Consider the following 56431-nt stretch of genomic DNA (forward strand, 5'->3'; position numbering starts at 1 on the left):
GCCCGCGCGATCGCTTTCTCTTTTACCGCCACGCCCTGCACCAGTTCGACCGGTTTCTGACGCAGCGCCCCGGCAACGCCCAGTTCGTTATAACCAAACGGCGTCGTGGGCGCTTCAAAGCAGGCGCCGATATAAATCGCCGGGTCGAGCCCCATGTTGATCGTCACCGGCAGCGGTTTTCCGGCTGCTTCAGCCTTTTTACGAAAGACCTCAATGTGGCGCCCCGCGGCCAGGAACATGGAAAGCTCATCGCGCTCCTGAACGCAGAGACGGTGAATCGTGACGTCAGTCAGCGAACTGTCTTCCGGATCGCTTGCCAGTACCAGCCCCAGACAGAAGAACGGGCCAGCATCAATCGGCGTATTTGTCGGGGCCGGAAGCAGTTTACGCAGATCAAAATCAGGATCGTCAGCGTAGAATACCTGCTCCTGGCAAGGGGCCTGCGATGCCGGGACAACAACCGGCGCGATCGGGTTTTTCACGGCCTGACCGACGTGCTGCGCGAGCGTCGAGGGTTCACATCCCAGAAGGAGTGCCGCTCTTTCCCGGCTGGCGTGCATGCCCACCAGGATACGCGAATCCGGATAGCCTTTAACGTTATTGAACATCATGGCCGGGCCCGTTCGGGTAGGGCGTTTCACCGTGCCGCCCGCACCAATGTGTCGATAAACACCCGCCAGCTCCGCGTTGGGATCCACCGGATGATCCGTTTCAATATATTGTCCTTCGTGGCGTTGCAGTAACGCGATGGCACTTCTGAGATCGTTGACTGGGCTTTCCATTTTTTCCTCCCGTGTTTGCATGCCTCCATTTTTATGGCAATAGCCCATAGCATCAATTGCATCATTACTGCTATTTTGATAAGAAATTTATTATCAAAAAATCCGGGGAAGCGTTATGCAATTTCGTCAGATGCGTAATTTCATTGTCGTTGCGGAAGAGCTTCACATGCACCGGGCTGCGGAGCGCCTGAACATGGCACAACCCGCGCTGAGTCAGCAGATTAAAACGTTAGAGGAACGGTTAGGCGTTACGCTCTTTAGCCGGGCGAACCGCCGTTTAACCCTGACGCCGGCCGGTGAAGCTTTCCTGGAGAAAGCCAGGCTGGCGATCGCCCTGACGGAACAGGCGGTACTGGACGCCAGGCAAACGGCGAGGGGGGAGCAAGGGGTGTTGAATCTCGGGTGCGTATCGAGCGCCATGTTTGACACCAGGCTGCCTGCCGCGCTGCGCCAGATGCACAGTCGGTGGCCTGCCATCACCATGTCGCTAATGACGGGGAATGTGCAGACGCTCTATAGCGCCGTGCAAAGCAACCAGCTGGATGTGGCCATCATCCGGGCGCCGCTGCCGTCTCTGCCTGACGACCTGCAAAGCCGCCCGTTTACGTCCGAGAAAACGGTGCTGGCGCTCTCTTCACAGCATCCTCTGGCAAAATCGTCCGCGCTTACGCTCGCCTCGGTGAAAGACGAAAAATGGATCTCCCTGCGCGACCCGAAGGGAATGGGCCTCGAACAGTACTTCTATGACGTTTGTTACGGCGCAGGTTTCCAGCCTGAGGTGGTACAAAACGCCACCGACGTACCTACTGTCATCAGCCTGGTCTCTGCGGGGTTTGGCATGGCGCTACTGCCGGTCTCCGCCAGGGCAGTCAGCGTGGAGAATGTCGTGTACGTCGACATCATTGACAGGCTCAGGGAAAGCGAGCTGAAGCTGGTGTGCCACAGGATCATTCGCTCAGAGGTGTTAAAGAAATTCCTGCATACCCTCGATCACATCTGACGTCCCGCGGCCAGCAGCAGTTGCTCGCGCAGCCAGAGGCTTGCCGGATCCTGACTGTTTTTCGGGTGCCAGTACATGCTGATGGTAATCGGCTGCAGCGGCAGCGGCGGGGGAAAGATATCCAGCGTCGAGGCAAAGCGTTGCAGCATACGTTCCGGTAAGGTGCAGAGCAGGTCCGTGCTGGCGACAAGCGGAGGTGCCATGGCGTAGCTCTGTGTGGACATCACCACGTTGCGCTGATACCCCAGTCCGCCCAGGGTTTGATCCACAAAGCCGGTAAACGGGTCACCCTCTGAAGAGACCACCAGATGAGAGAGTGCGCAATAGTGCTCCAGATCCAGTGGCCCGACACCGCGGGGGTGGCTTTTTCGCTGGGCTGTTGCAAACTGGTCATCGAAAAGTTTACGTCTGACCCAGCCGTCGTGCGCGCCGGTGCTCACACCGATATAGACATCCACATCACCCTTTTCCAGCTGCTGCGGCAGGGTTGCCATTTCTGGCAGCGCGAACCGCAAGCGGATCCCCGGGGCATGGGCCCGGAACTGATTAAGCAGTTCGGCACCCAGCATCAGGGCCGGATTTTCATGCAGGGCAATCACAAATGTCCGCTGGCTGGTTTGCGCATCAAAGGTGGTGGGGGCAAACATCGCGTTAATGCCCCGCAATACGGTCATGACCTGCGGCCGCAGCGCTTCCGCTCTGGGCGTGGGCAACACCCCACGTCCATGTGGGGAAGGGATAAACAACGGTTCGCCAAAGAGCGAACGCAGGCGCGCCAGACGGGCGGACATCGCGGGCTGGCTGATGCCGAGCCGCGCGGCCGCATGGGTGATGTTCTGATCCTGGAGCAATGCATCCAGCGTCAGGATCAGGTCGATATCCATCTCAGCAACGGGCGTCATCGTGTTATCCGTTTTACTTTGCGCTGTGGCTGTCACGATTGGTATAGGTGACGGGCACCCAGGCGTAACCGCCGTGCTCGCCTTTCGTGACGTAACCGATACCCGGGAACGGCAGGTGGGGGGCTGCGACAAGGTCTCTGTTTTTCACAAAATCAGCAAAAGCATCCTGGCGGACACGTGCCGCACCGTCCTGATCCTGGTCGTAGGCGATGGTCACGGCGGGCTGCGGGAACTGTACCGCCGCGACGTGGATAATATCGCCGACAAAGGTGATTTTCTCGCCTTTACTTTCCAGCGTATAGAAGGCCGATCCAGGCGTATGGCCCGGGTGAACCGTGCCGGTTATCCCGGGCAGAAGCTGCGAGGTTCCGGAAAAAGGAACCACCTTGCCGGCATCACGATACGGTTTTAAGGTTTTCTGCGCGACATCGAAGTAGTTCTGGTCGTAGCCGGTTTTTTTCTGATTATCGTTGTTAAAGAAAAAGTCGATGTCAGGTTTGCCGACAAAAACGCGCGCATTGGTAAACACCGCCTTGCCATCTTTGACCAGGCCTCCGGCATGGTCGGAGTGTGCATGGGTCAGTAAAATCTCGGTGATGTCCTGCGGCGCGATCCCCTGCGTTGCCAGACTCTCAATCAGTCGCCCGCCGTTACCGGGGCCAAAAAGCTGGCCTGAGCCGGTATCCACCAGAATCTTGTGGCCGGGTAGCGCAATCAGAAAAGCGTTAATGGACGCCTCTACCGGGTTGGTCTGGAAATTTTGTGTGAGCAACGCATCGGTTTTCTGCGGGGTCGTCCGACGAAGTAATTTGTGCAGGTCTTGCGCCACGGTACCGTCGGTAAACGAGGTCACCATAATATCGCCAACCTGCACACTGTACCCCCCGGCAGGCTGTTTAACCACGTGCTGGGGCGTTTCTGCCGAAGCCTGAAGCGCAGGGTAGAACAATAACGAACTGGAAATCAGCGTTGTCAGGGCAAGTTTTTTTACGGTCAGCATAAGGGTCTCCTTCAGAAAGAGCTCATCTTACTTCTCCGTAAAATTATATGAACCCGCCTGATAATGATAGGACCTATAAACGGGATGAATAGGTCGGATCAAATGTCGGGTGGCAGCAATGTGCCACCCGGCAAGCCAGACGTTATTGCTTCAGCGGGGCTTTCCAGCCTTCAAGCGTGGCTTTTGACCACGAGCCATACGCGGCATTGGGCAACACAATCCAGTCACTGCCAAAGCGATCGGCGCTGGCCTCAACGAGTTCACGCTGCGCTTCGCTCGGCTTTTTGTTTTTAAATTGCGCGGCGAAATCAGGCAGGCTGTCACCGAAGAGCATGATTATCTGCTGTTTCTTCAGGATGCTCTGGCGGCGGGCTTCTTTACTGACCGTATCGAGCAGAACGCTATCTTCTGAAACCTGCGGTAAGCCAAGGGATTTTAACGTATTGAGCGTATCTGCTTTGTTTTCCTGCATGCGGTCAGATACATAATAAATACGGACCTTACTTTGATTCACGCGATCAAGAAACGCCTTCGCGCCAGGAATTAATCCCGGTTTTCCCTGCTTTTCCCAGTCACTCCAGGTGTCCCATTTCGTATAGTCGTGGCACTGTTCGGCATCACGCGCCAGTAACGGGGTGTTATCCAGCACCGTTTCATCAAGATCCATCACAACGGCATAGTTCTCTGGCGTAGACAGCCCTTTTATTTTTTCGTTAAAACGCTCGGTGGCGAAACGGTAGGTCTGCAGCTGAAGTGCCATGATTTCTGCCGATTTCTGTTGATAGCGCAGCGCCATCTCATACGCTTTCGGCTCACAGATTTCGTGGTCGGCTGCCGTGGCGGTCGCGCTCAAAACAGGTAATGCCAGCAGTAATGCCTTAGCCATTGAATTCACTCTTCTTTCCTTAACGTCATTGTCAAAATCATGTAAGCGTATTGAAATTAAGTGACAGAAAAATGAAGGGAGGCAGGTGAGTCATATTCTGACGCACATTCCCTTGCGCGCTGGGTGGATAATTTTCAGACTAATCGCTTTCGTCCGCCAATATCCGTTAGAGCCAGGGTCAGATCAGCATGTAATACCAGAACAGGGCGATTTCGTCTTTTTCCGGTAATGCGTTGTAGAGGAAACGATCGTATCCGCCTAACGTAAAGCCATAATGACGGTAGAACAGGCAGGCAGAAACATTCACATTCTGGGTTTCGAGCCTTAATCCAGCCGCGTTGACGCTTCGCGCCCACACGTGTGCGGCCGCCATCAATTTTTGCGCCGCGCCAGCTCTGCGTTTCGTGCGTTCAACGGCAATATAGTCAACGGCGATAAATTTATTCCAGCTCATTGAGGCGGTGATAAAACCGGCAATTTCTCCCTCATCTGTTTCGGCCACAAGAAATATGGCATCCGGATTAACGCAATGATTTTCAAGGGTCTGCATATCGAGCTCATACGTTTTACGATAAGGCACGGCGACAGCGTCGATATGCAAATCACAATGTATAAAAGGCTCCCGCGCAACGTGACTGACGGTGAATGAAAAGTCACAGCATTCAAGACGTGCGAGGTCGGTATTTAATCCTTTTCGAATCTGCATGGTATTCCTTGTGGCGAATATTTTTATAAATAATAGATGAAGCCATTAAAACCGCTGGCGTAACACTCTTTTGATCCTGAACTAAGCTTGTACTTCATTCCGCGTAAAATGTGGGTCATTCGAGGACAATGAATGGAATTCAGGACATTTCAAAAACACTGGGGTGCTGAGTTTATTTCCAATGACGTTGTACGTTTTCGCGTCTGGGCAGAAGGACAGAAAGAACTTACGCTACGTCTGGCAGAAAACGACTTGCCAATGACGGCGGTCGGCAGCGGCTGGTTCCAGATTGACGTCCCCGGCGTCACGCACGGCACAGAATATCAGTATGTTTTGCCGGACGGCATGGCCGTTCCCGATCCGGCGTCGCGCGCCCAGGCTGGGGATGTTAACGGTCCCTCGGTTGTTATCGATGCCAGACGGTATCCGCCCGGCAACCGGGAGTGGGCAGGGCGTCCGTGGGAAGACACGGTGATTTACGAGCTGCACATCGGCACCTTTACCCCGGAGGGCACCTTCCGGGCCGCCATTGAAAAACTGCCTTACCTGGCTGAACTTGGCATTACCCAGATTGAAGTCATGCCCGTCTCACAGTTTGGCGGATCGCGCGGCTGGGGATATGACGGGGTATTGCTGTATGCACCTCACTCTGCCTATGGCACGCCAGAAGACTTCCACGCCTTTATCGATGCTGCGCATGGGCTTGGGCTTTCTGTCGTGCTGGATATTGTGCTTAACCACTTCGGCCCGGAAGGCAATTATCTGCCTGTGCTGTCACCCGCGTTTTTCGACGCGGAACGGATGACGCCCTGGGGCAACGGGATTGCTTACGAGGCTGAGCCGGTCAGGCAATACATTACCGAAGCCCCGCTGTTCTGGCTGACGGAATACCATCTTGATGGATTACGGTTTGATGCCATCGACCAGATTAAAGACGCATCGGATAAACATATCCTGCAGGAGATTGCCGAACGCATTCGCGAGGCTATCCCCGGGCGGCAGATCCATCTCACCACCGAAGACAGCCGTAACGTTATCTTCCTGCATCCGCGTGACGCACACGGTGCGACCCCGCTTTTTACCGCGGAGTGGAACGATGACTTTCACAATGCCGCGCATGTCTTTGCCACCGGCGAAACGCATGCGTACTACCAGGATTTTGCCTTTGAACCGGAGAAAAAACTCGCCCGTGCGCTGACGGAAGGTTTTGTCTATCAGGGCGAGGTTTCTCTCCAGACCGGCAAATCGCGCGGCGTGGAATGTCACACGCAGCCGCCACAGTTTTTTGTCGATTTTATTCAAAACCACGATCAAACCGGCAACCGCGCTCAGGGAGAGAGACTGATCGCCCTCGCGGGGGCCGATAAAACACGGGTGTTGCTTGCTGCACTGCTGCTTTCGCCCCATATTCCGCTGCTGTTTATGGGGGAAGAGTTTGGTGAAACCAATCCGTTTTTGTTCTTTACCGATTTTCACGGTGAGCTTGCTAAAGCAGTGCGAGAAGGGCGCGCAAAAGAGTTTACCGGCCATGCCGGGCACGATGCGTCCGTCCCCGACCCGAATGACGTGCAGACCTTTGTTCGCTCTAAAATTGACTGGAATAAGGTCGCCACCGATGACGGTAAAACGTGGCTTCGCTTCACGCGAACGCTGCTGACGTTGCGCCATCGTCATATCGTTCCGTTACTGCGAAAGGGCGTCACGGTGGAGGGCAAGGTCATCAGGACGGCACCCGGCATGATTGCAGTGAGCTGGCGATTCCCGACCGGAACGTTGTCTCTGGCGTTCAATACCGGCAATAAGGCTGTTGATGTGCCTGCACTGGCAGGAGAAACGCTCTTTAGCTGGCCGGAGGTGAACGAGGTGTTACCGCCGAACAGTATTATTGTTCGCTTTGCTGATGGAGAAGCATCGTTATGATCCCTTCCGCGACCTACCGTATTCAGTTCCGTAACGGCATGACGTTTGACCGTGTCGTGGAACTGGTGCCGTATATGAAAGATCTCGGCATCAGCCATCTTTACGCCTCACCTGTGTTTACCGCCACAACCGGCTCTACGCACGGCTATGACGTGACCGACCCGAATGAAATCGACCCCGCCATTGGCGGACGAGAAGGATTCGACCGTATGGCGGCCGCACTCAGGCAGGCGGGAATGGGCTTGATACTGGATATTGTGCCTAACCACATGTCGACCTCGCTGGAGAATCACTGGTGGCGAGACATGATTGAGCACGGCAAACAGAGCCGCTACGCACGCTATTTCGATATTGACTGGTCACGGCCGCTTACGCTGCCGTTTCTGGGCGACACCTTTGAGGCGGAGCTTGAGAAGGGCGCCATCACTGTAAAACGTGACCCTGTCACGGACAAAGCCGCGCTGGTCTACTACGACACCGCCTATCCTCTTAACCCGGGTACCTTTGTGGAGGGTAAAAGCATTGCGGCGCTGCACGAGGCCCAGAGCTGGAGGCTGATGTCCTGGCGTGAAGCCCCGAAACAGCTCTCGTGGCGGCGTTTCTTCGAAATCACCGGCCTGGTGGGCGTGCGGGTTGAAGACGCGTCGGTATTTAGTGATACACACCGATTGATCCTTGAACTGGTTCATTCTGGCGTCGTTGACGGTCTGCGAATTGACCATATCGACGGTCTGGCCGATCCGTTGGGCTATCTGCAGCGTCTGCGCCAGGCAACCGGACCGGCGTGTTACATCACGGTTGAAAAAATTCTCGCCAAGGGGGAACAGCTGCCCGTCGAATGGCCAGTCTCCGGCACCACGGGGTACGAGTTTATTGCCTCGCTGGCGGAAGTTCTGGTGGACGACAGCCGCCTTGACCGCCTGGAGAAAATCCATGACGACACGCTCGGGGAAACCGTTGATCGGTTTGCAGCGTTACGGGATGCCAAAGGGCTGATGACCGATCGCAATTTTGAGGGCGAATTCACTACCCTGTTAACTATCGCCACCGATCTTGCCCGACGCAATGCGGTTGAACTGCAACCCGACGAGATCCACCATGCGTTGCGCGAGCTGCTGATCGCGTTTCCGGTGTATCGGACCTACGGCACCCGTGAAGGATTAACCGCCTCTGACGTGGCGCTGCTCAATCGCGTTGTCGCAAGCGTTAACACCTCTGAAGCGGCCCTGAGCCTGATCGTATGTATTCTTACCGGCGATCTTCCTGAAAATTGCCACGACGACGCGGCTCGTTTCAGAACCCGCTTCCAGCAACTCACCGGGCCACTGATGGCGAAATCCGTGGAAGATACGCTGTTCTTTCGCCATAACCTGGAGCTGGCGCTTAACGAAGTGGGTGCAGACCCGACGCCGCGCGCCTTTTCGCTATCGCGTTTTCATCAGGAAATGCGCATCCGTCTTGCTCGCCAGCCTGACGCCTTACTCGGGACATCCACCCATGACACGAAGCGCGGTGAAGATGCCCGGGCACGCCTCTATACCCTGACGGAAGCGCCGGAACAGTGGGGCGAAAATCTGGCCCGCTGGCGGCAGATGAATCAAACCCACGTGCGTTTTCTGAGCGACGGTACCGCGCCGAACGCTGCCGATACCTGGATGATTTATCAGGCTCTGGCCGGCGTCTGGCCCGCCACGCTGTCACCTGACGATGTCGACGGGCTGAAATCACTCGAAGAGCGCTTCCTCGGCTTCCTGGAGAAAGCGCTGCGCGAAGCCAAACAACGCACAGACTGGATAGACAGCAACGAAAGCTATGAGAGCGTGGTGCTGAGCTATGCCCGGCATCTGCTTTCACCGGACAACACGCTGTTCCTGAAGGATTTCAGTGAGGCGATGCAGCCTTTTATCCGTGCAGGGCTGATGAACAGCCTCAGCCAGACGGTGATCAAACTCACCGCACCTGGGGTACCGGACATCTATCAGGGCTGCGAAGCGCTTAACTTTAGCCTTGTCGACCCGGATAACCGACGGGAACCGGATTTCCCCGCGCTGGTGCACCACCTCAGCACGGCGGATGCCGGGGTATTTGCCCGCCCGGAATGCTGGCGAGACGGAAGCGTTAAGCAATATGTCACCGCCACGCTGTTACGGCTTCGTCCACATTATGCCGCGCTATTCCATTACGGTGACTGGCTGCCACTGAAGGTGAGCGGCGAGCGGGCGGAGAACCTGATTGTTTACGCACGCGTGAAAGACGAGGAGGCGCTGATTGTTGCCGTGCCGCGGCTGGTCTTCGACGTGACAACCCATGAAGCACTGTGGGCCAATACCACTATTGCTATACCCGATGCGCTGGCAGGAAAACGCTACCGGGATCTGTTCACCGGTGAAAGCCGGGTTCTGCAAGAGACGCTGGATGTAACGTCTGAAACGGGATGCTTAATGGTTCTGCTTACCTGCGAATGATCGTGGAGAACAAAAAATGCCAAAGGATAATACGTTTGAAATTCGGGCCGGTCATGGCCAGCAGCAAGGCGCAAATTATGACGGGAAGGGGGTCAACTTTGCGCTGTTTTCAGCACATGCGGAGCGGGTTGAGCTCTGTCTGTTTGACCCTTCAGGAAAAACCGAAATCGCCCGGCTGGAGCTGCCGGAATATACCCATGAAGTGTGGCACGGCTATGTGCCGGATCTGAAGCCTGGCGCGCTGTACGGCTATCGTGTTTACGGCCCGTATGACCCGGAAAACGGGCATCGCTTCAACCCGAATAAACTGCTTATCGATCCGTATGCCCGTGAACTGGTGGGCGATATCGACTGGAACGACGCCCATTTCGGCTATGAGCTGGGTCATGACGATCTCGACCTCAGTTTTGATACCCGCGACAGCGCGCCGTTCACGCCAAAATGCAAGGTCATCGACCCCAATGCTTTTGACTGGCAGGATGATAACCGGCCAATCATTCCGTGGCCGAATACCGTTGTGTATGAGAGCCACGTGAAGGGCTTTACCCAGCTTAACCCGGCGATTCCGCCTGAACTGCGCGGTACGTTTGAAGGGATGGGACACAAAGCCTCGGTCGATTATATCAAAAGCCTTGGCATCACCTCTGTTGAACTGCTGCCGGTTCACTGGTTCCCGGACGATCAACACCTGCTCGACAGGGGGCTGAAAAACTTCTGGGGCTACAACACGCTCGGCTTCTTTGCACCGGCGTCACGCTATTACGGTCCGGCGGGGATCCAGGGTTTTCGCGATATGGTGCGCGCCTATCATGACGCAGGCATCGAGGTGATCCTTGATGTTGTCTATAACCACACGGCAGAAGGCAATGAGCTCGGCCCAACGCTGTCGTTTAAGGGGATCGACAACTTCAGCTATTACCGCACCTTACCCGATCAACACCGGTATTACATTAACGACACCGGAACGGGGAATACGGTGAATACCTCCCACCCGAGAGTGCTCCAGATGGTGATGGATTCACTGCGCTACTGGGCCGAATCGATGCATATTGACGGTTTCCGTTTCGACCTCGGGACAATTCTGGGCCGTGAGCCCGAAGGCTTTGATCCACGCGGTGGCTTTTTCGATGCCGTCACGCAGGATCCGGTGTTATCCCGTCTGAAGCTGATTGGTGAACCCTGGGATATCGGCCCCGGCGGTTATCAGGTCGGCGGCTTCCCGCCAGGCTGGGGGGAGTGGAACGACAAATACCGCGATACCGTACGTGAGTACTGGAAGGGCGATAACGTGTCTAACGACTTCGCCGCGCGCCTGCTCGGTTCCGGTGACTTGTACGACCTGCGCGGACGCCGTCCGTGGGCCAGCATCAACTTTATCACCGCCCACGACGGCTTTACGTTGAATGACCTGGTGTCTTACAACGAAAAGCATAATGCCGACAATGGTGAAGACAATAACGACGGGCATAACGATAACCGGTCGTATAACTACGGAGAGGAAGGGCCGACAGAGAATCCGGATATTATCACTACCCGGGAGCGGCAGAAGCGTAATTTCCTCACCACGCTGTTGTTCTCTCACGGCACGCCAATGCTGCTGGCCGGGGATGAGTTTGGCCGTACGCAAAAGGGCAACAATAACGGGTATTGCCAGGACAGCGAGATCTCCTGGATCGACTGGAAGGGGTTATCGGAAAACGACACCGCCCTGCGCGACTTTACCCGCCATCTGATTGCCCTTCGCGCGAAACAGCCATTGCTGCGGCGAGAAAGCTGGCGCGACGGACTTGAGATCCGCTGGTTTAACGCCGGCGGCGGCCCGCAGCAGGATGAGCAGTGGGATGAAGGTTCAACCCTCGGCGTATCCATCAGCAGACCGGACCTCAGACAGGAGCCGGGCCTCTGGCACGATGTGCTGATGCTGTTTAACCCGTTTGAAGGCACCGTGCCGTTCCAGATCCCCCAGTTTGGCGAAGGAGGCTGGGTACTGGAACTCTCCACGGCGGATGACGTTGTCCCCGGGACGGTCATCACCAAAGCCGTGGATTACCATCTGGCCGGACGAAGTATTTCGCTTTTCAGACGCCCTTAACTACAGTGATGCCGCCGCCCGCGCGGCGGTGTCATACAGGGAAGATATGGTCCGGAGCAGCTGCGCGGTGTCACCAATAGACGCTCCGGAAATCCCGCTCTCCGCATGGATATTGATCAGGCACGCTTCCCGCACGTCGCGGTATTTCATGCATAACGCTTTCCCTTCCTCCGTCGTTGAGAAATAGAGCTCTTTTCCAGCTTTTTCACTCGTCACGTAGCCCGCCTTGACCAGCTTCTTCAGTGCATACGTCACCACATGGGTATCTTCCACGTTCAGGACAAAACAGATGTCGGCCAGCTTTTTCTTGCGGTCGCGGTGGTTCACGTGATGCAGAAGCGAGACATCAAAAGCGCCCATATCTGGCTCACCGGCGGCGGTCATGCAGCGCACCATCCATTTGTTAAACGCGTTGCTGGTCATGATCAACGCGTACTCCAGCTCTGATAATTCCGCGCAACGTTCCGATACCAGATGGCGAGAGGACACGATACGGCCATCGGTTATATCGTCGTGATTTGATGATCCAGCACTCTTCTTTGCAGTCATAACGTTCCTTACGGGGGGTGACGTTGGCCAGGAAATGTAAACTCATCGATAAAATAAGAACATTTTATTGATAAATTGTTTACATGTTTTTGTGGTTCAGATATAGCTTTTTAGTGCAGGTTCTGCGGAGCCTGACGCAAAACACAACATCGCGCGCCGCACTGCATCCCGCTTCGCCATGATGCGAAGTATTAAAAAAATAGCCGCCGGCGCGCAACGCTCACTTTGGATAGGGTAAACGTTTATGGACGGTTCGACACTGTTGCCGCTCATCGGTATACCGGTGGTGGTTATTGGTTTTGCTCTGCGTTTCAACCCGCTACTGGTGGTTGTGGTGGCGGGGCTGGCTACCGGACTGCTGGTTGGCATGGATTTTGGGATGTTGCTGGAGACCTTTGGCGAGAAGTTCGTCAACAGTCGTTCCCTGGCGACCTTTATTCTGATCCTGCCGGTTATTGGCCTGCTGGAATATTACGGGTTGAAAGAGCGGGCGCAGGCGTGGGTGGCAAAGATTGCCAGCGCCACCTCGGCACGTATTCTGATGCTCTATTTTGTGGCGCGTGAAGGGACGGCCGCGCTGGGATTGATGTCGCTGGGTGGGCATGCTCAGACCGTTCGTCCGCTGCTGGCACCGATGGCCGAAGGCGCAGCGCTCAATGAGTATGGCGAACTGCCGCAACATATCCGGGACAAGATCAAAGCGCATGCCGCGGCATGCGACAACATCGCGGTTTTCTTTGGCGAAGATATTTTTATCGCGTTTGGCGCGGTGCTGCTGATCGACGCTTTCCTGAAAGAGAATGGGATACAGGGCATTGAACCGTTGCATATCGGCCTGTGGGCCATTCCGACCGCCATCGCGGCATTGATTATTCATATGACGCGCCTGTTGCGTCTGGATGCCAGCATCCGTCGTGACGTTATGTCCTGGCGCGCTGAGCAGGGTACACAGGAGATCGCGCCATGATGACCCTGATCACCATTAACCGCGTGTATTACCTGATCGGCTTTGTCGTGATGCTGCTGGTCGTGATGACCCTGCGCGATCGCGCGAATCCTAAACGTTTTACCACCGCGCTATTCTGGTTCCTGTTCGGCGGGATCTTCCTGTTTGGCGACCTGATGGTGCAGGAGCTGGGCAAATCCCTTGCTTATCGAATTATCGGCGGCTGCGTCATTGTGATTGCTCTGCTGGCGGGCTTTGGTCTTGTCGGCAAAGGGCACTATAAAATGGCTACCGATGCCGAGCGCGAAGCCTCGTCAACGCGGCTGAAAAACTGGCTTTTCCTGCCTGCGCTGATGATCCCGGTGGTTACGGTGATCGGGACATTATTCCTGAAAGGGGTGTCGATAGGGGGCGTATTCCTTCTTGACCAGAAACAGCTCACGCTGGCGGCACTGTGCGTCGCCTGTGTGGCGGCGATCCTGACCGGCTGGTGGCTGACAAAAGGCACGCCCTTGCAGGCTATTCGCCAGTCCCGGCGCCTGGTCGACACCATTGGCTGGGCGGTGATTTTGCCACAGATGCTGGCCATGCTGGGCGGGGTGTTTGTGGTGGCGAACACCGGCGAGTCAGTCCAGAAGGTCGTTAGCCTGTTTGTGAACCCCGACAGCCGGTTCATGCTGGTGGTGATTTACTGCGTGGGCATGGTGCTTTTCACCATGATCATGGGCAACGCCTTCGCGGCATTCCCGGTGCTCAGCGCCGGTATCGCCTTGCCGTTCCTGATTAACGTTCACCATGGTAACCCGGCACCGCTGCTGGCGATTGGCATGTACGCGGGCTATTGCGGCACGTTGATGACGCCGATGGCAGCCAACTTTAATATCGTCCCGGCCGCGCTGCTGGAGCTTAAAGATAAGTACCAGGTGATCAAGATCCAGATCCCAACGGCGTTAACCCTGTTGGTGGTCAACGTGTTCTTAATGTATTTCCTCGTTTTTCGCTAAGCGCGGCAACGATCTAAGGAGCTAATATGGAATTAACGCAACACCAGGCCGACGCGTTTGCCCGCATGCCTTTGACCTATTTACGCCAGGAATATCCGAACCACATTATGCACCTGCTTAATGATGACGGTGATGTCCTGCCACCTCGCGAACTGCACCCCATTTTTTATGGCTGCTTCGACTGGCACTCGGCGGTGCACGGCTACTGGCTGCTGCTGCGCTGCGTGCGGCTTTACCCTGAACTGTCGTGCCGGGATGAAATTGTCGCCCTGTTTGATGAACACATCACGCAGGAGAAGGTGGCGAAAGAGCTGGCCTATTTCAAGGCACCGTTTCGCGCCTCGTTCGAGCGCCCTTATGGCTACGGCTGGCTTCTGGCGCTGACGCAGGAGCTGAAGCAATCCGCGTTACCTCAGGCCGCCAGCTGGTATCAGACACTGCAGCCGTTAACGCAGGACATTCGCGACAGACTGGTGGATTACCTCAGCAAGCTCACCTATCCGATCCGTGTCGGTACGCATTACAACACCGCTTTTGCCCTGGCGCTGGGGATTGATTACGCCCGTGAAGTGCAGGATAACGCCCTTGAACAGGCTATTCTGACGGCGGCGACGCGCTTTTATCTGGCTGACACGCATTACCCGGCCCACTATGAACCGGGTGGTGATGAGTACATTTCCGGCGCGCTGACGGAAGCGCTGTTGATGAGTAAGGTGGCGGAGCATTTCCCGACGTGGTTTGACGCCTTTCTTCCTGATGTGGGGTCTGTTTCGGCCCTGATGCACCCGGCAGAAGTGAGCGATCGTACCGACCCGAAAATTGCCCATCTGGATGGGTTAAACCTCAGCCGCGCCTGGTGCATGAAGCATATTGCCCGCGCGTTGCCGGATAACCATCCGGGACAACAGGCGCTGCGCGAGGCAGTCAACCGACATCTGGCGGCAAGTGTCGAGCATGTGGTGGGCAGCCACTACAGCGGTGGACACTGGCTGGCGAGTTTTGCGCTGCTGGCGCTGGAGTAAATCACAGGTGCAGCGCGTAGTGCGCTGCACCGTGTTTATGCCGTAGCCTGACGCGTGGCGCGCAGCCGGCTCACGCTAAACACGACAGAAACCGCCGAAGTAAAGACCGCAATCCACAGTGCATAATGAACGGCCCGATCGTCAAAAGCCGGCTGATTCTGCGTTGTGGCCAGCAGAACGCCGATCACGGCAGCCCCCAGGCATTGTCCAAACGTCCGCACGATAGCCAGTACACCGGATGCGTAGCTGGCATACTCCCGCACCACGTTAGAGAGCATTTCCCGGTTATTGGGACTCTGGAAACAGCCAAAACCAATCCCGCACACCAGGCTTCGCAGACAGATATTCCATGCGGAAGGGCTGGCGGGCAGTGTCGCGAGCAGGATCAACCCCACCACAAACACGATCAGCCCAAGGGTAGATATCAGCGGGGCTGAAATTGTGTCTGCCCAGCGGCCCGCATGCGGCGCAATCAGTACGATACCTATCGGCCAGGGTGTGAACAGCAGCGCGGAGACCACCGGACTGTAGCCATATACGCTCTGAAACAGGAACGGCAGGGCGATAAAGGTGATGCCCTGGCTCACAAACGAGGCCAGCGACGTGAGCGCGGCGAGCGTAAAGCGTCCATTGTGAAAAATAACGGGAGGCAGTATGGGGCTTCGGGCGCGGCGAATATGCCAGACAAAGGTGATGGTGCTAATCGTGGCGAGCAGCGCCCAGCTGATAGCCTCGTGGCTGATGTGGTGCGAAGCATGCTGGAAACTGTTGGCCGTCATGATCATCGCCCCCAACAGGACCGCGGAGAGCAGTGCCCCCGGGGCATCGAACGGAGAGGGATCTGAAGCCGGTTGTCGTGGTAATGCCTTCCAGGCCAACAGCAGGGCAATCGTTCCGGGAACAAGGTTAATGGCGAATAACCACTGCCAGCGCAGTACGTCCAGGATCGTCCCGCCCAGTACGGGTGCAATGGCCGTGCTGGAGGCGATAAGCAGGGCGTGCAGTCCCAGAATGCGGCCAAGCAGTCGACCGGGGAAGACGGCGCGCAGTATCGCCGGGGCAATACTCAGTGTGGCCGCCCCGCCAATCCCCTGCAAAATCCGCATCCCGATCAGCATGTCCGGGGTGCGGGCCAGCGCGCAGCCGAGCGAGGTGAGTGTAAAGACGGCAAGTCCGGTCAGAAACACCGGGCGGTAGCCAACGCGGGCCGCCAGGGCAGCGAAGATGGCCAGAGTCATGGCCGCGGACAACAGATACCCATTGGCGAACCAGACGGCCACATTCGCGGGCACCTGCATCGCGCTTGCCATCGAAGGCAAGGCGATGTTGATCATGGTGCCATCAAAAACGCCCATCAGCGTGGTGGTCATTACCGCGGCCATCACCCGGGCGCGTTCATGGCCGGGCAATCCTTCGTCGCCGGGCTGGTTTGAAAATAGCGTCATCGTCGTAACTCCGGAAAGAATGTTGATGACGAAACTATAATCATGGGATATACAAGGCGGAAGACGCAGCAGTTGCACTGTTCAGTTGCATACAACGCCTTATCTGAGGATGCATCATGTCCGATCCGGATTTTAATTTGCTTGTCGCCCTCGACGTCCTGCTGGCCGAAGCCAGCGTGGCGGGCGCGGCGCGGCGTTTAAACCTGAGTACGTCAGCCATGAGCCGTACCCTGAGCCGGCTGCGAGAGGTGACCGGCGACCCAATCCTGGTGCGGGCAGGGCGTAATATGGTGCTGACGCCCTGGGCCGAGGCCACCCGGGAGCGAGCCAGAGGGGCCGTGTATGAGGCAAGAGCCGTATTGCAGCCCTCCACTGAAACGCTGAAGGTGGAAAACCTCGAGCGGCTGTTCACCATCAGAGCCAATGATGGTTTTGTGGTTGCATTTGGCCCATTGCTGATTGCCGCCGTGGCCGAAGCCGCGCCCGATGTGTGTATTCGGTTCTCGCCGAAGCCTGAGAAAACGTCACGCTATCTGCGGGAAGGGCTGGTTGATCTGGAAATTGGCGTGCAGAGCAACATGGGACCTGAAATACGCCTGCAGCGATTATTTCAGGATCGGTTCATTGCCGCGGTACGTAAGGGACATCCGCTGGCGGCACAACCCACGGTCAGCCTTCACGATTATGTTTCCTGGGGCCACGTGGTTGCCGCGCCCGACGGGTCGCTACACGGCTTTGTCGACGATGCGTTGGCTGAAGTGGGGATGAAGCGCAAAATTGCCAGCGTCGTGCCCGGTTTCCCGACGGCGCTATCCGTGGCGCTGGCGTCCGATCTGATCGCCATGGTTCCGGCATTGTATCTGCTGAACCAGCCGATGGCGCAGAGTGTGCATGTCTTTGAACTGCCGTTTAAAACCCGAACCATAACGGTTTCGCAGATGTGGCACCCGCGAATGGAAAGGGATCCGGGGCACCGCTGGCTGAGAGAGAAAGTGCTGGACGTGTGTCGGGCTGTGCAGCAACCACTCAGTGCTGAGTAACCCGCTTAGGCACGGACAAGATAAAGCGTGTCGACTGAGCATCCGATTCGACGCGGACTTTGCCATGATGCGCGGTGACAATTGACTTCACAATGGCAAGACCAATCCCGCTGCCTTCGCCTTTTCGCTGCCTGGAAGGATCCACCCGGTAGAAACGATCAAACAGCCTGGGTAGATGTTCTTGCGGGACAGGTTTCCCGGGGTTGGCAATCATCAGCTCAAAATCGCTTTCCCGTTCGGCGATCGAGACAGTCACCGTCTTGCCTTCCGGCGTATAGCGCAGGGCATTGGATAACAGGTTGTTGATTGCGCGTCTGAACATCTGCGGATCGCCTTCGATCAGGCAGGGCATCCCGTGAAACGTCAGCGTGATATGACGTTCTTCCGCCCAGGCCTCGAAGAAATCAAAGACTTTAATGACCTCCGCGCTTAAATCAAACATCACCCTGTCCGGGATCAGCTGATTATTATCCGCCTGCGCCAGGAACAGCATATCGCTGACCATCCGGGTCATCCGGTTATACTCTTCAAGGCTGGAGTAGAGGATATCTTCCAGCTCTTTCGGCGTCCGGTTCTGGCTGAGTGCGATTTCAGTCTGGGTCACCAGATTGGTGATGGGGGTTCTGATTTCGTGGGCGATATCGGCAGAAAAATTCGCCTGGCGGGTGAACACATCTTCAATCTTTTCAATCATATGGTTGAACGAAATCACCAGTTGCTCCAGTTCAACCGGAACGCGCGACGGTTCCAGCCTCGCATCGAGATTTTCAGAGGTGATATTTTTAATGGCATTGCTGACGTTACGCAGCGGCAGGTGTCCCTGACGGACCGCGATTCGAATGATAAGAATAATCAGCAGGCTGATCACCACGGCAATCGCAATCAGGTTCTTTTTCAGCGCATCGAGGTAATGGAGATGGAAATTAATAGAAAGCCCGATCAGCATAACGTAATTCTGCGCTTTTCCCTGCAGCGTTGCCGTGCCTGACGAGGCGATAATCCGGTACGTGTCACTTTTCATCTCAGCGCCGGAATGACGCTGCAGGGTGGGGGCATCTACCGTCCAGAGAAACACATCCCGTGCCCGGCTGTGCGTGCTGAATGCCGCCGTGTTCACGGCAGGGCGTAACGCTGCCCCCTGCGCCGTACTGAACAACACCTCTCCACGCGCGTCGAGAAGCAGAACCGCAACGTTACGATAGCTGGCAATTGACTCTTTGATTTTACTGATTTTCTTCTCGTCCGGATCTGCCGGGGACTGCAGGATACGGTGCATCGCGGTACTGATTTGCTGCAGATCGTTGATATCCTGCTCGGCAAAATGCTTTTCAACGGAGTGCAGCATAAACCAGGTGAAGGCGAAAAATGCCAGTATCGTGGAGAGGCTGATAAAAAACGTCAGCCTCAGGGCTAGTGAGAAAGGGCGTCCGGGTAATTTAACGCGCATCCGGTGCCTCCAGCATGTACCCCACGCCGCGGACCGTCTGGATCAGCTTCGGCTCATAATCATTGTCTATTTTCGCGCGAAGCCGTTTGACGGCGACATCAATCGCGTTGGTGTCGCTGTCAAAATTCATGTCCCAGACCTGGGATGCAATCAGGGAGCGGGGCAGCACTTCCCCCTGGTGTCGCATAAAAAACTCCAGCAGGCTGAACTCTTTACTGGTCAGCAGGATGCGGTTTCCCGCGCGGCTCACCTTTCTGGACACGAGATCAATCATCAGATCAGCCACCTGAAACTGGCTTTCCGTGATCACCGTATTGCCCCGTCGCAGAAGCGTCCTGACGCGGGCGAGAAGCTCCGCAAAGGCAAAGGGTTTGATCAGGTAATCATCCGCGCCCAGTTCAAGACCCTTCACCCGGTGTTCAATAGTGCCAAGGGCTGAGAGTAACAGAACCGGCATTCCCTTCCCGGCGGAACGTAGCATGCGGATGATATCCCAGCCGTTCACGTCGGGAAGCATGATATCCAGAATCAGGAGGTCATACTCGGCGGTCATGGCGAGATGATATCCGGTCAGGCCATTGTCAGCGTGGTCCACCACAAACCCCGCCTCAGTCAGCCCCTTGCTGAGGTACTCCCCGGTTTTTATCTCGTCTTCAACGATCAGTATTTTCATCTTACTCCCCTGACTGGCTGCTCTGGACATTCTAGAGAGCCTCAAACCGTTATCAATGACTTACGTTAAGAATGACAACATTGTCATTATCCTGTCACCAGGCAAACAGGAAGCACGCTGTAGAGTAACCCTGGTAATACTCTGGACTTCATTTGAAACATTTACCAGGTCTGCCTGGACGAGAAGCGTGATGTGCACATTAAAACGACTTAGCATTAGCACAATATTTTTCCTGGCAGGCTGCGTCTCGCTGGCACCAGAATATGCGCGTCCGCCAGCACCGGTTCCGCAGCAGTTCTCGTTATCCCGAAATAGCCTCACGCCGGTGGTGGCGGGGTATCACGACAGCGGATGGCGTAGCTTTTTTACCGATCCTCAGGTCGCAGCACTGATCGCCGAAGCCCTGAATAACAACCGTGATTTAAAAATGGCCGCCCTCAAGGTTGAAGAGGCGCGTGCGCAGTTCAACGTGACGGATGCCGACCGGTATCCGCAGGTGAATGCCTCGTCAGGTGTAACCTACAGCGGTGGGCTGAAAACGGACAAGCCGACCACACAGCAGTACGACGCAGGGTTGAACCTCAGTTACGAACTCGATTTCTTCGGCAAACTCAGGAATATGAGTGATGCTGACAGACAGAACTATTTTGCCAGCGAGGAGGCTCGCCGTGCCGTGCATATCCTGCTTGTCTCCAGCGTGTCGCAGAGCTATTTCAGCCAGCAGCTGGCCTACAAACAACGTCGTATTGCCCGCGATACGCTAAAGAACTATCAACAATCCTGGGCTTTTGTTGAACAACAGCTGCTAACGGGCAGCACCAACGTTCTGGCACTTGAACAGGCCCGGGGGCAGATTGAAAGTACCCGTGCAGAAATAGCGAAAAGAGAAGGCGAGCTGGCTCAGGCCAATAATGCCCTGCAGCAGGTTCTGGGAACCTATCGCGCGCTGCCGGCAGAGAAAGGAGGCGGCGTCGATGAGATTACCCCCGTCAAACTGCCGCCTCGTCTGCCGTCAGAAATATTGCTTCAGCGCCCGGACATTATGGAAGCGGAGTATCAACTGAAAGCGGCTGATGCCAATATTGGCGCGGCGCGCGCCGCCTTTTTCCCGTCCATTACGCTAACCAGCGGGCTTTCAGCAAGCAGTACGGAATTATCCAGCCTCTTCACCGCAGGAAGCGGGATGTGGAATTTTATTCCGAAAATTGACATTCCTGTTTTTAATGCCGGAAGGAATAAAGCCAACCTCAAACTGGCTGAAATTCGCCAGCAGCAGTCAATCGTCAATTACGAACAAAAAATTCAGGCGGCTTTTGGTGATGCTGCCAACTTACTGATTTAGTGTATGATGGTGTTTTTGAGGTGCTCCAGTGGCTTCTGTTTCTATCAGCTGTCCCTCCTGTTCAGCTACTGACGGGGTGGTGCGTAACGGCAAAAGCACTGCCGGACATCAGCGCTATCTCTGCTCTCACTGCCGTAAAACATGGCAACTGCAGTTCACTTACACCGCTTCTCAACCCGGTACGCACCAGAAAATCATTGATATGGCCATGAATGGCGTTGGATGCCGGGCAACCGCCCGCATTATGGGCGTTGGCCTCAACACGATTTTCCGCCATTTAAAAAACTCAGGCCGCAGTCGGTAACCTCGCGCATACAGCCGGGCAGTGACGTCATCGTCTGCGCGGAAATGGACGAACAGTGGGGATACGTCGGGGCTAAATCGCGCCAGCGCTGGCTGTTTTACGCGTATGACAGGCTCCGGAAGACGGTTGTTGCGCACGTATTCGGTGAACGCACTATGGCGACGCTGGGGCGTCTTATGAGCCTGCTGTCACCCTTTGACGTGGTGATATGGATGACGGATGGCTGGCCGCTGTATGAATCCCGCCTGAAGGGAAAGCTGCACGTAATCAGCAAGCGATATACGCAGCGAATTGAGCGGCATAACCTGAATCTGAGGCAGCACCTGGCACGGCTGGGACGGAAGTCGCTGTCGTTCTCAAAATCGGTGGAGCTGCATGACAAAGTCATCGGGCATTATCTGAACATAAAACACTATCAATAAGTTGGAGTCATTACCGCAATGGAGTAGTTATTGTGAATGTAAATTTCTTTGTTACCTGTATTGGTGACGCACTGAAATCACGGATGGCACGAGACTCCGTATTGCTGCTGGAAAAACTGGGTTGTCGCGTTAATTTCCCCGAGAAGCAAGGGTGTTGCGGTCAGCCAGCCATCAATAGCGGTTACATCAAAGAGGCGATCCCCGGGATGAAAAACCTGATCGCCGCGCTGGAAGACAACGACGATCCGATTATCTCCCCGGCGGGCTCCTGTACCTACGCGGTTAAAAGCTACCCGACGTATCTGGCCGATGAACCGGAATGGGCGCTACGTGCTGAGAAAGTTTCCGCGCGTATGCAGGATCTCACCTCCTTTATCGTCAACAAACTGGGCGTGGTGGACGTTGGCGCCAGCCTGCAGGGGCGCGCTGTGTATCATCCTTCCTGTAGCCTGACCCGCAAACTGGGGGTGAAGGAAGAGCCGCTCACGCTGCTGAAAAACGTGCGCGGACTGGAGCTGCTGACGTTTGCCGATCAGGACACCTGCTGCGGCTTTGGCGGAACGTTCTCGGTCAAGATGGCCGAAATATCCGGTGAGATGGTGAAAGAGAAAGTCTTACATCTGATGGATGCAAAGCCGGAATATTTGATTGGCGCAGACGTCAGCTGCCTGCTGAACATTGGCGGCCGACTGCAACGGGAAGGCCAGCCGGTCAAAGTGATGCATATTGCTGAAGTGCTGATGAGCCGCTGAGGGGAAAGAGATGTCGATAAAAACCAGCGATGTAGAATTTAAACTGCGCATTCGTCAGCAGATAGAAGATCCGATCATGCGCAAAGCCGTGGCTAATGCGCAGGAGCGTATCGGCGCAAATCGGCAAAAAATGGTCGATGAGTTAGGCCACTGGGAAGACTGGCGCGATCGTGCCAGCCAGATCCGCGATCACGTTCTGAGCAACCTCGACGCTTACCTGTATCAACTCTCCGAGAAAGTGACGGAAAACGGCGGGCACGTCTATTTCGCCAAAACCAAAGAAGATGCCACTCGCTACATTTTGCAGGTTGCGCAAAGTAAAAATGCGCAGAAGGTGGTGAAGTCCAAGTCGATGGTGACCGAAGAGATCGGCGTCAACCATGTGCTGCAGGATGCCGGAATCCAGGTGATCGAAACCGATCTCGGGGAATATATCCTGCAACTGGATCAGGATCCGCCTTCGCACGTCGTGGTCCCGGCTATTCATAAAGATCGCTATCAGATCCGCCGCGTGCTGAACGAACGTCTGGGGTATGACGGCCCGGAAACCCCGGAAGCCATGACCTTGTTCATTCGTCAGAAGATCCGTGAGGATTTCCTCAGTGCCGAAATCGGTATTACCGGCTGTAACTTTGCCGTGGCGGAAACCGGCTCGGTGTGTCTGGTAACCAACGAAGGCAACGCGCGCATGTGCACCACGCTGCCGAAAACGCACATTGCGGTGATGGGCATGGAGCGTATCGCGCCGACCTTTGCCGAGGTGGATGTGCTGATCACCATGCTGGCGCGCAGCGCCGTGGGCGCACGTCTGACGGGCTACAACACCTGGCTGACCGGCCCGCGCGAGGCGGATAACGTTGACGGACCGGAAGAGTTCCATCTGGTGATTGTCGATAACGGTCGCTCGCAGGTGCTGGGCTCAGAGTTTCGCGATGTGCTGCGCTGCATCCGCTGCGGAGCCTGTATGAACACCTGTCCGGCGTACCGCCACATCGGCGGACACGGCTATGGCTCTATCTATCCTGGACCTATCGGCGCGGTGATTTCTCCGCTGCTCGGCGGCTATAAAGATTTTAAGGATCTGCCGTACGCCTGTTCTTTATGCACGGCCTGTGACAGCGTCTGCCCGGTGCGCATTCCGTTGTCGAAACTGATCCTGCGTCATCGCCGGGTGATGGCCGAGGAGGGCATTACGCCGAAAGCCGAGCGACGGGCGATCAGGATGTTCGCTTATGCCAATAGCCATCCGGGGCTGTGGAAAGTCGGGATGATGGCGGGCGCGCATGCGGCGAGCTGGTTTATCAATGGCGGCAAAACCCCGCTCAAGGTTGGCGCGATTGGTGACTGGATGGAGGCGCGCGATCTGCCTGATGCTGACGGCGAGAGCTTCCGCAGCTGGTTTAAGAAACATCAGGCGCAGGAGAAAAAGAATGGATAACCGTACCGCGTTTTTAAACACCATCGCCCAGGCGCTGGGTCGCCCGCTGCGTTTCGAACCGCAAGCAGATGCCGCGCCGGTTAACAACTATGCCAACGAGCGCCTGACCGAACTTAGCCCGCAGCAGCGCTGCGATGCGTTTATCCAGTTTGCCAGCGAAGTGATGCTGGCCCGCTGCGAACTGACCAGCGAGGACCAGGCCGCAGACGCGGCGCTGCGCCTGTGCGAAGAATTGGGTCAGCAGCCGGTGGTGCTGAGCGGCGACAGCCGGCTGGTGGAGCTGGGTATCACCGAACGCTTGCAGCAGGAATGCAACGCCGTGGTTTGGGACCCAGCGCGAGGTAGCGAAAATATTACCCAGGCAGAACAGGCGAAAGTCGGCGTGGTGTATGCCGAATATGGCCTGACGGAGTCCGGCGGCGTGGTGCTGTTTTCCGCACCGGAGCGCGGGCGTTCCCTGAGCCTGTTGCCAGAGTCCTCGATTTTCGTGCTGCGTAAAAGCTCCATTCTGCCGCGCGTGGCGCAGCTGGCAGAAAAACTGCATCAGAAAGCACAGGCCGGTGAGCGTATGCCATCGTGCATTAATATCATCAGTGGACCCAGCTCGACGGCGGATATTGAACTTATCAAGGTGGTTGGGGTACATGGCCCGGTGAAGGCGGTGTATCTGATTATTGAGGATTGTTGAGACAGGATGGAAAACCGCTCTGGCGCTGTGGGCCAGAGCGGTATTAACGTTATGCAATCATGCTGATGATCAACACGATAATCAGGCCAACCACGGAGTTCACCAGCTCCAGCAGACCCCAGGTTTTCAGCGTATCCTTCACCGACAGGTCAAAGTAGCCTTTGAACAGCCAGAATGAAGCATCGTTAATATGGGTCAGGGTGTTGGAGCCCGCCGCCGTTGCCAGTACCAGCAACACCGGGTCGACGCCGACCAGTTGACCGGTTGCCGGGTCGAGGATCGCTGCGCTAATAATCCCCGCCGCCGTCATGGCGGAGACCACGCCCTGACCCGTTGCCAGACGAATCAGCACGGTTATCAACCACGCCATGATGTAGGGAGAAATATTACCGTGCGACATCAGCATGCCGATGGTATCGCCGATGCCGGTAACCGGTGCGACTGTTACCGGCCTTGTGTCGTCTAACCATTCATCAAAACGGCCCATTCAGTGCCTCACTGACGGGGTTAATTTGCGTATGTGAGCACTGTATGGAGATTGTGAATTGCAGAGGCACTAATTATTTTCAGTTTCCAACTTGTCAACTCTGCGGGAGTGCGATATTATGTTTCCAAGATGGAAACACAAGGAGAGCGAAGGATGCACGTTGTATCGAGAGCACCTTTCGATACAGCCACCAGGCAATTCCCCAATCAGGCAGCGGCACTAGACGACGTATACCGGACTTTGAAGAGAGAGAACTACACTTCACCGGACGAAATGAAAAAACGATTTGCCTCGCTGGACAGAATGAAATATCGGGAGAAGTGGTGGGTGATCGATGTTGGCGGTGGGAATTTAAGGGTGATGTTTTTTGCTGATTTTGAACGTGGGAAAATCTTTATAAAGCACATAACCACACACGCCGAATACGATAAGCTGACAGATTTTTACCGGAGAACTAAAGAATGATGTACACCGATGCTATCCAGGCGGCAAACAGCCTGGTTAGCATTGTCCCCCTCCTGGGGGGCAATGCCTCTCGCAAGGACTATGAAGACGCGCTGACGCTGGTTGAATACCTGGTTGAACACGAGCCAGATCATCCGCTGGTGGACATGCTGGTTGCGAAAATTGCCCAGTATGAAGATGAGGCGGAAGAGTTCGCAGAGTTCAACGACCGTATTGCAGCGTTACCAAGTGGCGTGGCCCTGCTGCGTGTCCTGATGGACCAGCACAAACTGACTCAGAGTGATTTTGAGGAAGAGATTGGTAAGAAATCGCTGGTGAGCCGCATCCTTAACGGGACTCGCTCACTAACACTAGATCACATGAAAGCACTTGCGCGGCGCTTCAACATTCCGCCCAGCTCATTCATGGACGCGTAAAACAGCCCCCTGACCGAAAGGTTGGGGGCTTTTGTATTAACCCCTGCCTTTGTTTTTCACGTAGTCCAGGAAGCGTTTCTCGGCATCCTGACGTGATACACCAGTCATTACCATCGCATCAATAAACGCCTGGCGTTCCACCTTGAAACGGTCGGCGAGCTGCTGCAGCAGCACCTTGTTTTTATCCTGCTCGGCTTTAAGCTTTTGCTGACTTTCTTCTGCCTTTGCCCGTTGTTTTTGCGTCATTTTCCGGGCTTTTAACAGTTTGTCGCTGAGGGTGCGTAGCTTTGTACTGTCTCGCGCAATCTGATTACCCAGCGCTTTCTGGCGGCGCTGGTATTTATCCTACTCCTGACGCATCGCCCCCTGGTTAGTCTGTGAGTTACGGTTCTTGTTGAATCTTTTCCGGTCTTCCTCAGTGAAATGCTTAGTAGTACGTCGTTTGTCGTCACCGAACCCTACACGTTTAGCGGCCTGCAGCATGGCCTGACCGATCCGCAATTGCCAGCTTGCCGACTGGAGTCGGGTCATTGCGTGGATCACGTGCTTACAGGCGATCCCTTTGAGATTAGGGTTACGGATTTTGGGGAAGGCATATTCTTTTGGCGGTGCCAGGGCAAAGTTACCGGCGGTCGCGATGTAGCGATACCAGTATTGATGACGCCCACAATCACAATCGAAGGATACGCGACCGGCACACAGCTTTTTCGTCACTTTTACCGCGCTAGTCTCATCCCCCAGCTCATCAATCAGTGAATCCCATTCCTCAAAGCGCACTTTTACGCAGTGATGCTGGTCTTCGGAGCGATCTGAAGCCTCCACGCTGACTGTGACGACGTTATGTTTCAATGATGAAGGCACGGCGCGCTTAATGCCGGAACCGTCGTCTACGGCGTTGTTAGCACGTTTAACGTCGATCGCCTCACTTCCGGCTATGAGCTGGGCATAGGTGATCCCGGCTATGCCTGAATTGAACGTCTGTCGAATATCCTTGCGGCGACCTTCAAATGCCTTTAGATCTTCGACGGTGAAGAACGTACCGCCTTTTTTCTTCTTGCCCAGCGAGATGATATCTTCGGCTGTTTTGTTCTTCAGTGAAAACGGCGTCAGAGTGCGGCGAGCAGCGCGGCGCTTGCTTCGCTTATCCTTCTCAATCTGGTTGAATAGGCGTTCGAACTCGCGCGCGCTTAGGCCTTCTGTCTGGTATCGCCCGTTACTGGCGCGGGGAAAATCAGCCACTGATTAACTCCACTGTTCCCGACGCATAGTCTCGCATCCGGTCACGTATCCAGGCCACCGGCGGCACGGTTAACGTTGTGCCAACCGGCATGGCTTCAGTTTCAGATTCATGCCCCACCAGCAGGCGGAATACCCAACGTAATTCTTCATTGCCGTAACAGCGAAACGCCGACAAATCAGAACGGTAAACCTCATCTGGCTTGATGGTGTAAGAGATGTTGTCGGCGCTGTAGCTGGTGGCCCGTGCAATGACTTCCTGATGAAACAATGCCAGCAGGATAGGATCGTCAATTGTGCGGTCATCCAGGCGGTTGTAACTCATAGAATGACCTCGTTATCACTGATCCGCTGCCCGGTTAGCGATGGCGGAACTGCGCTTGCGCTGGTCACTTCCTGATGCTTAATGAGGTTCCCGAAAACGCGTAATAGCGGGTGCTGCTCGCGTTCTTCGCTGCCGCCGGTCATGGCTTTGATGTACGCAGCTGAGGTGACAGGATGGTATACCGTGGCAAAACAGCACATGATCGTGAGCAGATGCTCAGGTCGAATATCCTGCCAGTTGATGTGATACACCTCGTCACCGGCGGCGTTGTAATCAATGTCCACGATAGAAGACGGGATCTCATATGCGCCGGGGTTTTTCTCAGGAAGAGAAATGACTTTCTGGAGGCGCAATTCGTTGTAGCGCTCGATGCCGACGAGAACGGCTGCGCGCGAGTCTGTATGTCGCGTCTTCAGTGAAACATGGTGAGCGCCGCTTTCACTAGCAATGGTCCCACTGGTTTCATCCACCAGCACCTTAAAGTCAGCTTTAAGCAGCTTCTCGATGGCGGGGATCACCTTTACTCGTTGTTGTTTTAATGAGTTGGGGAGTGATTTCGGGATGCTCATTATCAGGTTGTTGTCATCGTCATAGATGGCAGTGACATAGAGCGGGTTTGATGTTGAGAGACTGAAAACAGCTATTTTTTGACTCAATTTTCTATCCTCCAGAAAGCAAAAAGGCCGCGATTGCGGCCCCTTACTGGCTATTGATGTTCCCAACCGCGCTAAAGCAGGAAGTTAAATTGTCAAAAGTACCCTCAAGGGAACACAAAAGCTGCGAGGATTTTATGCGGTTTGTACTTTGTGTTTTTTAGCGTCAAGGAATTATTTACCGCCCTGCAGCCGGTTATGGTTCGTCTTCGTTGTCGGGGTTTGCATTGTTATGCCAGTCCCGCTGTTCCTCCGTATTGAGGCCGCACGGCGGCTCTGTCTTACTCCACTTACCAGCCCACCAATATTGTCCGTTTCGGCGCTCACAGGTTCCGCAAATCTTGCAAATATGGAGTTTGGTCAATCCATCCAGTAAGTATACGTGACCGTGGGGATTTAAGGCCCGTTCCGTTGTTGTGCGAGCCATTAGCGCCCCTCTCTGGTTATTCCAGCCTGTTTGTAGGCCATGAGTAGCAAATCCTCTTCCGAGGCGTTCAGGCGCGTAAATTCGGCCTTTCCGCCAACGTTTCCGCTGGCATGAACCGGCACCAGCCACGGGTATTGCTCGCGATCTGCTTTTGGGGCCGCGTCCTGGTGATGCCACCGGCACAACGGTAAAACATCCATATGCGCGCCAGCTGCAGTGCGCCCATTTACATGATGCAGACTGACAATTAGCTGGTGGTGCTTATGCAGCCAGCAAGCGGTGCAGGGGAGTTTGGCTAACGCATCCATTACGCGCCGTTCGTCTGCAGTTGGGGTTCGGCCTTTCAGTCCTCGCGTTGAGGTTTTGCGGGGTTTGGTAAAGGTAAGTGTTGTACGTGGTTTCTGTGCCGATTCCTGTCGCTTAATGCGCTGTTTTTCACGCTGCGCTTCCTGATACTCCGGCGAACGGATACGGGCTAATCGTTTTTCGGCGGATCGTTGTGCTGCCGCCTGGCGTTTTTCCTGTTGATGTTGCCGATAAGCTGGGTCAGCCAGCTTGGTCTTCTGACGTTCGCGCTGCCGTTGCGCTGCGATTCGCTGTTTTTCGTAGAGTGCATCCCGATCCTCTGTACTAGGGGTCTGAGGGCCAATGGAACGAAAACGTACGCTAAGGAAATAACCAATTGTTATAATTGATATTATTCATTCTTCTCTATGAACTGAAAGCCCGCACTAAGCAATGTTTTAGCCTCAAATGACTTTTTTACCTACCCAACTAACGTAACGATCGCACATCAGGTCGTTTTTCAACCGCATAGTGACACCTGCACTCACATGCGAGAAAACACATATGATTTTGACTTCTTGTTTTGGTGGAGAGACAATACCCATTCATAGCAGGAGTACATAATGCCAGAAATTGCATCCCTACAACTTTTCAAAATACTATCTGATGAAACCCGCCTGGGTATCGTGCTACTGCTCAGGGAGATGGGGGAGCTGTGCGTATGCGATCTCTGCACAGCGCTGGAACAATCACAACCCAAGACCTCCCGCCATCTGGCGATGCTTCGGGAAAGTGGCCTGTTGCTGGATCGCAAGCAGGGGAAATGGGTTCATTATCGCTTATCCCCGCATATTCCTTCCTGGGCTGCCCTGGTGATTGAGCAGGCCTGGTTAAGTCAACAGGACGACGTACAGGCCATCGCCCGTAAGCTGGCATCCGCCAACTGCTCTGGCAGCGGTAAGGCTGTTTGTATCTAAAAATTTTGCCTGTACATATATGTTTTTACGAATATGATGTGTTAAAGATGAAAATGTTAACGGTGTTTGATCCGGCGATGTGCTGCAGTACCGGCGTTTGTGGTTCAGATGTCGATCAGGTTTTGGTCAATTTTTCTGCTGATGTGCAATGGCTGAAAGGGCGTGGGGTTCAGATCGAACGTTATAACCTGGCGCAGCAGCCTATGAGCTTCGTTGAGAACGAAAAAGCGAAAGCATTCCTTGAGGCTTCTGGAGCTGAAGGGCTTCCGCTGCTGTTGCTTGATGGTGAAACGGTGATGGCCGGGCGATACCCAAAACGCGCTGAACTGGCTCGCTGGTTTGGTATACCGCTGGAAAAGGTGGGTTTAGCTTCCACCAGTTGCTGTGGTGGTAAAACTTCCTGTTGTTGAGTATGTCAGGAGGACATATGAAATTCTTAGAGAATATCCCGTCTTACCTGTTTTTCACCGGTAAGGGAGGTGTAGGCAAAACTTCGATTTCCTGCGCAACGGCTATACGTCTGGCTGAACTGGGAAAGCGTGTTCTGCTTGTCAGTACCGACCCGGCTTCCAATGTCGGTCAGGTATTCGATCAGACTATCGGTAACACTATCCAGCCCGTAACTGCTGTGTCTGGTCTTTCGGCTCTGGAGATTGACCCGCAGGACGCCGCCCAGCAATACCGCGCCAGAATCGTTGACCCTATTAAAGGTCTTTTGCCTGATGACGTTGTTAACAGCATCAGTGAACAGCTTTCAGGAACTTGTACGACAGAGATCGCTGCATTCGACGAGTTTACTGGCTTACTGACTGACGCTTCTCTGCTGACCCGCTTTGATCACATCATTTTTGATACTGCCCCAACTGGCCACACTATTCGCCTTCTTCAGCTTCCCGGAGCCTGGAGCAGCTTCATCGAAAGTAACCCGGATGGTGCTTCCTGTCTTGGTCCAATGGCTGGGCTGGAAAAACAACGCGAGCAATATGCTCATGCGGTTGAGGCATTATCCGATCCTGAACGAACTCGCCTTGTGCTGGTCGCGCGATTGCAAAAATCAACACTGCAGGAAGTCGCTCGTACTCATGACGAATTATCAGCTATTGGCCTTAAAAATCAGTATTTAGTCATTAACGGTGTCCTGCCTGCGAGCGAAGCAGAACGTGATGCACTGGCCGCTGCAATATGGCAACGGGAGCAAGAGGCGCTGGCAAATCTTCCTGCCGGGTTATCTGATTTGCCGACAGACAACTTATACCTGCAGCCGCTGAACATGGTTGGTGTATCCGCATTGAAAGGCCTGCTCAACGAACACGCTGAGATAACATCGCTTCCTGAACAAAGCCCACAGAACAAGCCAGAGAATATGTCGTTGTCTGTCCTGGTTGATGATATCGCCCGCAGTGAACACGGTTTGATTATGCTGATGGGCAAAGGTGGTGTGGGCAAAACCACAATGGCTGCGGCTATCGCCGTCAGTCTGGCGGATAAGGGTTTTGATGTGCATCTCACCACCTCAGATCCTGCTGCACATCTCAGTACAACGCTCAATGGCAGCCTCAAAAATCTGCAGGTCAGCCGAATCAACCCTCACGATGAAACTGAACGCTATCGTCAGCATGTTCTTGAGACGAAAGGCAGGGATCTGGATGAGGCTGGGAAACGGCTGCTCGAAGAGGATTTACGTTCTCCTTGCACAGAAGAGATTGCGGTGTTCCAGGCGTTTTCACGCGTAATTCGTGAAGCTGGCAAACGGTTTGTGGTCATGGATACGGCACCTACCGGGCATACGCTATTACTGCTTGATGCTACCGGGGCTTATCACCGTGAGATTGCCAGGAAGATGGGGGATAAAGGTCATTTTACCACTCCGATGATGCAGCTTCAGGACCAGGAACGTACCAAAGTTTTGCTGGTCACTCTGCCTGAAACCACACCTGTACTGGAAGCGGCAAACCTGCAGTCCGATCTTGAACGTGCGGGGATTCATCCCTGGGGCTGGATTATCAATAACAGCCTTTCGATTGCACAGACGCAATCGCCGCTGCTTTGCCAGCGCGCCCTACAAGAGCGTCCTCAAATCGAGGTTGTGAAAAACCAGCATGCAAGCCGCATAGCGTTAGTACCGGTAATGGCTGCAGAGCCCACTGGCATCGAGAAACTCAGAGAGCTGGTTGTTTAATTTTTTTTGTATATACAGGGCGGCAAAGCCGTCCTGTCTGGAGGATTTATGTTACTGGCAGGCGCTATTTTTGTCCTGACCATCGTTTTGGTTATCTGGCAACCGAAGGGATTAGGGATCGGCTGGAGTGCGACGCTGGGCGCGGTACTGGCGCTGATCTCTGGCGTAGTCCATTTTGGTGATATCCCTGTAGTGTGGAATATTGTCTGGAATGCGACGGCGACCTTTATTGCCGTGATTATTATCAGCCTTCTGCTCGATGAATCGGGCTTTTTCGAATGGGCGGCGCTGCACGTTTCACGTTGGGGTAACGGCCGCGGGCGTTTGCTGTTTACCTATATCGTTTTGCTCGGCGCAGCGGTGGCGGCACTGTTTGCCAACGATGGTGCGGCATTGATTCTGACGCCAATTGTTATCGCCATGCTGCTTGCATTAGGTTTCAGCAAAGGCACTACGCTGGCATTTGTCATGGCCGCCGGGTTTATTGCCGATACGGCCAGTCTGCCGCTTATCGTGTCCAACCTGGTTAACATCGTTTCTGCAGACTTCTTTGGGCTGGGTTTCACTGAGTATGCGTCGGTAATGGTGCCGGTGGATATCGCAGCCATTATCGCCACGCTGGTGATGCTGCATCTGTTCTTCCGCAAAGATATTCCGCCAACTTACGACCTGGCTCTCCTGAAAGCACCGGCAAAAGCGATTAAAGATCTGGCAACCTTCAGAACCGGCTGGATAGTGTTGATCCTTCTTCTGGTTGGCTTTTTCGTCCTTGAGCCGTTGGGTATCCCGGTCAGTGCGATTGCTGCTGTAGGGGCTGTCATTCTGTTTGCGGTGGCGAAGCGAGGCCATGCCATTAACACTGGCAAAGTGCTTCGCGGTGCGCCATGGCAGATCGTCATATTCTCTCTGGGAATGTATCTGGTGGTCTATGGTCTGCGTAATGCCGGACTAACAGAATACCTCTCCGGTGTGTTGAACGTGCTGGCAGATAAAGGACTTTGGGCCGCGACGTTTGGTACTGGCTTCCTGACGGCTTTCCTCTCTTCCATCATGAACAATATGCCTACCGTGCTGGTTGGTGCTCTCTCTATTGATGGCAGCACTGCAACAGGCGTTATCAAAGAGGCGATGATTTTTGCCAACGTGATTGGCTGCGATCTTGGACCGAAAATTACACCTATTGGTAGCCTGGCAACGTTGCTCTGGCTGCATGTCCTTTCACAGAAGAACATGACCATCACATGGGGATACTATTTCCGCACCGGGATCGTCATGACTCTGCCTGTGCTGTTTGTAACGCTGGCCGCGCTGGCGCTACGTCTCTCTTTCACTTTGTAATGAGATACTGATATGAGCAACATCACCATTTATCACAACCCAGCCTGCGGCACGTCGCGTAATACGCTGGAGATGATCCGCAACAGCGGTATCGAGCCGACCGTTATTCTTTACCTTGAGACTCCACCTTCACGCGATGAGCTGCTCAAACTCATTGCGGATATGGGTATTTCCGTCCGGGCGTTGCTGCGTAAGAACGTCGAGCCGTATGAGGAACTGGGTCTTGCAGAAGATAAATTTACTGACGACCAGCTCATCGACTTTATGCTACAGCATCCGATTCTGATCAACCGTCCGATCGTAGTGACGCCACTGGGAACTAAACTTTGCCGTCCTTCAGAGGTTGTTCTCGATATCCTTCCAGATGCCCAGAAAGCGGCTTTCACCAAGGAAGACGGTGAAAAAGTCGTTGATGATTCAGGTAAAAGACTGAAATAAAGACGAAGGGGGCATTTGCCCCCTTCATTATTACTTCGCCATATCTTCCAGCAGGTCAATACCAACCGGCTCTTCGCTCTGTAGCGCTGTTAATGCAATACGCTTTGCATACTGCTCTTCCACATCAGAGATGAGAGGCAGCTCGCGGTTCGCCCTGATCTTCAGGAAAGGCGAAGACGGTTGAGCAGCTGCCAGGCTGTTATTAACGACCCATGCCCACGGCTCGATGCCAGCTCGGCGTAGATCCTGCTGCAGGTTAGTGGCTTCCAGTACAGGTGTCGTTTCGGCAAGCGTCACGATAATCACCTTCGTCTTCTCCGGGTCTGCTGCTTTTTCGCTATCACCTGTCTTCGATGTCAGAAAGCGAGAGAATTCGGCTTCATGCTGTCGCCAGAACACACTCATGCAATTGTTGAATGCCTTTACATCACTCATGTTCGTCCTCAAATTTTGCTCAGATTAACCCGGCTCTCATCTTCCAGAATTTTATAAACAGTGGAACGGGCAATACTGAGCCGGCGGGCAATATCTGTTGCACCAGTTCCCTGCTGATGAAGTGCCAGTACACTATTTCTGTCGATGATGCGCTTTCGGCCAAACCGGATACCTTTCAGCCTGGCCTCCTGCCGTCCTTCGTTCGTACGCTCCAGAATCCTCCTGCGTTCGGCCTGGGCTACAGCTGAAAGAATGGTCACAACGGCACTGTTGCAAATAGTCGGTGGTGATAAACTTATCATCCCCTTTTGCTGATGGAGCTGCACATGAACCCATTCAAAGGCCGGCATTTTCAGCGTGACATCATTCTGTGGGCCGTACGCTGGTACTGCAAATACGGCATCAGTTACCGTGAGCTGCAGGAGATGCTGGCTGAACGCGGAGTGAATGTCGATCACTCCACGATTTACCGCTGGGTTCAGCGTTATGCGCCTGAAATGGAAAAACGGCTGCGCTGGTACTGGCGTAACCCTTCCGATCTTTGCCCGTGGCACATGGATGAAACCTACGTGAAGGTCAATGGCCGCTGGGCGTATCTGTACCGGGCCGTCGACAGCCGGGGCCGCACTGTCGATTTTTATCTCTCCTCCCGTCGTAACAGCAAAGCTGCATACCGGTTTCTGGGTAAAATCCTCAACAACGTGAAGAAGTGGCAGATCCCGCGATTCATCAACACGGATAAAGCGCCCGCCTATGGTCGCGCGCTTGCTCTGCTCAAACGCGAAGGCCGGTGCCCGTCTGACGTTGAACACCGACAGATTAAGTACCGGAACAACGTGATTGAATGCGATCATGGCAAACTGAAACGGATAATCGGCGCCACGCTGGGATTTAAATCCATGAAGACGGCTTACGCCACCATCAAAGGTATTGAGGTGATGCGTGCACTACGCAAAGGCCAGGCCTCAGCATTTTATTATGGTGATCCCCTGGGCGAAATGCGCCTGGTAAGCAGAGTTTTTGAAATGTAAGGCCTTTGAATAAGACAAAAGGCTGCCTCATCGCTAACTTTGCAACAGTGCCTGAAAGCCAGCATCCGTGCCAGGGTGGAGCACCCGTTTCGCATCATCAAGCGGCAGTTCGGCTTCGTGAAAGCCAGATACAAGGGGCTGCTGAAAAACGATAACCAACTGGCGATGTTATTCACCCTGGCCAACCTGTTTCGGGCGGACCAAATGATACGTCAGTGGGAGAGATCTCACTAAAAACTGGGGATAACACCTTAAATGGCGAAGAAACGGTCTAAATAGGCTGATTCAAGGCATTTACGGGAGAAAAAATCGGCTCAAACATGAAGAAATGAAATGACTGAGTCGACCCTGTACACGATTCTGTGTAAATGCCTTTTCTCAGAAGTGACCGTCCAGGCGGTCACCGAACTCGATAATAAAGCGGCTCATTGCCATACGCCAGTCCCTCAGCGGCATCGTCCATTTCTGTGAGGCCGCCTGGATTGCCAGCCACACCACCTTTTTCACCGCGTCGTCCGTCGGGAACACCTTACGCTTTTTGATAGCATGCCGGATCACGCTGTTCAGTGATTCTATGGCGTTGGTGGTGTAGATGACTTTGCGGATGTCTGCCGGGTAAGCGAAGAACGTCGCCAGGTTGGCCCAGTTTGCCTGCCAGCTTCGGCTTATCTGCGGATAGCGGCTGTCCCAGGCTGCGGCGAACGCTTCCAGCGCCTGCTGGCCTGCTTCTTCCGTCGGTGCCTGGTAAATCGCTTTCAGGTCGCGGGTGACGGCTTTGTAGTCCTTCCAGGAGACGAACCGCAGGCTGTTGCGCACCATATGCACGATGCACAGCTGGATGCGGGCCTCCGGATACACCGCGTTGATGGCGTCCGGGAAACCTTTCAGGCCGTCAACGCAGGCAATGAGGATATCGTTCAGGCCACGATTCTTCAATTCTGTCAGCACATTCAGCCAGAACTTCGCCCCTTCATTTTCGGCCAGCCACATCCCCAGCAACTCTTTCTGGCCTTCGATATTAATGCCCAGCGCCAGGAACACTGATTTATTGATGACACGACTATCCTGTCGGACTTTCAGGACGATACAGTCAAGATAAACAATGGGATAGACTGCATCCAGCGGACGATTTTGCCATTCGACAACCTGCTCCATGACCGCATCGGTGACCTTTGAGACCAGCGCGGGTGAGACATCCGCGTCATACAACTCTTTGAACGCGGCGGCGATCTCGCGTGTGGTCATCCCTTTGGCATACAACGATAAAATCTGGTTATCCATGCCGGTAATGCGGGTCTGGTTTTTCTTCACCAGTTGGGGTTCGAAGGAGCCATCACGATCGCGTGGGGTACGTAGTTCCAGAGGGCCATCGCCGGTGGTAACGGTCTTTGTGGAATAGCCGTTACGGGAATTAGCCCCCAGTTTGGGCTGATTTTTATCGTAGCCCAGATGGTGGGACATTTCGGCGTTGAGAGCCGCCTCAACGCTGATTTTCTTCAGCAGGCGATCGAACTGGTTGAGATCGTCAGGGGTTTTGAGATTTTTGGCCAGTTCGTTAGCCAGAGCCTGCAACTGTTTTTCGTCCATAAATTAACCTGCTTTTGATGTTGGATTGAACATATCAAAATCAGGCAATTACACAAATTTATGTACAGACTCACTGAGTCAGCCGAGAAGAATTTCCCCGCTTATTCGCACCTTCCTTAACGCTCAGGGCTGCGACATCAGCAGACCTGCTGCCATATCATTCGTGTAATGTTTTTTTTCGCAAATGACACGCCCCGTTTTTATGGCTGTCACCAGAACATCAAGTGTTATATGCCAATCGCCATGCGTAATTTCTTCATGGCGTTGTTTTCAAGCTGTCTCACGCGTTCTGCTGATATACCGTAGCGTTCTGCCAGTTCATTCAGTGTGGCTTTATTTTCGTCGTCAAGCCAGCGTGCGCGGATGATCTCCTGGCTTCTTAGATCCAAGGTATCCATTGCGACAACCAGACGGTCTGATACCTGACTATCCCAGTTATCCTCTTCAATCATTCCGGCAAAATCCGAGGATTTATCCTGCAAGTAGAGTGAAGGAGAAACAGGCCGATAGTTATCTGATTCATCATCCGGGTACATATCGTAGGCCATGTCCTGTGCTGACATGCGGGACTCCATTTCCTGGACGTCTTTTACCGAAACCCCCAGCTCCTGGGCGACCATGTCCACTTCATCCTGATTAAACCAGCCGAGTCGTTGTTTAGTTTTGCGTAGGTTGAAGAATAATTTTCTTTGCGCTTTAGTTGTCGCAACTTTCACAATGCGCCAGTTACGCAATACATACTCATGAATTTCAGACTTGATCCAGTGAACCGCGAACGAAACCAGTCGGACACCAACGTCCGGGTTAAAACGTCGCATAGCCTTCATCAGACCGACATTTCCTTCTTGAATTAAATCGGCTTGTGGTAAACCGTAACCAGAATATTGTCTTGCGATATGAATCACAAAACGCAGATGCGAAAGTATCAGGTGTTTTGCTGCATCAAGGTCATCATTTTTTTGCAGGTTGCTGGCTAAACGTTGTTCTTCCTCTTGTGACAACATGGGACATGAGTACGCTGCTCGAATGTAGGTCTCCAGATTGCCAACAGGTGCTAACGCTAAGTTAGTAATTTCTTTCGTCATTCAGATCCTCTCTATAAGTGACATATTCACTATGCCGGGCTATTAGAGTAATACGGAGTTTAGGCGGCTTTGTTGAATAAATCGAACTTTTGCTGAGTTGAAGGATCAGATCACGCATCCTCCCGACAACACAGACCATTCCGTGGCAAAGCAAAAGTTCAGAATCACCAACTGGTCCACCTACAACAAAGCTCTCATCAACCGTGGCTCCCTCACTTTCTGGCTGGATGATGAGGCGATTCAGGCCTGGTATGAGTCGGCAACGCCTTCATCACGAGGAAGGCCCCAGCGCTATTCTGATCTCGCCATCACCACCGTTCTGGTGATTAAACGCGTATTCCGGCTGACCCTGCGGGCTGCGCAGGGTTTTATTGATTCCATTTTTGCCCTGATGAACGTTCCGTTGCGCTGCCCGGATTACACCAGTGTCAGTAAGCGGGCAAAGTCGGTTAATGTCAGTTTCAAAACGTCCACCCGGGGTGAAATCGCACACCTGGTGATTGATTCCACCGGGCTGAAGGTCTTTGGTGAAGGCGAATGGAAAGTCAGAAAGCACGGCAAAGAGCGCCGTCGTATCTGGCGAAAGTTGCATCTTGCTGTTGACAGCAACACACATGAAGTTGTCTGTGCAGACCTGTCGCTGAATAACGTCACGGACTCAGAAGCCTTCCCGGGCCTTATCCGGCAGACTCACAGAAAAATCAGGGCAGCCGCGGCAGACGGGGCTTACGATACCCGGCTCTGTCACGATGAACTGCGCCGCAAAAAAATCAGCGCGCTTATTCCTCCCCGAAAAGGAGCAGGTTACTGGCCCGGTGAGTACGCAGACCGCAACCGTGCCGTTGCTAATCAGCGGCTGAGCGGAAGCAATGCACGGTGGAAATGGACAACGGAATATAACCGTCGCTCGATAGCGGAAACGGCAATGTACAGAATGAAGCAGTTGTTGGGAGATTCACTGACGCTGCGTGACTACGATGGTCAGGTAGCGGAAGCTATGGCCATGGTGCGTGCGTTGAACAGGATGACAAAGGCTGGGATGCCAGAAAGCGTGCGTATTGCCTGAAAATCCAGCCAGCTACAGGGTCGTTCGCAAGAAATCTTATTTATTCAACAAAGCCCATCCAATTATGAAAAAATTATGAATGCAACATGTTGACGAGAAAATCTGATGGAAAAAGTTTACCTGTCTGGTATTGTCAGGAAAACCGGGTAATGCTGCCAACTTACTGATTTAGTGTATGATGGTGATTTTAAGGTGCTTGCGTGGCTTCCATTTCCATCAGATGTCCTTCCTGCTCCGCTACTGAAGGCGTGGTGCGTAACGGCAAAAGCACTGCCGGACATCAGCGCTATCTCTGCTCTCATTGCCGTAAAACATGGCAACTGCAGTTCACTTACACCGCCTCTCAGCCCGGTACGCACCAGAAAATCATTGATATGGCCATGAATGGCGTCGGATGTCGCGCCAGTGCACGCATTATGGGCGTTGGCCTCAACACGGTTTTACGTCACTTAAAAAACTCAGGCCGCAGTCGGTAAACTCGCGCATACAACCAGGCAGTGATGTGATTGTCTGCGCTGAAATGGACGAACAGTGGGGCTACGTCGGTGCTAAATCACGTCAGCGCTGGCTGTTTTACGCGTATGACAGGATACGGAGGACGGTTGTGGCGCACGTCTTCGGTGAACGCACTCTGGCCACACTGGAGCGTCTTCTGAGCCTGCTGTCGGCCTTTGAGGTCGTGGTATGGATGACGGATGGCTGGCCGCTGTATGAACCCCGCCTGAAGGGAAAGCTGCACGTTATCAGCAAGCGTTACACTCAGCGCATTGAGCGACATAACCTGAATCTGAGACAACATCTGGCAAGGCTGGGACGGAAGTCACTGTCGTTCTCAAAATCGGTGGAGCTGCATGACAAGGTCATCGGGCATTATCTGAACATAAAACACTATCAGTAAGTTGGAGTCATTACCCAGGTTGCGGAGGCTATGGCCCTGGTACGAGCGCTGAACAAAATGACGAAAGCAGGTATGCCTGAAAGCGTGCGTATTGCCTGAAAACACAACCCGCTACGGGGGAGACTTACCCGAAATCTGATTTATTCAACAAAGCCGTCTTACATTTCAAAGACTCTGCTCACCAGACGCATCTCGCCCAGGGGATCGCCATAATAAAATGCTGAAGCCTGGCCTTTGCGTAGTGCTCGCATCACCTCGATTCCTTTGATGGTGGCGTAAGCCGTCTTCATGGACTTAAATCCCAGCGTGGCACTGATTATCCTTTTCAGCTTACCATGATCGCACTCAATAACATTATTGCGGTACTTAATCTGCCTGTGTTCAACATCAGGCGGACACTGGCCCTCGCATTTCAGCAACGCCAGCGCGCGTCCATAGGTGGGAGCCTTGTCAGTGTTGATGCGACGGGGAATTTTCCAGCTTTTCACGTTGTTTAAAATTTTACCCAGAAACCGATATGCCGCTTTGCTGTTACGGCGTGAAGAGAGATAAAAATCGATGGTGCGTCCTCTGCTGTCAACGGCACGGTACAGGTAAGCCCATCTGCCATTGACCTTCACGTAGGTTTCATCAATGTGCCAGGGACAGAACCTGGAAGGGTTTCGCCAGTACCAACGCAGTCGTTTCTCTATTTCAGGTGCATAACTCTGAACCCAGCGGTAAATCGTGGAGTGATCAACGTTGACACCGCGTTCTGCTGTCAACAACGGGTAAAAAGTGATCCACTTACCGCCACCACCAACGGTTTAATATTGATCCACCTTGTTTACTCAGGATTAGCTTCAGCGATAACCCCGGCCTTTCGTTTCTGCTTCAGTCGATAGCTTTCCCCTTTTATTTGCACGACGTGTGAGTGATGTAAGATCCGGTCCAGCATCGCCGATGTCAGCGCTGCATCACCGGCGAACGTCTGATCCCACTGCCCGAACGGCAGGTTGGAGGTCAGGATCATCGCGCTCTTCTCGTAACGTTTGGCGATGACCTGGAAGAACAGCTTGGCTTCCTCCTGACTGAACGGCAGATAACCTATTTCATCGATGATAAGCAGCTTCGTGGCCATGACACCACGATTGAGAGTCGTTTTGTAACGGCCCTGACGCTGTGAAGTGGACAGCTGTAGCAGCAGGTCCGCTGCTGTTGTGAAGCGAACCTTGATGCCCGCCCGTACTGCTTCGTAGCCCATGGCTATCGCCAGATGCGTTTTTCCCACGCCCGATGGCCCCAGCAACACGATGTTTTCGTTACGCTCTATGAAGCTCAGGGATCGCAGCGACTGGATTTGCTTCTGAGGAGCGCCGGTGGCGAAGGTGAAGTCGTACTCCTCGAACGTCTTTACCGCCGGGAAGGCTGCCATCCGCGTGTACATCGCCTGTTTACGCTGATGCCGGGCCAGTTTCTCCTCATGTAACAGATGCTCCAGGAAGTCCATGTAGCTCCATTCCTGATCCACCGCCTGTTGCGACAGCGCCGGCGCTGCGCCGATAAGACTGTCCAGCTGGAGCTGTTCGGCAAGCACCATCAGCCGTTGATGTTGCAGTTCGACCATCATGCGGCTCCTCTGCAGAACGTGTCATAGATGGAGAGCGGATGATGCAACGGCTGCCTGTCGAAGGTCATCAGGCTTTCATCAACCTGCACGTCATACTGTTTTTTCTCCGGTGGCAGTGCCAGCATGGATTGCTGTTCCTCCACCCAGCGATCGCAGGGGCGGGTCTGGATAGTTTCATGCTTACGTTGATTGGCCACATCGTACAGCCAGCGCAGGCCGTAACGGTTTGCGGTTTCAACATCGACGGTGATCCCCATCGGACGCAGGCGTGTCATTAACGGGATATAGAAGCTGTTGCGGGCGTACTGCACCATCCTCTCCACCTTGCCTTTAGTCTGCGCCCTGAAGGGACGGCACAGGCGGGGAGAGAAGCCCATCTCTTTGCCGAACTGCCACAGGGAAGGATGGAACCGGTGCTGCCCGGTCTGGTAAGCATCACGCTGCAGCACCACCGTTTTCATATTGTCGTACAGGACTTCCTGCGGTACACCGCCGAAGAAGCTGAACGCATTGCGGTGACAGGCTTCCAGCGTGTCGTAGCGCATGTTGTCGGTGAACTCGATGTAAAGCATTCTGCTGTATCCCAGAACAGCGACGAACACATGCAGGGGTGACTTGCCGTTTCGCATGGTCCCCCAGTCAACCTGCATCTGCCGTCCGGGCTCGGTTTCGAAGCGAACGACCGGTTCTGCCTGTGCTGGCAGGGTCTGTTTACGGATGAACTCTCTCAGGATAGTAAGCCCTCCACGATAGCCCAGCTCCATGATTTCCCTGGCAATAACGGTCGCCGGGATTTTGTAGGGATGCGCATCGCTGATCCGCTTAGAGATGTAATCACGGTATTCATCGAGCAGTGATGATGGTGCCGGGCGTGGTGAATACTGCGGCTTTTCAGATTTGGCTTTCAGGTGGCTGCGGACAGTATTGCGCGAAATACCCAGCTCCCTGGCAATGGCCCGGATACTCATTCCCCGCTTGTGCAGGACTTTAATTTCCATACGAATCTCAAAAGTGATCATAAGCTCCCCTGTATTCAGAGGAGCAGATTAACCCCTGGATCAATTTTCAACCGCTGGGGTGGATCAGTTTTGCACCGTTGGTAACATCTGCCAGCATCTCCTGCAGTTCACGGTAGCTAATGCCGTATTTACAGTACCAGCGTACCGCCCACAGGATAATGTCACGCTGAAAATGCCGGCCTTTGAATGGGTTCATGTGCTGCTCCGTCAGCAAAAGATGACGATAAGTTTATCACCTGCAGATTTTTGCAACAGTGCCAAAATTAGAACTGAAAGAGGGAAGACGGACCAGAAACACAATGATGCCTATTCGCGCTGGTTAATTGAACAGGCAGACAGAAAAGAAAAGGAAGAATTCTCGCGTTCGTTCAGCAGGTGACGCATTGACATCCACCCCGGCACAGTCCGCTGAAGGAATGGCAGTTCCGTTCACCACATTTGCTAAGACATCAGGACTTACTTTGTAATCTGGAAGTACATCGAAGTTGCAACAATAGTACTCTATTGCGTGACGTAGATTCGTGACGTATAGTTACTGCAACTTATTTGTTTATAACTACCGTCAGGTACAAAATTATGTCTCCCGTACAAGCTAAACAAAAGCAGCATGAACGCTACGAAGCCGTAGCGGTGCAGGTTTTGCGTGGTCGTGCCGGTTACAAACCTGCCGTGAAAAGCCGCTTCAGTAAGTCAGCTAGTAGCAAATTCGCTCATACTATCGCTTTTGCCTGATCCTGAACTTTGAGGCACAATAAACCATCATTCGCTGATGGTTTTTTTATGCCTGTTCAAGACGTTATTCCCCCCTATGAGCAGATGTACCTGCTAAATCAGCAGCTGATCTGCAACGCTGATCAGTTCAAACATGCCGTTATCACAGTTGGCGGTCAGGCTGTGCAATACTGGATATCCTATTATCATGCACAATACGGCGACAGATTGCCTGATGAGCGCCTCACCACATCTGTTGACTGCGACTACAGCGCCCGGAAAGATGATATTGCGGCTATAGCAAAAACGCTCAACGTTAAGACGTGGGAGAACAAAGACGGTCAGCCCCCATCCCTTGCGCAGTTTATGCTTATCGATCAGGATACACACGATATCAAACGGGATGATGGACGCTTATTTGCCGTACCGGATGCGCCTGACGAGCCAAATGTGGTGGATATTATCGACCGCCCCGGAGGCTTTGACCGTTCTGATTTTCAGGGGAAAAAGCTTTACCTGTATACCGCCCCGTTTTATGTAGAAGCAACCGGCCCCGGCATGCCTGAAATGAATGAAAAGGTAAGGGTATTGAACCCTGTCGCCTGTATGCGCTCGCGCTTTAGCAATCTGATTGCCTTGCGCCGTGATGCTGAAATTGAAATTGCGCGTATTAACGCGCTCAAGATCCCGTGTTATTTCTTTCTCATCGAACAGTTTGATGAACAGCCGTTCAAAGTTGCACGAGGAATCTTTATGGATTTATGGAGGCTCGCGAATGACGAAAGCTGTCTGCGCCATCAGGCCTTCTGGCATAGCTGGCAGGGGCCGCTTCTTGAAGGGCAACAAAGTAACAACATCACTCTGATTGATGTGTTGGAAGGCGTACATGTATACCTGGAAGGGCATCTTGATGACTTTGAAATACCGGAAGCCTTTGTCACCAAAGAAGTACCGCTAAAGCTCGCACAGCTGCGTGAACGCTGGGAGCGTTACGTGGTACTCAATGCTGAATGGGCAGCAAGAGGGCGCAGGGGATTTGAACGTAATCCCCGTGATGATTAGCCTCCTTTGGGCTGAAAAATTTGCGCATGTGCAAACCACCGGAGCACACGCTAATAGGCCGTTCAGAAGGTGAGCGTCAGGCCACTCTGAAAATTGCCCGTACCATGCTGCAGAACGGCATTGACCGCAATACTGTCATGAAAATGACCGGTCTGACTGAAGATGACTGGCACAAATCCGCCACTAATCCCCCTTTCCTGGCACTCTCTGCCGGGCCATCAGTGAAAACTGGTGGCCCGGCAGGGAGGCACCAGACTCAGGCTCAGCCTGCCAGCCACAGCGATTTAACAGTTTCATTATCCCAGTTACGTTCCCTGTCAGACGTACTGTCAGCGGATTTGTCTGTTGGCCATTGTCGTCAAAAGCGGCATCAAGGTTTGTCCGTAAGAGATAAACACCGTTTACTCCAGGATTGAGTACCAAAGCATATCGTCCGGCCCATTCTCTGTCGCTCATTACGCGGTAATTCCAGCCCATGTCTTTCGCTGTTTCCAGCGCATACGTCAGCCGGAACATGTCGTTCTGTTCAGTCAACTCGCCGCTGCAGGAGCGCCAGACATAGCCCAGTTTGTCGGCCAGCTTAGCTCTCACACCCAGCAAACGCCCCTGATTCAGTAACCACCCGATATCCTGTGCCACATCGCGCGAGAATCGCCGTTGCTTCAGTGCTGCCGCGAGCCAGCGGGTGAGAAAGAGATTTTCCTGTGCGGGAGAGAGTTCTCCCTGCTCCTGTCTGGCCAGTGCCAGCGCGACCAGTGCACACCATGCCAGATGGCCTGTTTTTTCTGTCAGCGTCATAACAGATACCTCCCTTCAGTCTTACTGATTCCCTGGTCTTAAATCTCAGTTGTTCAGCTCTGTACAGTCGGTCTCAGCTGCCATGTTGCCCCACCAAAACAGGTCACACCGACCACCTGCTCCCAGGTTTCCTTCTGCTCCAGCAGCTTCTCCAGCGCATGAAAGTCCGCGCGCGAGAGCACAATATCTTCCCGCTCGCCGGGCGACTCCAGAATATACCCCTCAGGTATCCGCGTGGCCGATTCACCAGCCTGCCGTGAGGATATGCGGTAAAAGGTTTTGATGCATCCTCCGCGAGTGAGGGCATCGAGGATGATGCTTTCGGCAACGCGCATGACTGGCTCCGGTTAAAAGTGTTTCACGTCTTTGCCGGTGTGCAACTGGCGACGCTCATCATGCCGCGTAGTGCTTCCACAGACAACGGCTTTGCCTCATTGCCCCGGTGGACCATCGCATGGCAGTTCGGGCAAGGAATGCTATGGTAAATATAACCTTCCCCTTACACTCATGAAGCTTATGGAAGAATTATTCACTTGTCCGATATGTAAACTCTCATTTGGCCATAAAGCTAGGTTGAGAAAGCATATAAAAAAGCATACGAAATCCCTTGAAAAGAATCTCGCTAAGGCCAACTCAACCAAAAAGGCTGAGCATGAAAAGATGCTTATTCAGGAGAGGATTGCAAGGACAGGTAGCGCTTTTAAAAATGAATCGGAGAGAAATAAGTACTTTGAAAGAAGGCGTGCTGAAAACCCCATATTTGATATCGATACGCCGATCAGAAAGGCCTCGTTTATAGTGAATGCCGGTGCCTTTGGTTTGGGTAAATCCAGAAAAAACTAGCCGTTTTTTTGGCAAAAGCAGATCTAATGTCCCCGTGGTGAGTATATAAAAAATTACGGGGAGCTAAGCGACCTTCGTCTAGCTCTCTTCTTGTTTTTTTGCCGCAGCGGACTCTCGCGTGCGTCAGACACAAGTGGCGCAGGGGACGGGTTTTTGATGCGCGTCAGCGCATGGGAGGCGCCATGCGCCGGAGCCCCCCGCAGCGAAGCGAGGACGAAAAAAGCATTACGGCTTCAGCCGTAATACCCCCCCACACTTGTATCTAACAGTTTGTGGTGATTAGCTACCACCACTGAAGCAGAGTGAGCCGCGCCCTTCACTTAAGGTCAGAAAAGCCAGCACCGCTGAACCTTGATTTGCAGCATATGGCCCTCCGCTTCACCTTTCACGCCAGCACATCAGGTTGAACGGTTACCGGGAGCTCGACTCCGTATGTACAAGGCGAACAGGCGTGACGGTTTATGTGAGAGGAGTTTGACCATGTTTCCAGTCGGCATTGACGTAAGTAAAAACACCCTGGATCTTTGCATACTGTATGACGGTATCAAAGGACGCATAAAAACCCGTAACATCCAAAATAACAGACATTCAGTTGAAAATATTCTTCGCTGGCTCCGGCTCCAGCACTGCGGTCCTGAGGATGTTCATGTTGTGATGGAAGCTACCGGTGTTTATCACGAACGGCTGGCCACTGAGTTACATGATGCCGGTTTCCGGGTTTCTCTGGCCAACCCCCACCGCAGTCGGGAGTTTGCACGCGGCATGGGAATAATGACAAAGACGGATAAGGTGGATGCGTATATGCTGGCCTGTTACGCATTCCTTAAGAAGCCACACTACTGGGAGCCGCCGGCACCCGAAATAAGATATCTCGGTGCACTCCTGCGACGGCGGGATGTTCTGCTGGGTGATGCCCTGCGTGAGGAGAAAAGGCTGGAAAAATACCTGTCGACAGACACACCTGCAGATATTATCAGTTCCTGCAGGCGTATGGCGCAGCTTCTGCGCGAGGAGGTAAGTAATATCGAGCGGCAGATTAAAGCACATATCAAAGCCAGCCCTGCACTGAGGCGTGATTATACACTGCTGAACTCAATTAAATCGGTTGGTCCCCAGTTGGGGATGCATATGCTGGTCGTGCTTCGCAGCCATAACTTTGCATCAGCTGAGCAGGCTGCCGCCTTTCTGGGCGTGGTGCCGATCGAGAAACGCTCAGGCACATCGGTCCGGAGCCGACCGCGGATGTCGAAAATCGGCCCCCCTCAGTTGAGAGCGAAGCTTTACATGTCCGCCCTGTGCGGAAAAATCTACAATAAGCGAATGCGTAATATTTACGATGAGATGTGCCTGCGGGGTAAACCTAAAATGGTAGCCATTGGCGCGCTGATGCGGAAACTGGTGCACTGGTGTTATGGCGTCCTGAAGACCGGAACCGTTTTTAATGACGAAGGTCTGAAACAAGTACTGTCAACCTGACTATACCTGGCTGGCATTAAACTCAATGTAACGCTCACAGCAGTAAGTGAGCGCAGTCCGCTATGAGCGAAGAGCGGAAGTTGGCAGTTGATCTCGCAGCTAAATAGTCGCATTACTAACATTGCGGCGTGTTAATCAACGGGGAGCAGGTCACGGTCTCGCCTTTTCGCCTCACTGCGTGTTGATGCCGAGTAGGTTAATTAACTGCTCGACAATCTTGTCCTCATCGAGAACCAGATTCACACTAGCCACCTGTAATTGTTCCTTGCCTGCTAGAATCCTATAGCCTGCATTCAGAGGTTGCGTTCCCAGACCTGCATGATGTGGATAGAGAAGCATAACTTGTGGGCATTGATAAATCCGTGCATAGGCCATCATCTGGTAGACATCAGCCTGCGATATGCCATGCCTGGCATCTTCGGGATGACGACCAATACGCTTCCATTTAGTGTCTATCATCATAACAATCTGATGGTTCCGCTCGATAAGCAGATCTGGTCGGGTCTGGAAGCGTGGTTTGCCTTCTTTTACGTCCTCGATCAGACAGTATAACCTGCCTGCCTGTGCACGAACCGTCCATTCCGTACCGCGTACAGCACGCTTCGCCAGCGCCGCTATATATGCCTCGAACAGGTCGTTCATTGGGAAAAGCAGTGTAATCCCGTTCTGCGCTCGTTTATCGTGGTGTGTAGCTTGCCAGTCGCGTCGCAGGAGAAGACGTGCCAGATTGTAGAGGGCTTCCCAGCGATGATTGGTTCGGTCGATCCGTACCTGTGACCACGGCAGATGACTGAAAGGGACGTCGCTAACACCCGATAACAGGATGCGCAATTCATTCAGACGACAGAGCGTATCAGCAGCGCGGGCATAATGGTGAAGCAGAACTACACACGCCTTCATAATTCGAAGCAGGGCGGTATCAGCCGACAGTTCGTCGTAACGACAGGCGAGACGGTCGGGGCGGACGGCAAGCATAGTGAATTGTCGTTTGATATTGAGCCTTCCGCGCAATGAGGGCAAATCGTCTTCCTGTGCCAAATAGGTGCGCGGTAATCCCCGATGTACTTCAGATAAGAGTCGCTCGGCGAACAAGCGGATGAGTATCTCAAGTAAGCTTTCAGCTTGTCTCGCCATTGTTGCAGCCTGTCCATTGCCGAGTTTAAGGCCGAGGGCGACATCAAGCATACGTATCAGGCGATTGCGTATTGTGGCGTCCGGTTCTATCGTCTCGTCGTCGAATTTGGGCAGGATCTCAAGGCTACATCCCGGAGCGGCAATGACCCCAACCATTTGCCCGGCAATAATTTTGTTATGGCGATCGATTAAGATATTAGTACCGTGCTGATTTGCCAGCGGATGCTCGCGCGCCGCCGTAAGCAGCGCGTTAGCCTGAGGGCGGGTAAAAGCATGAGGAGCGTTTATGCTGCTTTCAGTGTTCACACAAACACCACCCCATTCGCGAACCGTGAGGTGCGTCATTCTTTCGATTCACCAGCCACCTCAAGATCGGTGACATTTAACGTTCTGGTTTTGCCTATCAGTCGATCAAAGGCGTCATTTCTGAACGGTGCACGTACCGACCAGCTTGATAATGGTTCCCCCTCTATTCCGGGTGGCGGTAAAATCTGAGCTTCCTGCATAAAACCATCGCCCAGCACTGCCGCGATTCGGCTCCAGTCCTCGAAGAAATACTCTTGTAACAGCGGTATGACCTTATTGCGCACTGCATCTTCAACTTGTGCCCTGGATTCACAATTGATAAAGAAGGCGTGTCCAATGCGATATTCCCGACCTATAAGATATTCAATACGCTGGTTGATGGTGGTAAGAACGGCTTTGAGATCGATCCCCTCTACTTCACTTAGCAGGGTCGCGTCGGGAGCCATTTCCCGGAAGTTGAATCGCCGCCTTAATGCTGTGTCGAGCAATGCGATGGATCGATCGGCGGTATTCATGGTGCCTATGATATGAAGGTTGGCGGGGATGCCAAAATCTTTCTTTTTCGAATAAGGCAGAGTTACGGTGAGTGCATCAGGCATTCCAAGGCGTTTATCCGGCTCAATTAACGTAATCAGTTCACCGAACACTTTCGAGATATTTGCCCGGTTGATCTCATCAATAATGAGGACGAATTGTTCTGGTTGTCCTTTAACATCGGAACTATTATCCAGGTTCTCTGTACTCGAGAGCAGTCTGCCTAGCGCCGGGATATTCACACGACTGGTGGCAATGGAATAGAGCGTCCGCATGGTGAAGTTACCATCGATAATTGTATCGAGTGGCAGTGGTTCATCAAGGGTCAGTAGCCAGCGAACTGGGCGGCGGTGGGCATAGTAACCTTCGGCTTCAGGAACGAAATAGTAATCACCAGTTATTTCAGCGATAGCGCGAAACGCAGTGTTCCCGTAAGGGACAATCACGATATCACCAGGCTTCATTTCGCAACGGAAGGGATAGGTTTGCGTCCAGTTACTAGGCGTCAGATTCCCTGGATTTTGCTTGATCCATTCATCATGAATCGCGTTGAACGATGAGAATCTATCCGCGCTCCAGTCTATGGTCCCACCCCACCCCAGAGCGATATACCCATTGTCGCGGGCATCTTCATACACATCGTCTTCGGTGCCAATTGTCCCTTGCCCCATTTTCCAGAAGCGTTTCTTGGATAGTTGCAGTGCCGAGGCATCTGTCTGTGCACGGGGTTGTGTTCTGGCCTGATCGGCAAGGGCACAAATTTCTCTGAAGAGCCCCGGCGTAGGCATGAGTCTGAATCCAGCAGACGAAGACTCATCTTCACCGATTTCTGGACGAAGACCCTCAACGAAGGTTTCGTAGTCATAGCTCTGGTGGAATGTGACGAAAGAGATTCTCTTTTCTGCCATCAGTTCGTTATAGCGCGCCATCAGGGCCGCACGCCCATCTTTTGAGTTCGGATAGGCATCTTTGCCATCGCAGAGCGCTACGGCTTCCCTCGCCGTGTGATAGGTCTTTCCGGTACCTGGAGGACCGTAAAAAATAAGGTTAGTCGGAGTTGGTTTAGTCTGGGCCACCAGTTCGCTTCCTTCCGTAAGGATGAACGTATATTTCCGGGTTGTGCTCTTTTTAGGCCCTTCCGTCACCGGAGGGGGAACATCCGCTAGTTCCTGAAATTTTTGACCATCAAGAGCTTGACAGATGTTCGGCCATCCCTTGTCGAGACCCATTTCAGTATTCAGAGGACCAACTACCAGGGTGACACTTGCGTCACCTCGCTCTCTGGCTGGGGTGATGTAGTTTTCAAGGACATAATCCCGAATTTCGTCGGCCTGAGAGTCATCACCGCTCAGAAAACGTCCATATTGTCCGAGCCAGCTATTCCAGTTGGACAATCGGTTAAGCGGTTGCTCTGATTCAGGCATTAGTAACCTATAGTCATTGCCGTTGTCTTTGGCATCACGGCGAATCTCTTTGATCCGCTGCCGCAATTGCGCAAATCCATCCGCCTGGTAGGCTGCATCCAGATCTGCATGAGGAGAACCAAGTGCTGCGAGATTTTTTTCTATAGTTTTGACAGCATAAATACGGGAATTGAGGCCTGCTTGCGTTTTGGCGCCTCTGCTCTTCAACCATTCCTGAAATTCAACTTCGAGCATTTCCGATGCCCTCTCATTTTCGTTAACTTACTGATAGCTATCATTGTGGATGATGGAAGGGGCAGTACTGCAACTCTTCGCTACAGATTGCCAATACTATTAATCTTCCTTGCTGATTGTCTCGCTTGCGGGGCGAAGGGTTTGACCAACCTGACATAGCAGACAGGCATCATCCTCGAATGTAATGGTCCCTCAGGAGTGCAGCCCAAGCGCTGTGTCGCTTACCGTAAACATAGCACTATGGATGCCTCGGTCAAGGTATGTTTTTCCATAATTTATTGATAAGAAACAATAATAGTTATTATGTAATGATTTGAACCTTTATGAGCCTTTTAATAAATCGTCATGTCCAAACTATGTAGCAGCTGAAGGTGGAAGTGTGGACAAATTCCTGGACCTTCAGGAGTTAATTTATGCATTCATACGAGGACCGGATTCGGGCCGTCGAACTCTATTACCGGTACGGAAAGAAAGCCTCCGTTGTCGTCATGGAGCTGGGATATCCTTCCACAAAACAGCTGGGCCGTTGGGTTCGGATTTATGAAGAGAAGGGCGATTTACCCAGGGAATTAAAACCAAGAGAACGCTATTCACGTACACAGAAAATTGCTGCTGTTGAGCATTATCTTACTCACGGTGGTTGCCTGTCGTACACTCGCCGAGCCATCGGCTACCCCAGTAACGAAATTCTAAAGCGCTGGATTGAAGAGTTTTACCCAAATGCGCGTCCCCTGGTCATTCGCTCAGGCACAAGCAAATGCTTCAGCCCGGAAGAGAGGTCTCAGGCCGTCCGGGAGCTCTGTAACCGACGTGGAACCGCGCGTAAAGTTGCACAAAGCATAGGCGTCAGCGTCCCGGTCCTGTACAAATAGAAGAAAGACCTTATCAGTGACGAGGCTTATCAATCCATGCGCAAACGAAAGGCAGCCCCTCAGGATAAAAATCAGGATACTTTACTCGGTGAAATCCAGCGTCTCAGGAAGCAGGTTCATCAGCTGGAGCTCGAACGTGACATACTGACAAAGGCGAATGAACTGATAAAAAAAGATCTGGGCATCAGCTTTCTGAAACTGAAAAACGGGGAGAAAACCCTGATAGTTGATGCCCTTAAGAAAAAGTACCCCGTTGCTGAGTTGCTAAGCGTTCTGCAACTTGCCCGCAGCTGTTATTTTTACCACAAAGCCAGCAAACGTCTGTACGATAAGTATGCGGAAATACGCGTGATCATGGCCGATATCTTTGAGGAGAATTACCGCTGTTACGGCTACCGGCGCCTTCACGCGATGCTTCGCAGTAACAACAGGGTTATTTCTGAAAAGGTTGTCCGCAGACTGATGGCAGAAGAGCAGCTCGTTGTTAAGCGCACCAGGCGACGACGATATAACTCTTACTGTGGCGAAATCGGTCCGGCACCGGAAAATTTACTCGCCCGGGATTTTAGTTCCTGCAGGCCAAATGAGAAGTGGCTGACCGATATTACGGAGTTCCAGCTTCCGGCTGGAAAAGTCTATCTGTCGCCGGTTATCGACTGCTTTGATGGCCAGGTTGTAAGCTGGTCGATAGGAACACGCCCGGACGCGACGCTGGTGAATACGATGCTCGATGACGCACTCGATACGCTCAGCGAACATGATAAACCGGTGATACACAGCGATCGTGGTGGCCATTACCGGTGGCCGGGCTGGCTCGAGCGTATCAACACCTCCGGACTTATAAGGTCCATGTCGCGCAAAGGATGCTCGTCGGATAATGCTGCGTGTGAAGGCTTCTTCGGGCGTATCAAAAACGAAATGTTCTATGGCAGAGACTGGGCGGGTATCACGCTGGAAAAATTTATCTGCTTCCTGGACAGGTACATACGCTGGTATAACGAGAAACGTATCAAGCTATCATTAGGTGCAATGAGTCCTGTGAAGTACCGGCAGCATCTTGGGATCACAACATAACAGTCCAAGAAAACATCCGCAGCCCCAAAAGTGACATTACTAAATGGTTCTAACAAAGCCTATCTAGCCAATGTTGAAATGTCGTATTTAAAGCCAAGCTGAAGTGACGTCTGTGGTCAGTCCGGCCAATACCTTCTTCAGTCTGATTCAGGGTTTGAGGACGGGCGAGGGTGCCAGGTTTTCTCGGCAATCATCATTTTCCGCACGGTCTCTTTTGAAATCCGGACACCGTATTCTGTGGTCAGAATTCGCCAGATGGCTGACGGATTCATATCCCGGCCGCGTGAGCGAATAAGCTGCAGTGCCTGATCTCTGATGGTGGTGTTTAACTGATGATTGCCTGGCTTTCCACGGCGCCGGCTGACCAGACCGGCTGGCCCCAGCTCGCGGTAGCGTTTAATCAGGCGGGAGCACTGACGACGGGTGAGATCCATGGACTCTGCCACTTCTGCCAGCGTAATTTCCCGCGCCATATAGGCTTCAATCAAATCCAGGCGTAGCGCTTCGTGAAGTGTCAGGAGCACTGGTTTGTTGTCGTCCATTTTTCTCTCATCTGTCGGCCATATCAGATCCGCAGGTGAGGGAAGGGCTCATCGCTTCAGGCTGGGGATAAAATCCTGCGGACTGGCCAGCACCGGGTTGATCGCCCTGAGCTCTTCCAGTGCACGCTCCTGAGCGCACCTGCGGGGCATTTTTGTACTGCGCATTCGCTTTCCTTCAGCCTCCAGCTCTTCCTGTTTCTGCTGTGCCAGCCTCAGAACGGCACCCAGTCGTTTGTTATCAACAACCGCCCCCAGATCAACGCAGGTCAGTTTATCGAAAATCTGGCACTGTTGCAAAGTTAGCGATGAGGCAGCCTTTTGTCTTATTCAAAGGCCTTACATTTCAAAAACTCTGCTTACCAGGCGCATTTCGCCCAGGGGATCACCATAATAAAATGCTGAGGCCTGGCCTTTGCGTAGTGCACGCATCACCTCAATACCTTTGATGGTGGCGTAAGCCGTCTTCATGGATTTAAATCCCAGCGTGGCGCCGATTATCCGTTTCAGTTTGCCATGATCGCATTCAATCACGTTGTTCCGGTACTTAATCTGTCGGTGTTCAACGTCAGACGGGCACCGGCCTTCGCGTTTGAGCAGAGCAAGCGCGCGACCATAGGCGGGCGCTTTATCCGTGTTGATGAATCGCGGGATCTGCCACTTCTTCACGTTGTTGAGGATTTTACCCAGAAACCGGTATGCAGCTTTGCTGTTACGACGGGAGGAGAGATAAAAATCGACAGTGCGGCCCCGGCTGTCGACGGCCCGGTACAGATACGCCCAGCGGCCATTGACCTTCACGTAGGTTTCATCCATGTGCCACGGGCAAAGATCGGAAGGGTTACGCCAGTACCAGCGCAGCCGTTTTTCCATTTCAGGCGCATAACGCTGAACCCAGCGGTAAATCGTGGAGTGATCGACATTCACTCCGCGTTCAGCCAGCATCTCCTGCAGCTCACGGTAACTGATGCCGTATTTGCAGTACCAGCGTACGGCCCACAGAATGATGTCACGCTGAAAATGCCGGCCTTTGAATGGGTTCATGTGCAGCTCCATCAGCAAAAGGGGATGATAAGTTTATCACCACCGACTATTTGCAACAGTGCCGGCAGATTTACCCGCTGATCTGGTTACACAGGCCAGTGCTTCTATCAGTGAAACCATTCAGGTGGTCAATAGCCTTGGTGGGGACGAGCATCTACTGAGCAGCGCCAAACTGGCCTTTTCTGCCTCACATAGTCTGGTATTAGGTACTGCCAGCGTACTGTTAATTCTGCTGGCGGTAGTCGTTTGGTTTACCCTGCCAGAGAGGAAAATACGGCAATTGGGCAAACAGCGTGCCACACCTCACTGATTAGGGTGTGGTTAACACTTCATTAATTAAACAGTCATTACTCTTACTTAACTGTGTGATATACCTATTTAGGGTTTGAAACATTAGAGTTTGAAATAGGTAAGGTCTGAGCAATGACTGAGCAAACGTCCCCCGCACAACTTGATCTCGATAGCGCGGCTCAGCCCCCCAGAGTTTATATCCGGGGGGACTGGGTGTTGGCGCATTACTGCGTTTTGGAGCCGCGCGTTGCGCAATTGCGCGCTAATATGCCCAGTGGGGGGGTATTTGATCTCAACCAACTGGGGGCGTTAGATACCGCCGGTGCAACGTTGTTAGCTCTGCTTCTGGGTGAGGACCGTGTAGCAAATTTACGCGAACTTGCGCCTAAATTGCCAGAAGAGCGGAGGATATTACTTGAAACGGTAAGCCATGTATTGCCTGACTTAACCCCTGAGTTGTCTGAAAAACCCACACGGTTTTGGCTTGAGATGCTGGCTAATACCGGCCGTTCGGTAGATAACTTATGGCAAGATATTAAGTCACTATTGGGCTTTATTGGTCTGGCGCTGGAAACCTTGCTGGGAACACTTTTTCGCCCCTCCCGCTGGCGCATTACCTCATTAATTGCCAATATTCAACAGATTGGCCTCAATGCTGTGCCGATCATTATGTTGCTCACCTTTTTGGTGGGGGCAGTTATCGCCTTTCTCGGTGCAACCGTACTCACTACTTTCGGCGCGGGCATTTTTACCGTCGATTTGGTGGTATTTTCTTTTCTACGTGAATTTGCGGTACTGCTTACCGCGATCCTGATGGCAGGGCGAACAGCCAGTGCTTTTACCGCTGAAATTGGCTTGATGAAAGCCAATGAAGAGATTGATGCTATCCAAACACTGGGCTTGAATCCGGTCGAACTGTTGGTGCTACCGCGCGTCTTGGCACTATTGATCTCTCTGCCGATGCTAACCTTTATTGGCATGGTTTGCGGTATTTTCGGTGGCATGGTGGTGTGTGCCTTAACACTGGATATCTCTCCCACTATGTTTTTGTCGATTATGCAAAACAGTAATGGGTTGCAGCATTTTCTGGTGGGAATAAGTAAAGCCCCTATTTTTGCTTTCCTGATTGCTATTATTGGCTGTCTGGAGGGGTTCAAAGTAACCGGTAGTGCTGAATCAGTCGGGGTTCATACCACCACCAGTGTGGTGCATTCGATCTTTGTGGTGATTTTGCTTGATGCCGTGGCAGCGCTATTTTTCATGGAAATGGGGTGGTGAGCCAAATGACGCAAGATGCAATCATTCAAA

54 protein-coding genes and 8 pseudogenes (2 of these 62 only partly in view) are annotated in these 56431 nt (G+C 53.2%); 31 read left to right on the forward strand and 31 right to left on the reverse strand.

Annotated features, from left to right (window positions below):
* Positions 1–782, reverse strand: partial view of a UbiD family decarboxylase gene (locus tag HV157_RS01465; RefSeq protein ID WP_020884113.1) — the 5' portion only. 709 nt of this gene lie to the left of the window's left edge; the window shows 782 of its 1491 coding nt (coding positions 1–782); the start codon lies at positions 780–782; its stop codon lies beyond the left edge, outside the window.
* A gap of 115 nt (positions 783–897) precedes the next feature.
* On the opposite strand from HV157_RS01465, the gene HV157_RS01470 reads away from it, so the two are divergent.
* Positions 898–1782 (forward strand): LysR substrate-binding domain-containing protein, encoded by an 885-nt coding sequence (locus HV157_RS01470; RefSeq protein ID WP_032678177.1) that lies wholly within the window; start codon positions 898–900, stop codon positions 1780–1782.
* Here HV157_RS01470 and HV157_RS01475 read toward each other — a convergent pair.
* From HV157_RS01475 to HV157_RS01490, 4 genes are all read right to left on the reverse strand, one after another.
* The gene (locus HV157_RS01475) at positions 1773–2684 is read right to left on the reverse strand and encodes a LysR family transcriptional regulator (protein ID WP_182268591.1); all 912 of its coding nucleotides are present in this window, start codon (positions 2682–2684) and stop codon (positions 1773–1775) included. The two genes, HV157_RS01470 and HV157_RS01475, sit on opposite strands and share 10 nt — an antisense overlap.
* A gap of 13 nt (positions 2685–2697) precedes the next feature.
* A complete protein-coding gene (locus tag HV157_RS01480; protein ID WP_014170098.1) occupies positions 2698–3684 on the reverse strand; it encodes an MBL fold metallo-hydrolase in 987 nt (328 codons plus the stop codon).
* Positions 3685–3826: 142 nt separating this feature from the next.
* The gene (locus tag HV157_RS01485; RefSeq protein WP_047744673.1) at positions 3827–4579 is read right to left on the reverse strand and encodes a 5'-nucleotidase, lipoprotein e(P4) family; all 753 of its coding nucleotides are present in this window, start codon (positions 4577–4579) and stop codon (positions 3827–3829) included.
* Between the two features lie 169 nt (positions 4580–4748).
* On the reverse strand, positions 4749–5276 hold the full coding sequence (locus tag HV157_RS01490) for a GNAT family N-acetyltransferase (protein WP_020884118.1): 528 nt from the start codon (positions 5274–5276) through the stop codon (positions 4749–4751).
* A gap of 132 nt (positions 5277–5408) precedes the next feature.
* Between HV157_RS01490 and treZ the strand changes: the two genes are divergently transcribed.
* Genes treZ through glgX form a run of 3 tightly spaced genes read left to right on the forward strand, consistent with a single transcriptional unit; the run spans position 5409 to position 11753 of the window.
* Positions 5409–7196, forward strand: a complete 1788-nt coding sequence (gene treZ / locus HV157_RS01495) for a malto-oligosyltrehalose trehalohydrolase (protein WP_138614012.1) — start codon at positions 5409–5411, stop codon at positions 7194–7196.
* The gene (treY, locus tag HV157_RS01500; RefSeq protein WP_138614010.1) at positions 7193–9661 is read left to right on the forward strand and encodes a malto-oligosyltrehalose synthase; all 2469 of its coding nucleotides are present in this window, start codon (positions 7193–7195) and stop codon (positions 9659–9661) included. Before treZ ends, treY begins: the two co-directional genes overlap by 4 nt.
* A 16-nt stretch (positions 9662–9677) precedes the next feature.
* Positions 9678–11753: a glycogen debranching protein GlgX gene (gene glgX, locus HV157_RS01505; RefSeq protein ID WP_182268590.1), complete on the forward strand. Its 2076-nt coding sequence runs from the start codon at positions 9678–9680 to the stop codon at positions 11751–11753.
* Here glgX and HV157_RS01510 read toward each other — a convergent pair whose 3' ends face one another.
* Entirely contained in the window at positions 11754–12302 is a 549-nt protein-coding gene (locus HV157_RS01510; protein WP_014170092.1) for a winged helix DNA-binding protein, read from the reverse strand.
* Positions 12303–12546: 244 nt separating this feature from the next.
* On the opposite strand from HV157_RS01510, the gene HV157_RS01515 reads away from it, so the two are divergent.
* From HV157_RS01515 to HV157_RS01525, 3 genes are read left to right on the forward strand one after another with little or no spacing between them, the layout of a single operon-like run.
* Entirely contained in the window at positions 12547–13269 is a 723-nt protein-coding gene (locus tag HV157_RS01515; RefSeq protein WP_014170091.1) for a DUF969 domain-containing protein, read from the forward strand.
* Complete coding sequence (locus HV157_RS01520) at positions 13266–14252, forward strand: DUF979 domain-containing protein (protein WP_182268589.1); 987 nt, start codon at positions 13266–13268, stop codon at positions 14250–14252. Before HV157_RS01515 ends, HV157_RS01520 begins: the two co-directional genes overlap by 4 nt.
* A gap of 26 nt (positions 14253–14278) precedes the next feature.
* Complete coding sequence (locus tag HV157_RS01525) at positions 14279–15274, forward strand: DUF2891 domain-containing protein (RefSeq protein ID WP_182268588.1); 996 nt, start codon at positions 14279–14281, stop codon at positions 15272–15274.
* A 35-nt stretch (positions 15275–15309) separates the two neighbouring features.
* Here the strand turns inward: HV157_RS01525 and HV157_RS01530 are convergent, their stop codons facing one another.
* On the reverse strand, positions 15310–16719 hold the full coding sequence (locus tag HV157_RS01530) for an MFS transporter (RefSeq protein ID WP_182268587.1): 1410 nt from the start codon (positions 16717–16719) through the stop codon (positions 15310–15312).
* 116 nt (positions 16720–16835) lie between these two features.
* On the opposite strand from HV157_RS01530, the gene HV157_RS01535 reads away from it, so the two are divergent.
* Entirely contained in the window at positions 16836–17759 is a 924-nt protein-coding gene (locus HV157_RS01535; protein WP_014170087.1) for a LysR family transcriptional regulator, read from the forward strand.
* Here HV157_RS01535 and HV157_RS01540 read toward each other — a convergent pair.
* Positions 17746–19206, reverse strand: a complete 1461-nt coding sequence (locus tag HV157_RS01540; RefSeq protein WP_134178808.1) for a Cu(+)/Ag(+) sensor histidine kinase — start codon at positions 19204–19206, stop codon at positions 17746–17748. The two genes, HV157_RS01535 and HV157_RS01540, sit on opposite strands and share 14 nt — an antisense overlap.
* A complete protein-coding gene (silR, locus tag HV157_RS01545; protein ID WP_032670366.1) occupies positions 19196–19879 on the reverse strand; it encodes a copper/silver response regulator transcription factor SilR in 684 nt (227 codons plus the stop codon). The genes HV157_RS01540 and silR overlap by 11 nt, the downstream gene beginning before the upstream one ends.
* A gap of 190 nt (positions 19880–20069) precedes the next feature.
* On the opposite strand from silR, the pseudogene HV157_RS01550 reads away from it, so the two are divergent.
* From HV157_RS01550 to HV157_RS01570, 5 genes and pseudogenes are all read left to right on the forward strand, one after another.
* Positions 20070–21194: pseudogene (locus HV157_RS01550) on the forward strand (Cu(I)/Ag(I) efflux RND transporter outer membrane protein); the annotation flags it as partial.
* Positions 21195–21249: 55 nt separating this feature from the next.
* A protein-coding gene (locus tag HV157_RS01555; RefSeq protein WP_095033700.1) for an IS1-like element IS1B family transposase occupies positions 21250–21947 on the forward strand; the annotation gives its coding sequence in 2 pieces (ribosomal slippage) (positions 21250–21499 and positions 21499–21947; 699 coding nt in all).
* A 32-nt stretch (positions 21948–21979) separates the two neighbouring features.
* Positions 21980–22699, forward strand: coding sequence for a (Fe-S)-binding protein (locus HV157_RS01560; RefSeq protein ID WP_001102107.1), 720 nt, complete (start codon positions 21980–21982; stop codon positions 22697–22699).
* A gap of 10 nt (positions 22700–22709) precedes the next feature.
* Positions 22710–24137, forward strand: a complete 1428-nt coding sequence (locus tag HV157_RS01565) for a LutB/LldF family L-lactate oxidation iron-sulfur protein (RefSeq protein WP_000023895.1) — start codon at positions 22710–22712, stop codon at positions 24135–24137.
* On the forward strand, positions 24130–24825 hold the full coding sequence (locus HV157_RS01570; RefSeq protein WP_000370412.1) for a lactate utilization protein C: 696 nt from the start codon (positions 24130–24132) through the stop codon (positions 24823–24825). Before HV157_RS01565 ends, HV157_RS01570 begins: the two co-directional genes overlap by 8 nt.
* Positions 24826–24874: 49 nt before the next feature.
* Here the strand turns inward: HV157_RS01570 and HV157_RS01575 are convergent.
* Positions 24875–25255 (reverse strand): annotated as a pseudogene (locus tag HV157_RS01575) (gluconate permease); the annotation flags it as partial.
* A gap of 210 nt (positions 25256–25465) precedes the next feature.
* Between HV157_RS01575 and HV157_RS01580 the strand changes: the two are divergent.
* Both HV157_RS01580 and HV157_RS01585 read left to right on the forward strand, forming a co-directional pair.
* Positions 25466–25777, forward strand: coding sequence for a type II toxin-antitoxin system HigB family toxin (locus HV157_RS01580; protein ID WP_000558568.1), 312 nt, complete (start codon positions 25466–25468; stop codon positions 25775–25777).
* On the forward strand, positions 25774–26193 hold the full coding sequence (locus HV157_RS01585; RefSeq protein WP_000990392.1) for a helix-turn-helix domain-containing protein: 420 nt from the start codon (positions 25774–25776) through the stop codon (positions 26191–26193). Before HV157_RS01580 ends, HV157_RS01585 begins: the two co-directional genes overlap by 4 nt.
* Positions 26194–26229: 36 nt before the next feature.
* Here HV157_RS01585 and HV157_RS26170 read toward each other — a convergent pair whose 3' ends face one another.
* The 6 genes from HV157_RS26170 to HV157_RS26180 all read right to left on the reverse strand — a co-directional run bounded on the left by HV157_RS26170 (position 26230) and on the right by HV157_RS26180 (position 29450).
* A complete protein-coding gene (locus tag HV157_RS26170) occupies positions 26230–26439 on the reverse strand; it encodes a hypothetical protein (RefSeq protein ID WP_020806042.1) in 210 nt (69 codons plus the stop codon).
* 99 nt (positions 26440–26538) lie between these two features.
* Positions 26539–27432, reverse strand: a complete 894-nt coding sequence (locus tag HV157_RS01590; protein WP_249420784.1) for a phage tail protein — start codon at positions 27430–27432, stop codon at positions 26539–26541.
* Positions 27425–27754 carry a hypothetical protein gene (locus HV157_RS01595; RefSeq protein ID WP_000121260.1) on the reverse strand — a complete coding sequence of 110 codons (330 nt, stop codon included), beginning with the start codon at positions 27752–27754 and terminating at the stop codon, positions 27425–27427. Before HV157_RS01595 ends, HV157_RS01590 begins: the two co-directional genes overlap by 8 nt.
* Positions 27751–28410 carry a maturation control protein gene (locus HV157_RS01600; protein ID WP_182268586.1) on the reverse strand — a complete coding sequence of 220 codons (660 nt, stop codon included), beginning with the start codon at positions 28408–28410 and terminating at the stop codon, positions 27751–27753. Before HV157_RS01600 ends, HV157_RS01595 begins: the two co-directional genes overlap by 4 nt.
* A gap of 423 nt (positions 28411–28833) precedes the next feature.
* On the reverse strand, positions 28834–29304 hold the full coding sequence (locus HV157_RS26175) for a Ref family recombination enhancement nuclease (protein ID WP_077629839.1): 471 nt from the start codon (positions 29302–29304) through the stop codon (positions 28834–28836).
* A 5-nt stretch (positions 29305–29309) separates the two neighbouring features.
* Positions 29310–29450, reverse strand: a complete 141-nt coding sequence (locus HV157_RS26180) for a hypothetical protein (RefSeq protein ID WP_004118614.1) — start codon at positions 29448–29450, stop codon at positions 29310–29312.
* A 292-nt stretch (positions 29451–29742) separates the two neighbouring features.
* Here HV157_RS26180 and arsR point away from each other — a divergent pair, with 292 nt between their 5' ends.
* From arsR to arsC, 5 genes are read left to right on the forward strand one after another with little or no spacing between them, the layout of a single operon-like run.
* Positions 29743–30096: an As(III)-sensing metalloregulatory transcriptional repressor ArsR gene (gene arsR / locus HV157_RS01610; protein ID WP_001114073.1), complete on the forward strand. Its 354-nt coding sequence runs from the start codon at positions 29743–29745 to the stop codon at positions 30094–30096.
* A 47-nt stretch (positions 30097–30143) separates the two neighbouring features.
* Positions 30144–30506: an arsenite efflux transporter metallochaperone ArsD gene (gene arsD, locus HV157_RS01615; protein WP_000783215.1), complete on the forward strand. Its 363-nt coding sequence runs from the start codon at positions 30144–30146 to the stop codon at positions 30504–30506.
* Positions 30507–30523: 17 nt separating this feature from the next.
* A complete protein-coding gene (gene arsA / locus HV157_RS01620) occupies positions 30524–32275 on the forward strand; it encodes an arsenite efflux transporter ATPase subunit ArsA (protein WP_000670196.1) in 1752 nt (583 codons plus the stop codon).
* A 48-nt stretch (positions 32276–32323) separates the two neighbouring features.
* Entirely contained in the window at positions 32324–33613 is a 1290-nt protein-coding gene (gene arsB, locus HV157_RS01625) for an arsenite efflux transporter membrane subunit ArsB (RefSeq protein ID WP_000922630.1), read from the forward strand.
* Positions 33614–33625: 12 nt separating this feature from the next.
* Positions 33626–34051, forward strand: coding sequence for a glutaredoxin-dependent arsenate reductase (gene arsC / locus HV157_RS01630; RefSeq protein ID WP_000065758.1), 426 nt, complete (start codon positions 33626–33628; stop codon positions 34049–34051).
* 30 nt (positions 34052–34081) lie between these two features.
* On the opposite strand, the gene HV157_RS01635 is transcribed toward arsC, so the two are convergent.
* The gene (locus tag HV157_RS01635; RefSeq protein ID WP_001567357.1) at positions 34082–34486 is read right to left on the reverse strand and encodes an ArsA-related P-loop ATPase; all 405 of its coding nucleotides are present in this window, start codon (positions 34484–34486) and stop codon (positions 34082–34084) included.
* Between the two features lie 8 nt (positions 34487–34494).
* Positions 34495–34788, reverse strand: a complete 294-nt coding sequence (locus HV157_RS01640; protein ID WP_008324860.1) for a helix-turn-helix domain-containing protein — start codon at positions 34786–34788, stop codon at positions 34495–34497.
* Between the two features lie 24 nt (positions 34789–34812).
* Between HV157_RS01640 and HV157_RS01645 the strand changes: the two genes are divergently transcribed.
* Positions 34813–35517 carry an IS6-like element IS26 family transposase gene (locus tag HV157_RS01645; protein WP_001067855.1) on the forward strand — a complete coding sequence of 235 codons (705 nt, stop codon included), beginning with the start codon at positions 34813–34815 and terminating at the stop codon, positions 35515–35517.
* Between the two features lie 51 nt (positions 35518–35568).
* Positions 35569–35751, forward strand: a pseudogene (locus HV157_RS01650) (transposase); the annotation flags it as partial.
* A gap of 144 nt (positions 35752–35895) precedes the next feature.
* On the opposite strand, the gene HV157_RS01655 reads toward HV157_RS01650, so the two are convergent.
* The gene (locus tag HV157_RS01655) at positions 35896–37104 is read right to left on the reverse strand and encodes an IS256 family transposase (RefSeq protein WP_015386429.1); all 1209 of its coding nucleotides are present in this window, start codon (positions 37102–37104) and stop codon (positions 35896–35898) included.
* Between the two features lie 227 nt (positions 37105–37331).
* The gene (rpoH, locus tag HV157_RS01660; RefSeq protein WP_001445939.1) at positions 37332–38189 is read right to left on the reverse strand and encodes an RNA polymerase sigma factor RpoH; all 858 of its coding nucleotides are present in this window, start codon (positions 38187–38189) and stop codon (positions 37332–37334) included.
* 142 nt (positions 38190–38331) lie between these two features.
* On the opposite strand from rpoH, the gene HV157_RS01665 reads away from it, so the two are divergent.
* A complete protein-coding gene (locus HV157_RS01665) occupies positions 38332–39255 on the forward strand; it encodes an IS5 family transposase (protein ID WP_001118645.1) in 924 nt (307 codons plus the stop codon).
* A 200-nt stretch (positions 39256–39455) separates the two neighbouring features.
* Positions 39456–40153 (forward strand): IS1 family transposase gene (locus tag HV157_RS01670; protein ID WP_225858622.1). Its coding sequence is split into 2 segments (ribosomal slippage): positions 39456–39705 and positions 39705–40153, totalling 699 coding nucleotides; the frame shifts between segments, so codons are not numbered across the junction.
* 158 nt (positions 40154–40311) lie between these two features.
* On the opposite strand, the pseudogene HV157_RS01675 reads toward HV157_RS01670, so the two are convergent.
* From HV157_RS01675 to HV157_RS01690, 4 genes and pseudogenes are all read right to left on the reverse strand, one after another.
* Positions 40312–40911 (reverse strand): annotated as a pseudogene (locus HV157_RS01675) (IS6 family transposase); the annotation flags it as partial.
* A 68-nt stretch (positions 40912–40979) separates the two neighbouring features.
* A complete protein-coding gene (istB, locus tag HV157_RS01680; RefSeq protein WP_032140521.1) occupies positions 40980–41762 on the reverse strand; it encodes an IS21-like element ISSen3 family helper ATPase IstB in 783 nt (260 codons plus the stop codon).
* Positions 41759–42781: an IS21-like element ISSen3 family transposase gene (istA, locus tag HV157_RS01685; protein WP_000627495.1), complete on the reverse strand. Its 1023-nt coding sequence runs from the start codon at positions 42779–42781 to the stop codon at positions 41759–41761. Before istA ends, istB begins: the two co-directional genes overlap by 4 nt.
* Before the next feature lie 85 nt (positions 42782–42866).
* A pseudogene (locus tag HV157_RS01690) lies at positions 42867–42977 on the reverse strand (IS6 family transposase); the annotation flags it as partial.
* Between the two features lie 584 nt (positions 42978–43561).
* Here HV157_RS01690 and HV157_RS01695 point away from each other — a divergent pair.
* Both HV157_RS01695 and HV157_RS26195 read left to right on the forward strand, forming a co-directional pair.
* Positions 43562–44554 carry a hypothetical protein gene (locus HV157_RS01695; protein ID WP_001145103.1) on the forward strand — a complete coding sequence of 331 codons (993 nt, stop codon included), beginning with the start codon at positions 43562–43564 and terminating at the stop codon, positions 44552–44554.
* Positions 44555–44610: 56 nt separating this feature from the next.
* Positions 44611–44741, forward strand: a pseudogene (locus tag HV157_RS26195) (ISNCY family transposase); the annotation flags it as partial.
* Here HV157_RS26195 and HV157_RS01700 read toward each other — a convergent pair.
* The gene (locus HV157_RS01700; RefSeq protein WP_001445935.1) at positions 44738–45352 is read right to left on the reverse strand and encodes a DUF2913 family protein; all 615 of its coding nucleotides are present in this window, start codon (positions 45350–45352) and stop codon (positions 44738–44740) included. The pseudogene HV157_RS26195 and the gene HV157_RS01700 sit on opposite strands and share 4 nt — an antisense overlap.
* Before the next feature lie 53 nt (positions 45353–45405).
* A complete protein-coding gene (locus HV157_RS01705; protein ID WP_001261568.1) occupies positions 45406–45687 on the reverse strand; it encodes a hypothetical protein in 282 nt (93 codons plus the stop codon).
* Between the two features lie 181 nt (positions 45688–45868).
* Between HV157_RS01705 and HV157_RS01710 the strand changes: the two genes are divergently transcribed.
* Positions 45869–46195: a C2H2-type zinc finger protein gene (locus HV157_RS01710; protein WP_004201125.1), complete on the forward strand. Its 327-nt coding sequence runs from the start codon at positions 45869–45871 to the stop codon at positions 46193–46195.
* Between the two features lie 480 nt (positions 46196–46675).
* Complete coding sequence (locus HV157_RS01715) at positions 46676–47671, forward strand: IS110 family transposase (protein WP_000484486.1); 996 nt, start codon at positions 46676–46678, stop codon at positions 47669–47671.
* A 171-nt stretch (positions 47672–47842) separates the two neighbouring features.
* Here HV157_RS01715 and HV157_RS01720 read toward each other — a convergent pair whose 3' ends face one another.
* Positions 47843–49150: an McrC family protein gene (locus tag HV157_RS01720; RefSeq protein ID WP_000149431.1), complete on the reverse strand. Its 1308-nt coding sequence runs from the start codon at positions 49148–49150 to the stop codon at positions 47843–47845.
* Positions 49147–51303: an AAA family ATPase gene (locus HV157_RS01725; RefSeq protein WP_000895052.1), complete on the reverse strand. Its 2157-nt coding sequence runs from the start codon at positions 51301–51303 to the stop codon at positions 49147–49149. Before HV157_RS01725 ends, HV157_RS01720 begins: the two co-directional genes overlap by 4 nt.
* Before the next feature lie 413 nt (positions 51304–51716).
* Here HV157_RS01725 and HV157_RS01730 point away from each other — a divergent pair.
* A pseudogene (locus HV157_RS01730) lies at positions 51717–53249 on the forward strand (IS3-like element ISKpn38 family transposase).
* Positions 53250–53386: 137 nt separating this feature from the next.
* On the opposite strand, the gene HV157_RS01735 reads toward HV157_RS01730, so the two are convergent.
* The 3 genes and pseudogenes from HV157_RS01735 to HV157_RS01740 form a co-directional block, all read right to left on the reverse strand.
* Positions 53387–53791, reverse strand: a complete 405-nt coding sequence (locus HV157_RS01735) for a helix-turn-helix domain-containing protein (protein ID WP_001515732.1) — start codon at positions 53789–53791, stop codon at positions 53387–53389.
* A gap of 48 nt (positions 53792–53839) precedes the next feature.
* A pseudogene (locus HV157_RS26200) lies at positions 53840–54082 on the reverse strand (ISNCY family transposase); the annotation flags it as partial.
* Positions 54083–54127: 45 nt separating this feature from the next.
* Positions 54128–54832: an IS6-like element IS26 family transposase gene (locus tag HV157_RS01740; RefSeq protein WP_001067855.1), complete on the reverse strand. Its 705-nt coding sequence runs from the start codon at positions 54830–54832 to the stop codon at positions 54128–54130.
* Between the two features lie 423 nt (positions 54833–55255).
* On the opposite strand from HV157_RS01740, the gene HV157_RS01745 reads away from it, so the two are divergent.
* Together HV157_RS01745 and HV157_RS01750 are read left to right on the forward strand one after the other, a co-directional pair.
* Positions 55256–56401, forward strand: a complete 1146-nt coding sequence (locus HV157_RS01745) for an ABC transporter permease (RefSeq protein ID WP_001325018.1) — start codon at positions 55256–55258, stop codon at positions 56399–56401.
* Between the two features lie 5 nt (positions 56402–56406).
* On the forward strand, positions 56407–56431 hold the 5' end (the start) of the coding sequence (locus tag HV157_RS01750) for an ABC transporter ATP-binding protein (protein ID WP_001325019.1). It continues 767 nt past the right edge of the window; only the first 25 of its 792 coding nucleotides appear in the window; the start codon lies at positions 56407–56409; the stop codon falls past the right edge of the window.

The organism is Enterobacter sp. RHBSTW-00318, from assembly GCF_014101375.1.
GTDB lineage: Bacteria > Pseudomonadota > Gammaproteobacteria > Enterobacterales > Enterobacteriaceae > Enterobacter > Enterobacter ludwigii.

What these genes read in the sequence shown, in the direction of transcription:
- HV157_RS01470 (WP_032678177.1), top strand. Translation starts at nt 898, where the DNA reads ATGCAATTTCGTCAGATGCGTAATTTCATTGTCGTTGCGGAAGAGCTT.
- HV157_RS01475 (WP_182268591.1), bottom strand. Translation starts at nt 2,684, where the DNA reads ATGACGCCCGTTGCTGAGATGGATATCGACCTGATCCTGACGCTGGAT.
- HV157_RS01480 (WP_014170098.1), bottom strand. Translation starts at nt 3,684, where the DNA reads ATGCTGACCGTAAAAAAACTTGCCCTGACAACGCTGATTTCCAGTTCG.
- HV157_RS01490 (WP_020884118.1), bottom strand. Translation starts at nt 5,276, where the DNA reads ATGCAGATTCGAAAAGGATTAAATACCGACCTCGCACGTCTTGAATGC.
- treZ (WP_138614012.1), top strand. Translation starts at nt 5,409, where the DNA reads ATGGAATTCAGGACATTTCAAAAACACTGGGGTGCTGAGTTTATTTCC.
- treY (WP_138614010.1), top strand. Translation starts at nt 7,193, where the DNA reads ATGATCCCTTCCGCGACCTACCGTATTCAGTTCCGTAACGGCATGACG.
- glgX (WP_182268590.1), top strand. Translation starts at nt 9,678, where the DNA reads ATGCCAAAGGATAATACGTTTGAAATTCGGGCCGGTCATGGCCAGCAG.
- HV157_RS01510 (WP_014170092.1), bottom strand. Translation starts at nt 12,302, where the DNA reads ATGACTGCAAAGAAGAGTGCTGGATCATCAAATCACGACGATATAACC.
- HV157_RS01515 (WP_014170091.1), top strand. Translation starts at nt 12,547, where the DNA reads ATGGACGGTTCGACACTGTTGCCGCTCATCGGTATACCGGTGGTGGTT.
- HV157_RS01520 (WP_182268589.1), top strand. Translation starts at nt 13,266, where the DNA reads ATGATGACCCTGATCACCATTAACCGCGTGTATTACCTGATCGGCTTT.
- HV157_RS01525 (WP_182268588.1), top strand. Translation starts at nt 14,279, where the DNA reads ATGGAATTAACGCAACACCAGGCCGACGCGTTTGCCCGCATGCCTTTG.
- HV157_RS01530 (WP_182268587.1), bottom strand. Translation starts at nt 16,719, where the DNA reads ATGACGCTATTTTCAAACCAGCCCGGCGACGAAGGATTGCCCGGCCAT.
- HV157_RS01535 (WP_014170087.1), top strand. Translation starts at nt 16,836, where the DNA reads ATGTCCGATCCGGATTTTAATTTGCTTGTCGCCCTCGACGTCCTGCTG.
- HV157_RS01540 (WP_134178808.1), bottom strand. Translation starts at nt 19,206, where the DNA reads ATGCGCGTTAAATTACCCGGACGCCCTTTCTCACTAGCCCTGAGGCTG.
- silR (WP_032670366.1), bottom strand. Translation starts at nt 19,879, where the DNA reads ATGAAAATACTGATCGTTGAAGACGAGATAAAAACCGGGGAGTACCTC.
- HV157_RS01565 (WP_000023895.1), top strand. Translation starts at nt 22,710, where the DNA reads ATGTCGATAAAAACCAGCGATGTAGAATTTAAACTGCGCATTCGTCAG.
- HV157_RS01570 (WP_000370412.1), top strand. Translation starts at nt 24,130, where the DNA reads ATGGATAACCGTACCGCGTTTTTAAACACCATCGCCCAGGCGCTGGGT.
- HV157_RS01580 (WP_000558568.1), top strand. Translation starts at nt 25,466, where the DNA reads ATGCACGTTGTATCGAGAGCACCTTTCGATACAGCCACCAGGCAATTC.
- HV157_RS01585 (WP_000990392.1), top strand. Translation starts at nt 25,774, where the DNA reads ATGATGTACACCGATGCTATCCAGGCGGCAAACAGCCTGGTTAGCATT.
- HV157_RS26170 (WP_020806042.1), bottom strand. Translation starts at nt 26,439, where the DNA reads ATGACGCAAAAACAACGGGCAAAGGCAGAAGAAAGTCAGCAAAAGCTT.
- HV157_RS01595 (WP_000121260.1), bottom strand. Translation starts at nt 27,754, where the DNA reads ATGAGTTACAACCGCCTGGATGACCGCACAATTGACGATCCTATCCTG.
- HV157_RS26180 (WP_004118614.1), bottom strand. Translation starts at nt 29,450, where the DNA reads ATGCACTCTACGAAAAACAGCGAATCGCAGCGCAACGGCAGCGCGAAC.
- arsR (WP_001114073.1), top strand. Translation starts at nt 29,743, where the DNA reads ATGCCAGAAATTGCATCCCTACAACTTTTCAAAATACTATCTGATGAA.
- arsD (WP_000783215.1), top strand. Translation starts at nt 30,144, where the DNA reads ATGAAAATGTTAACGGTGTTTGATCCGGCGATGTGCTGCAGTACCGGC.
- arsA (WP_000670196.1), top strand. Translation starts at nt 30,524, where the DNA reads ATGAAATTCTTAGAGAATATCCCGTCTTACCTGTTTTTCACCGGTAAG.
- arsB (WP_000922630.1), top strand. Translation starts at nt 32,324, where the DNA reads ATGTTACTGGCAGGCGCTATTTTTGTCCTGACCATCGTTTTGGTTATC.
- arsC (WP_000065758.1), top strand. Translation starts at nt 33,626, where the DNA reads ATGAGCAACATCACCATTTATCACAACCCAGCCTGCGGCACGTCGCGT.
- HV157_RS01635 (WP_001567357.1), bottom strand. Translation starts at nt 34,486, where the DNA reads ATGAGTGATGTAAAGGCATTCAACAATTGCATGAGTGTGTTCTGGCGA.
- HV157_RS01640 (WP_008324860.1), bottom strand. Translation starts at nt 34,788, where the DNA reads ATGATAAGTTTATCACCACCGACTATTTGCAACAGTGCCGTTGTGACC.
- HV157_RS01645 (WP_001067855.1), top strand. Translation starts at nt 34,813, where the DNA reads ATGAACCCATTCAAAGGCCGGCATTTTCAGCGTGACATCATTCTGTGG.
- HV157_RS01655 (WP_015386429.1), bottom strand. Translation starts at nt 37,104, where the DNA reads ATGGACGAAAAACAGTTGCAGGCTCTGGCTAACGAACTGGCCAAAAAT.
- rpoH (WP_001445939.1), bottom strand. Translation starts at nt 38,189, where the DNA reads ATGACGAAAGAAATTACTAACTTAGCGTTAGCACCTGTTGGCAATCTG.
- istB (WP_032140521.1), bottom strand. Translation starts at nt 41,762, where the DNA reads ATGATGGTCGAACTGCAACATCAACGGCTGATGGTGCTTGCCGAACAG.
- istA (WP_000627495.1), bottom strand. Translation starts at nt 42,781, where the DNA reads ATGATCACTTTTGAGATTCGTATGGAAATTAAAGTCCTGCACAAGCGG.
- HV157_RS01695 (WP_001145103.1), top strand. Translation starts at nt 43,562, where the DNA reads ATGCCTGTTCAAGACGTTATTCCCCCCTATGAGCAGATGTACCTGCTA.
- HV157_RS01700 (WP_001445935.1), bottom strand. Translation starts at nt 45,352, where the DNA reads ATGACGCTGACAGAAAAAACAGGCCATCTGGCATGGTGTGCACTGGTC.
- HV157_RS01705 (WP_001261568.1), bottom strand. Translation starts at nt 45,687, where the DNA reads ATGCGCGTTGCCGAAAGCATCATCCTCGATGCCCTCACTCGCGGAGGA.
- HV157_RS01710 (WP_004201125.1), top strand. Translation starts at nt 45,869, where the DNA reads ATGGAAGAATTATTCACTTGTCCGATATGTAAACTCTCATTTGGCCAT.
- HV157_RS01715 (WP_000484486.1), top strand. Translation starts at nt 46,676, where the DNA reads ATGTTTCCAGTCGGCATTGACGTAAGTAAAAACACCCTGGATCTTTGC.
- HV157_RS01720 (WP_000149431.1), bottom strand. Translation starts at nt 49,150, where the DNA reads ATGACGCACCTCACGGTTCGCGAATGGGGTGGTGTTTGTGTGAACACT.
- HV157_RS01725 (WP_000895052.1), bottom strand. Translation starts at nt 51,303, where the DNA reads ATGCTCGAAGTTGAATTTCAGGAATGGTTGAAGAGCAGAGGCGCCAAA.
- HV157_RS01735 (WP_001515732.1), bottom strand. Translation starts at nt 53,791, where the DNA reads ATGGACGACAACAAACCAGTGCTCCTGACACTTCACGAAGCGCTACGC.
- HV157_RS01740 (WP_001067855.1), bottom strand. Translation starts at nt 54,832, where the DNA reads ATGAACCCATTCAAAGGCCGGCATTTTCAGCGTGACATCATTCTGTGG.
- HV157_RS01745 (WP_001325018.1), top strand. Translation starts at nt 55,256, where the DNA reads ATGACTGAGCAAACGTCCCCCGCACAACTTGATCTCGATAGCGCGGCT.